The organism is Streptomyces sp. NPDC003300 (genome assembly GCF_040610915.1).
In the GTDB taxonomy this organism is placed as follows: domain Bacteria; phylum Actinomycetota; class Actinomycetes; order Streptomycetales; family Streptomycetaceae; genus Actinacidiphila.
Map to the genome: position 1 here is coordinate 170,013 of NZ_JBEXNE010000010.1, position 57,671 is coordinate 227,683.

The window sequence follows — 57,671 nt, forward strand, 5'->3', positions numbered from 1 at the left end:
GCCCCGGCTGGCACTTCACGGGCAGAAGCGGGCTCGTACGGCGCTTGAACCGGTTCCTGACGGGAGACGCGAGCACGCTCGTCGTCACCGGAGAGGCCGGATCGGGGAAGTCCGCGCTGCTCGCCCGGGCCGTGACGCTCAGCGACCCGGGGTTCCGGGCGGACCCGGCGTACGCGCCCCTCATCGAGGACATTCCGCCCGGCCTCCTGGTGCCCGTGGGGGCGGTCGACGCGGCGGTGCTCGCGCGGAACGCGGACGCCGACGAGGTGGCGGCGGCGCTCTACGCGGCGCTCACCGGCACGGTGCCGACCGGGGTTTCGGGGGTCGGCGTCCTGGACGACCTGCTGGATCACGTACTGGTCACCGCCCGTCGGGAGGGCCGTCCGCTGACGATCGTCATCGACGGCATCGACGAGGCCAAGCACCCCGCGAGGATCGTCACCGACCTCGTCCGCCGCCTGGCGCATCAGTGGACCGACGACGAACTGCCCGCTGTACGACTGCTCTTGGGCGTGCGCAGCGCGCGCCCCGACACGGGCGGCGACGGCCCCCGGCCGCTGGTGGACCGGTCGGCTGATCTGCTGAGTCTGCTCGTTCGGTCCACGGACGCCGGGGAACCGCTGCGGACGGACACCGACGCCGACACCGTCGAGGACATCGCGGCGTACGTGGGCGCGCTGTTGAAGGCCCGGTTCACCACAGGTCCCGGCCCCTCGGCACCCCCGGCCCCCCGCGCTCCGGACCGCCGGGCTCCGGACCGCCGCGCTCCGGACCGCCGGGCTCCGGACCCCCGCGCCCTGGAACGGCTCGCCCTCGCGGTCGCGGAGGAAGTGACGCCCTCCTTCCTGGACGCGCGCCTCGCCGCCGAAGCCCTGCTCGCGGCACCGGACCGGCTGCCCCGCCCCGACGACGCCGACTGGCGGCGCGGTCTGCGCCGGGGCACCCAGGAGCTGCTGCGACAGGATCTCAGGGCGGTCGAGCGCGCCACGGGCGTACCGGCCCGGTCCGCCGTGCACGTCCTGCGCGCGACCGCGTTCGCCCAAGGGGAGGGCCTTCCGTGGGGCGAGGTGTGGCCGTGCGCCGTACAGGCGTTGGCGCGAGGCGAGGTCGCGGCGCCCGAGGCGCTGGTCAGGCGGGTGCAGGAAGGTCCGCTCCAGGGATATCTGGCCAAGGGGGTGGAGGACGGCAAGTACGTCTACCGGCCGGTCCACGAGCGCATCAGCGAGGTGCTGCGCGGGGACCCGCGACTGCTGCTCTCCGGGGAAGCGGAACCCGGCACGTCCGAGGAGGCGGAGGCGGGCGTCAGGGCGGCCCACCGCCAACTGGCCACCGCCTTCAGCGCACTTCACGCGCGGAAGACCGGGCTGCCGTACCCGTACGTGTGCCGCCACCTGGTGCAACACGCGGCGGCCGGAGGCGTACTGAACGACCGGGTCGTCACCGACGGCTTTCTGCCGCACGAGACGAGCGGGAACGTACGGGGCGCTCTCGGGCTGCTCGCGGAGCACGCCCCGGACACCGAGCGGCTGTTCGCGTGGGCACGGATCGAGCCGTTCCTGGCCGACGCGCCTCCGCTCGCGCGCGCGGACAGCCTGCGCTTCTCCCTGCTGGAGGGCAGGGAACCGGCGGCGGTACGGGACAGCGGCGGCCCGGCCGCCGGCCGTCTCGTGCCAGTGTGGAACCACCTCGCGGTGCCGGGCAACGTCTTGGCGAGGCAGGACGCGGACCTCTGCTCCCTGGTGTCCTTCACCCTCCGGGACGGGACACCGCTGATCGCCGTGGGCGACGCCGACGGGGCCATACGGGTCTGGGACCCGGCCACGGTGACCCCGGTCGGTCCGCCGATCCCGGGACACGGCCGCTTCGCGCGGGCGCTGACCGTCGTGAGCGATGCCGAAGAGCCATCAGCCGAGGTGCAATTGGCGGTCGGCTGCGATGAAGGCGTCTGGATCTGTGACCCGTTGAGCGGCAGCACGCGACAACTTCCGGTCACCTCGGCCGTCCAGGCCATGGTGTCCTTCAGCGACGTGTACGGGTCGCCCCGACTGGCGATCGGTACGGCCAGGGGGCTCGTGCTGTGCGATCCGCTCACCGGAGGGCCGCGCGGCGGCGAATGGGCGTACGGGGACGACTCGTTGACCTCGGTGCTCGGGCTCGCGGCCTTGGCGCTCACCGATGGCACCACACTCCTGGCCGTTCAACGGGCGGGCCGCGTCGAGATCGTCCAGGCCGCCGCGCAGGGCTTCCCCACCCGCCCGGTGTGCACCGTGCGGGTGGATGACGACGAGATCGCCGCGCTGGCCCTGATCGGGGACCGGACGGGCGAGAGCCCCTTCCTGGCACTGGCCTCCCGGACGCGCGGGACGGTCGGCTTGTGGGACGCGCTGACCGGCGCCGGATTCGGGGACCGCACGGTCAGGCGCTCCGCGACCGTGCTCGCGCCGTACCTCCGCGCCGGCTCGGAGCCGCTGCTCGCGCTCGGCACCGACGACGGCGCCGTCCACCTGTGGAATCCCGAGACGGGGGAGGAGGCACGCCGGTTCCCCGCCGACCACACGGACGGGGTGACGGGCCTGGCCGTCGTGCCCGGTCGGGACGGCGTGCCGCTTCTGGTCTCCGCCTCCGCTGACCGGACCGTGCGCGTGTGGAACCCCGAGGCGTGGGCGCGGCACCCGGAGCGGTTCGCGCGGTCCGTCCGGCGCGCCGACGGGACACTCCTCGCGGTACTGCCCGGCCCCGGCGACGCTCCCGAGACCGTCGAGGTCGGCCCGGACCGGAACCTGACCGTGAGATCGGCGGCCACGGGGGCGGTCATCCGGTTGATCGACCTTCCCCGAACGGGACTTGACGGTCCGGTGACGGCCCTGGCCGTCCACGCGCCGCCCGGCGGTTCCCCGATGGTCTTCGCCGGGCTGCCGGACGGTGCCATCGGCGTCTGGAGCGAGGGCCGTTGGCGCATGATGAACGCGTGGATCTTCGGGGACGACCACGCCACCGCCTTCGCCGCCTTCGCCGACAGCGGGCGGACCGTGCTGGCCGTGGGGACGCGCCATGGGTCGGTCGTGTACTGCGACCCGGCGAACGGACAGGTGCTGGGGTGGCTCCACATCGGCGAAGACACCGGGTCCGTCCACGCGTTGACGTACGTGCCGCTGCTGTCGGGCGGCGTCCTCGCCCTGGCCTCCGAGGACGGCGGCGTGCGCCTGTGCCGCCCGTTCAGCGAACCGCACGCCGAATGGCCGGGAGACATCGGCACCGTGGAGTCCCTGGCGGTCCTTCCGACATACGGGGAAGGGGAGTTGCTGCTGGCGGCCGGTGGTTCCGACGGCTGCGTACGGCTGTGGACGGGTGATCCGGAGCGGGAACCGTTCACGCTGCCGACCCGGCACGACGGTCCCGTATCCGCCCTCCACGCCGTACGGTCGCCCGGCTCCCGCCGCCTGCTGGTGAGCACCGGCCACACGGACACGACCGTGCGGCTCTGGGACCCGGCCGCCGGGGAAGAGGTCACGCGCCTGGTCACCGCGGCGGCCCTGACGTCCCTCGGCGTCGTGCCGTCCACCGACAGCCCGGCCCCTCGCCAGCCCGTGATCGTCTTCGGCGGCCCGGCCGGAATCGGCGCGGTGACGCCGAGCGCGGCGCGGCCCGAGGGGTAGTCGCAGCACGTGCCGTTCAGGCCACCCGCATACGGGCGACCGCCTCGCGCGCGCGGCGCCGGGCCCGCTCCGACAGCACCTCCCGACTGTCGTGGGGCGACCCGAAGCCGCCGCAAGTGTCGCTGAGCGCAAGGGCGTTGCTCTGCGAGACCAGACGGCCGAAAGCCGTCAGGCGCACGGGATCGGCCGGCCGGATCAGCCGCGCCAGCTCCGTCCGCGGGCCGAGGCCCGCATCGCGGGCGACGTCGTCCGCCAGCGCGCACCTGACCGTGTCCCAGGCGGGTCCGCCGGTCGCCCGGTACGCCTTGGCGACGGTGTCGGAGTGCAGGACGTCGGCGCCGTGCCGGTTCAGCGCGTACGCGGCCACGTACAGGCCCTGGTGGTCGCGGTCGCGGCACTGCTCGCCGTCGACGTGATCGGCGCAGTCGCAGCCGGTCAGCCGGGGCAGCACCGCCGCCGTGACGTGTTCCGGATCGGCCCGGCGGCTCGGGGCCCCGGGAGGCGGCAGGGGAAGTCCCGCCTCCAGGGCCCGGGTCCGCCAGGCCGCGCGCGCCGCGTCGAGGGCCGCCGAGGGCCGCTGCCCCGCGCCGAACGAGGTCATCCGTGAAGGGTTGGCGTGACCGAGGCGGCTCACCCCCGCCAGGAAGGCGGCGGCCGTACGGGCGCTCCGCGCGTCGTCGGCCGCGAACGCGTCCGTGAGCTCGGCCCGTTGGCGCTCGCTCAGTACCCGGTCCCAGAGTTCGAGCATCACGCAGGCCGCGGTGGCCAGTTCGGCGACGAGCGGATTCCACCCGTGCGGCTCCGAGAGATCGACCGTGCCCCAACACCATTGATGTGCAATGTTGTTGAGTTCTCCTGGTTGGCCCACGTTGCCCTCATTCAGCGTGCTAGCGTCCTGCCGCATCTCATCAGACACAGCGGAGAGCGGAGCACGGATCAGGTGTCGTTGGCCGAATTACGACCGTCCCCGGGGCCGTCACGTCCTCGCTGGGACCCCAGAAGGCAGGCGTGCGTACCGGTGCTGACCGCCCGGGGGCACGGCACTCGCGTCACCCTCGTCCACGCACTGCGGCACGCGGACGGTCTGCGCGCCGTCTCGGCGAAGACCGCAGGGGAGACCGTCGCCCTGCTGGAGTACCTCCTCGCCGTCTGCTACGCCTCCACCCGCTGCCCGACGACCCGTGACGAGTGGCTCGGCTGGGTCCGCGACGGCACGCCGCTGACCGGGGCCGCCGACTGGCTGGACGGCCGCCCCGACGAGCACTGGGACCTCTTCCACCCGACAGAACCGCTGGGGCAGAACGCCCTCCTCGCCCCGTACCTCGACGAACACGGCGCGGGACCGGCCCAGTTGGTGATCGAGCACGCGGGGGACTACAACCAGTTCTTCGACCACCACCACCTCGAACACCCCACTCCGCTCCCCGCCGACGCCGCCTTCCGCGCGATGCTCACCCAGCACGCGTACGGACCCGGCGGCCGGGCCCGTATGCCCGGCAAGGAAACCCTCGGTCCCACGCTCACCAACCTGGCCGCAGGACGCCTCAGCACCCGTATCCGGGTCGTCGCGCTGGGGACGACGCTCGGCGACACCCTGCGGCTCAATCTCGTGCCGACCGCCGAGGACCCCGGCCGCTTCAACCGGACCTGGACGGTGGCGCCGGAGCCCCGGCGGGGCTTCCTGACCAAGCCGTCGGGGCGGCGGGTCGACGGACCGGCCGACCTGAACACCGTTCTGGGACGCTCGGTCCTCCTGCGGCCGACCGTCACCGAGGACGGGACTCCCGCTGTCGACCGCGTCCTGATGGCGGCCGGTGAACTCCTCGAACCACTGGCCCACCACCGCACGCAGGACGCGGTCTACGACGGGGAGGGCGCGGGGAGCGCCGACGCCAAGCCGCTGCGGCCCTCCGCGACCAAGGCGTTGTGGCGCGAGGCGCACGCCCTGTACGCGGCCGTCGCCGACCGGACGCACGGACCCGACCTCTACGACCGCCTCGCCCTGCTGCGGGGCCGTCGACTCAGCCTCTGGGCCGTCGGGTTGATAGCGAAGCAGACCACGGTCATCACCTGGGTGTCGGACACGTTCCCCTTCGTGCCGGGCCGCGAGCGGGACATGAGATACGCGGCCGAGCGGGGTTCGCTCATCGCCGACCATGTGGCGGCCTGGCTCTTCAAAGCGGCCTACGTCGCCTGGACGGTGACGTACCCCAACCCGAAACCGGGCGACAAGGACCGTCAGATCGCCCGGTTCGACGCGCGGCCGGAGCACTGGGCCCACACGGCCGAGCCCTTCCACACGCTGCTGGACGAGACGACGGCGGCCGGGACCGAGGAGCGGGTCGACGCGGCGCTCGTCGCCTACGCGGCCGAACTCGCGGACTGCGCACGGCGGTTCCTGGGCAACCGGCTCGACTCGCTGCCCGCCAACTCGCGCGGGATGCGGGCACGGGCGCAGGCGGTCCGGTGCCTGGAGAGTGGCCTGACCGGACGCACCGCCCCCGACGAACTGAAGGAGGACCGCGAGTGACCGCGGACATACCGGGCACCGCGTACCGCGACGGCGCCGAGCGCGCCGCCGGTACGGAGGCGCGCGACCGCGCGCGGAGCGAACAGCTCACCCGCTGGCTGGTCGGCCTGGTGCGGAGCCGCGACAACGGCACGCTCGCCGAACTGCGCCGCCCCACGGTCAGCCAGAACGCCCACATCGAGGCGGGCTGGTTCGACCCGTCGCGCCGCGCGGTGTTCGAGCAGGTGGCCTTCCTCTTCGCCGTCTACCACCGGGGCGCCGTCGAACCGTCGTGGGGATACGGGAGCCTGGGCACCGCGGCCCGCAGGATCGGCACCAGCCTCGGGTACGGGCCGGACGACGCGGGCGCCGGCAGGCTGATGGACCGCGTCGTCTCCAGCCGCCGGCCCCCTCTGCGGCACCTTCAGCACACCGTCGCCCGGCTGCGCTCGTGCGGCAAGCCGCCGCCGTCCTGGGCACAGCTCGCGGACGACCTCGCCCGCTGGTCCGACCGGCAGGCCCGTATCCGGTACCACTGGGCCGTCGACTTCCACGCGCCGTCGCCCGGCACCGCCGCCAGGAGCAGCAGAACCACCAGGACCGTCACGACGAAGGAACTGCCCACGTGAGTAACCCCGTCGCCCTCACCGGGCGCCAATTCCTCTCCCTGCACCTGCTGGAGACGCTGGTCGCGGTCCTCCCCGTCAGGGACGAGAACGGCGCGCCCAAGTCGATCGTCTACGGCGGTGTGGAACGGCACATGATCACCAGTCAGGCGCGCCGCCGCGCCGAGCGGGTGTACTCCCGCGACCGGGCGAACGCCCAGGAAGGGCCGCTCGCCGGGCACGCCATGGGCGTCCGTACCCGCGAATGGGCCCTGGTGACCGCCCGAGCCCTGGAGTCCCGGCACGGCTGGACGAGGGAGGAGGCGCTGCCCACGGCGCGGGCCGTCCTCCAGGCCGTCGGCCTCAACTTCGGCGATCCCGCCAAGCCCACGGTCGCCGACCTGACCAAGGTGCTGCTCTTCGCGCCCGCTGACGCGGGTGACCGGATCGCCGACCACATCCACACCGACCGGGCGGCGGTCGGCGCGTGGGCGGAGCGGTACCTCGCCCAGTCTCAGGCGGCAGCGGCCAAGAAGCCCAAGGGACGGCGCGGGAGCGGTCAGCCGGAGGAGGCGGGCGCGGACGAAGCGGGCACGGACGGGACGGCTCCTGACGAGGCGGGCGCCGCCGGAGGCAAGCTGCCCGCGCTTCCCAAGGCCACCAGGACCGCGGTCCTGACCGCGCTGGCCCCCCGCGACGCGATCGACATCGCGCTCTACGGCCGCTTCCTGGCCGAGATCCCGGACTCGCCGAACGTCGACGGCGCGATCCAGAGCGGCCACGCCTTCACCGTCCACGAAGCCGAGTTGACCGACGACTTCTACGCCGCTGCCGACGACGCCAAGCTCGCCCGCAAGAGCAACGCGCTCGACTTCCTCGACTCGGCGGACGACTCGGGGGCGGGCATGACCGGCTACCAGTCGCTGATCTCGGGCACGTTCTACCGGCACGCCGTCCTCGACCGGCGCAGACTGCGGCAGAACCTGCGCGCGGCGGGCATGTCGGAGCAGGACGCGGAGACCGCGTCCGTCGCCGCGGAAGCGGAGTTCGTCAGCGCCTTCGTCAACGCCTTCCCGCAGGCCAAGAAGAACTCGACCGCGTCCACCGGGTCGTTGCCCGCCCTGGTGCTCGCCTTCGACGGCGACCGGCCGTTCAACTACGCGTCGGCCTTCCAGCGGCCTGTCGACGAACTCGCCGAGGGCGGGCCCGCCGGGGAACTGGCCGTACGCCGCCTCCTCGCCCACCACGCGTTCGTCCTCCGGCGGCGCGACGACATCACGGCGGGCCGCGTCCTCACGTACGACCCGGCCGTGCACGCCGTGCTCCAGGAACTGGGCGTCACGGATGTCGACTCCGTCGAGAAGCTGACGGAGCTGACGGAGCTGACGGAGCTGACGGAGCTGACGGAGTCGTCGGCGCAGTCGCAGTCGGCGGAGCTGCCGGGGTGAGCCTCCACGTCCTGCTCATCCGCCTCGCGGCTCCGCTCCAGTCCTGGGGAGTGGTCTCCTGGTTCTCCCGGCGTGACACCCACAGCCGCCCCACGAAGTCCGGCGTGATCGGTCTGTGCGCCGCGGCCCTCGGCCACGAACGCGCCGACGACCTGGGCGAGTTCCACGCCGTCCGGTTCGGCGTCCGCGCCGATCACCCCGGCACCCCGGTACGCGACTACCACGTCGTCGGATCCGGCCGGTATCCCGTCCGCCCGCGGGACGTCATCACCGACCACCGCAGGGCCGCCGCGCTGTCGCCCTCCATGGCGGAGGCCGGGGGCACCGCCTTCGGCCACCACGAACTCGCCGACTGGTACGGGGCGCCGAAATACGTCACCACCGATCCGTCATCGGGTGCCCTGGTCTCCCGGCAGCTCTCCCGGGGCGCGCTCATCACCGAGCGCTGGTACGTGTCGGACGCCGCTTTCGTGGCCGCGCTCCAGCATCACGACCGAGCCTTCCTCGCGACGGTCGCGACGGCGCTGGAGAGCCCGGAACGCCTGCTGTGGCTGGGCCGCAAGTCGTGCCCGCCGTCCGGCACACTGGCCGGGCCGCTGCTCGCCGGGACCGTCGAGGAGGCCTTCGCGTCCGTCGCGCTGCTGCCTTCGCAGGGCGTCGGGGCGCCGCCGTCGCCGCGGCCGTGGGCATGGATCGAGGCGGTGGACCCGGACGGTACGGCGACTCCCGTACAGGACCAGCCGGTCACCTTCGACGCGGACCGTCGCGCGCACACCACGCGGTGGGAGACCCGTACCCGCGTCACCATCGACGAGAACGCCACCGAATGGGACGTCATCCCGTGACCAATCCGCCCGCCGCCGCCCGATTCGTCGCCACGCACAGCGTCCTGACCATGGACGCCCGGCACCCGTACACCGCCAAGTCGCTGGTGGACGCCCAGGACATGCACCGCACCGTGATGAGCGGCTTCCGCGGCTGGGTCGCGGACGGCGACCCCGACGCCCGCGCCCAGACAGGGGTGTTGTCGACCTGGTCCGTCGATCTCAAGGCAGGGGCGCTCGTGCTGGTGGTGCAGTCCAGGGTCCCGGGGGACTGGGCGGGCGTGCCCCGCGACGCGCTCACCGGGACACCGCGGGTGATCACCGTCGACCGCACCATCCGCGCCGGGGACTCCCTGACCTTCCGCATCGTCGTCAACCCCACTCAGAGTCGTCCGGCCGGGCCGCCCACCCCCGAGCGCCGCCGAGGTCAACGCACCGCCCACACCCGGCCCGACCACGTACGGCACTGGTTCGCCCGGCGGTTCCAGCAGCCGGGCGAACCCCGCAGGGCCCCCGACGGCGTCGCCCGGATCGGCGCCACCGCCGAGGAGGAGTCCCTGACCGTCCGCATGCTTCCCACGGTCACAAGTCCCGCCCCCCACAAGGGCCTTCGCATCGCCCGCGCGGAGATCCGCGGCACCCTGACCGTCACCGACCCGGCCGCCCTGGTCGACGCGATGACCCAAGGCATCGGCCACGCGCGCGCGTACGGCTGCGGGCTGCTGCTGACGCGGTGAGCGCACCGAAGGTCGGGCCAACGGACCTTACGAGCACGGCCGTTGGTAGGGAATGCCGGGGAAGTGGGCGGTCCACACCGCGTCGGTGAGGACGTTGGCGGTGGCGGCGCAGACGCGGGCCGCGGCGGTGTCGGGGGCGAGGGGCCAGAGGCGGAGGGTGCCCGCGACGGAGGAGGTGATGAGGGTGCGGCCGTCGTGGGTGGGGGCGAGGGGGCCCGCGCCGGGGGCGGGCAGGGGGCGGCCCTTGGGCGCGGGGTGGTGGAGGTCGGAGACGTCCCAGAGGCGGACGGTGTTGTCGGCGCTCGCGCTGGCCAGCAGCGAGGTGTGGGGGACGAAGGCCAGGGACTCGATCCGGTCGCCGTGTCCGGTCATCGGGCCGCCGAGGGCGGCGGGCCTGTGCGGGTCGGAGACGTCCCACAGGCGCAGGGTGCGGTCGTGGGAGAGGGCGAGCGTGCGGCCGTCGGCGGAGAAGGCGGCGGCCGACGCGCCGTAGCGGGAGTCCCCGTAGGCGCTGGTGGGGATGGCGGCGAGCGCGGCCGGGCGGGTGGCGTCGCGGGTGTCCCAGAGCTGGTACGGCTCGGGGGTGTTCTCGGTCAGGGTGAGGCGCCCGTCGGCGCCGAGGGCCAGCAGGTTCCCCCGGAGCGGTGAGTCGGCGACCAGGGGGCGGGGGCCGGCCGGGCCCGAGATGTCCCAGAGGCTGCTGTGGAGCGCGGTGGTGGACCACAGGCGCTTGCCGTCCGCCGTGAACGACAGCTTGCGGATCGACGCTCCGGAGGGCTCGCCGAAGGGCTCGCCCAGCGGCGCGGGGCGGGCCGGGTCGGCGAGGCTCCACAGCGCGATCGTGGTCCCGTCCGCGGCGACGTCCATGTCGCCCACGGCCGTCGCCAGGGTGCGCCCGTCGGGGCTGACGGCGAAGACCGAGGTCCGGCCGTCGGGTCCGGGCGTCGGCCGGCCGGTCGGCGTCGGACCGCGGGCGTTCGTCAGATTCCACAGCCCGACGGCGGAGTGCGGGACGGAGGAGTTGTCGTCGACTCCGGCGACGAGCGTCCTGTCGCCGGGCAGGACGGTGATCGAGTCGACGGCGCCGCCCGGGGTCGCGACCGCGGGCGGAAGGTCCCACACCCGGACGGTGGAGCCGTCGCCGCTGGCCAGGGCGGACCCGTCCGGGGAGAACGCCAAGGCGTCCACGGTCTCGGTGTGTCCGCCCAGCGGCGCGTACATCGCGACGAGCGGATGCGGGAACTCCTCCTCCAGCGAGGACGACGCCAGGCCGGTGTCGGCGACGCGCCAGAGCGTGACCGTACGGTCGTCCCCTGCGGTCGCGAGCACCTGGCCGTCCGGCCGCATGGCCATGGACAGAGCCGCCCCGCGCGGGAGTTGGTGCTCGTTGTGCAGGGCGGGCCGGGTCCGGACGGTCAGGTCCCAGACGCGCAGCGTCTCCGGGGACAGGGTGCTCGGCTCCCCGTTGCCGCCGGGGTCGCCCGCGGTGGCCAGCCATCGGCCGTCCGCGGAGAAGGCGACGTCGGGCGTCAGTGTGGCGCCCACTTGCAGGCCCTGCGGCAGCAGTTCCTCGAAGCGGCCGGGCGCGGAGACGTCGACGAGTTGCAGGGTGTTGCCGTCCTCCCACACCGCGAGGGTGCGTCCGTCGTGGCTCAACGCGACGGCCGCGCCCGGCCGTTCGGCGCCGGGCTTCGGGTGGGCGGGGTCGGTGAGGTTCCACAGCGTCGTGGTCCCGCCGTTGACGCCCACGTCGGCGGTGATGAACTCCCGTCCGTCCGGGGTGAACGCGACCATGCGGGTGTCCTCGGTGCCCGTCATGCTGCCGGTGCGGCGGAAGTGCGCCGGGTCGGACACGTCCCACAGGTCGAGTACGGGGTGCGGGGCGGAGCTGTCGGCCGTCGTCCCGTCCGAGCCCTCGGTCGCGTCGCGGGCGAGCGGCGCGTACACCGCCAGCCGTCGCCCGTCCCGGCTCAACCGCACGTCGGCGGCGCTCTTCAGGCCCGGTACGGCCCGCCCGACGCGGCGCGGGTGCGACGGGTCGCGGCTGTCCCACACCGTCACCGAGCCGTCCGCGGCCCTGGTCGCCATCCGCCTGCCGTCCCCGCTGAAGGCCGGCGCGCCCGTCGCCCCCGGCACCAGGGCCGCCAGCGGGCCGTTCGCCCAGGACAGGAGGTTGGTGTACTTGTCGTCGTCCGGCCGCATCCGGTACGAGGCCAGGTCGAGCAGGGCGGCGAGCGACGGGTCGCTGGTGCGGACGCGGTCGGCCTCGATCGCGACCTGGCCCGCGATGGCGGTGTCCCGCTCCTTGCGCGCGGTGTCCCGCTGCGTCTGCGCGGTCGCGCGCTGCTGGAAGGCGAAGACGGCGGTGCCGGAGGCGATCAGCACCAGGGCGGTGAGCACGGCGATGACATTGCGCCGTAATCGCGCGGCCCGCGCGGCCTGTTGGGTCGAGGCGGCGAGAAAGTTTCGTGCCGCCGGGCTCAGATGGTCGGGGGCGGAGGTCGCAGCGGTGGTCGCGCGCTCCAGCCGACTGCCCCGGAACAGCAGGGCGTTGTCGGAGCCGCCGTGCTCGCTCCACGCCCGTGCCGCCTCCTCCAGCTCCTGGCGCACCAGGATGTCCGCCCGGCCGCGGTCGATCCAGCGGCGCAGGCGGGGCCACGCGCGGATCAGCGCCTCGTGGGTGATCTGGACGCTGACGCGGGCCGCGGCGCGGCTCTCGTCCTCGGGCCCGTCGCCGTGCGGCCCGTCGCCGTGCGGCTCGCCGCCTTCCGGGGCGCCGTCCAGGGTGAGCAGCCGTGCCCGGCTGAACGCGGTCAGCGCGGCGGCCGTCGCCGAGGCCGCGGAGCCGTCGGTGGCCAACTCGCCCAGTGACGCGCGCCGCCGGGTGTCCTCGGCGCCGTGCCCGATGCGCACGAGCCGCAGGAACAGCGCCTCCGCCGCCTGTCGGGCGGCCATGTCCAGTCCGGCGTAGGCGCGTTCGGCCGACGTGGAGATCGCCTGCCGGATTCCGCCGGTGGCCTGGTAGTCCGCCACGGTCAGCGCACTGCGGCTGCGCCGTATCCACGTCATGTGCAACGCGTGCGCCAGCAGCGGCAGTCGGCCCGCGGTGAACCACGCGTCGGGGTCGGGGTCGCCGACCGTCGGGTCGTCGGGGAAGACGCCGAGGTCCCGCAACAGCAGCTCCTCCAGGCCCGGTTCCATCGTCAGCCCGGTCGCCTCGGCGGGAGCGACGATCGCGGCGCGCAACTCGTCCTCGGTCATCGGCCCGACCAGGACCTGGCGGCCCCTGAGCACCGCGCGCAGTCGCGGGTGGGCGATGGCGTGGCCGTAGAAATCGGCGCGGAGGCCGAGGACGAGCAGGACCGGGGGTGGCGTCCCGTGGGGCACGGGGCCAGGCGCGGGGCCAGGCGCGGGGCCCGGCGCGGGCTCCTGCGCCATACGGCTGACGGCGTCGATGAATGCGCGGCGCTCGGTGTCGTCGGTGCAGAGGGTGAACAGCTCTTCGAGCTGGTCCACGATCACGACGAGGCGGGGCGCCGGTGCGTCGGCCGCCCCGGCCCGCGCGGCCAGGGCGACGCTGAGCCGGTCGGTGTAGCCGCCGGGGTCGGTCCGTAACGCCTGTTGTACGGCGGCGGCCTCTTCGCCGGTCGCGGCGGCCAGCTGTCCGGCCAGTGCCGCGAGCGGGTGCGCCGTGGGCGTCAGGACGAGCTGCGGCCAGTCCCGCGAACCCTCCACCGGAAAGCGGTTGCCGCTCAGCGCGGGCCGTAGACCCGCCATGAGCAGCGACGACTTGCCCGACCCCGAAGGGCCGACCACCGCCAGCGGTCCGCCCGCCTCCAGTTGCGCGACGACCTCGGTGATCAGGGGATCGCGCCCGAAGTACCACTGCGCCTGGTCGACGCCGAAGGGGGCCAGGCCGGGGTACGGGCAGCGGTCGTCGTCGCCCGCGGGCCCGTCGGCGCGCCGGTCGGTCCGGCCGCGGGCGCCGTACATGAACAAGTCGCGTGCGGCGTAGTAGATATCGCCGCCCGCCTGGTTGATCCGGCTGTCGCCGGACGCCGTCGCGGTCTGTTCCACCGAACGGGCGTCCGCTCGGCCGCCGGCGGCGGGAGTGCCGGCCGGTCCGGCCGGGTCAGGCGTCGGGGGCATCGGTGAGGTGGATGCTGCCGCCCGCCTGGAAGACGCGGTTGCCGCGGCCGGAGACGGTGGCGCGCTGGATGACCGTCGTCCCGGGCGTCGTCGGCGCTGCGGCCGGGCTCAACTCGTCCAGCACGCGGCGCAGTTCGGCGGCCAGCGCCGGGTCCGCGTCCAGCATGCGCTGCAATCTGCGTTGCCAGTCCGCGGCGAGCTGCGTCTCCGTCTCGGCGTCCCCGCTGTCCCGCGCGGCCAGCACATCCGTCCGGACCTCGGCCAACTCGGCCTCCACGGTGGCCACTCGCTCGGGATGCACGCGCCGCCACAGCGCCAGCGCGGTCGCCCGCGCGTCCTCCCAGGCGTCACTGGCCATCGCACTCACCAGCGTCGTTCCCGCCGCCAACACCAACGGATCCACCCCGCCCGCCCCCCACCGACCCCGGCTGCCTCACGGACCGTCATCGTATCGGCACATCCCATTCGGCCAAGGGAGAACGCCGGGCTCCGCTTGGGCCGTTCGTCCGACCGCCGACCGCCGACCGCCGACCGCCGACCGCCGACCGCCAGCCGTTCGTCCGACCGCCGGGCCGCCGGGCCGTCCGCTCTGCCCGAGCGGGCGGCCCGAGGGCGTATGGGCGTATGGGCGTATGCCGGTGCGGGTCAGCGCACGCGGACGGTCACCGTCACGGTCTTGAGGACCGCGGGGAGCTTGGTGGTGTCGACCTTCAGGATCTCGCCGTTGTCGGGCTCGGACGTGGGCGGGAGGACCTTCTGGTGGACGGTCCAGGTGCCGTCCGGGTCCACGGCGATGGTGTCGATGCCGAAGTCGTCGTCGTTGGAGAGGTAGAGGGTCCGCCCGGCGTCGGCGGTGGCGACGCCCTCGACCTTGTCGTGGGCGAAGAAGGCACCGGTGGGGTCGAGTTGGCTGACCAGGGTGCCGACGTTGAGATAGGGCTGCTTCTGGGCGACGTTGACGCCCGCGGCCGTGAGCGCGGTGAGGGCCGCGTTGGTGCCGCCCGTACCGACCAGCGCCTCGGGGGACTTGCCGCCGAGGGTCAGGCCGCTGACGTCGGTGGCCCCGTTGATGTCGACCTGGAAGAGCGTCTTGGAGGCGAACGGCTCGTAGTTGCCGTCCCGTTCGTCGACGAGGAACGTGGTGTTCGACAGCGCGGTGATCTCGCTGTTCGCGGCGCCGGTCGTCGCCGGGTTGTCGAGCAGGTAGAGGTACTGCTTGGCCTTGTAGTTACGGAGGTCGACGGTGATGATCCGGGTCGCCGCCACATTCCCGGCCTTGGTACCGCCGAGGTCGGGCTGCTGGAGCGCGGACTGCATGACGCCCACCAGCGTCGAGCCGTCCGGCGTGACCGTCAGCCCCTCCATGCCCTTGTTCTTGACGCGGTACGCGAGTTCGGCCGGCAGGTAGCCGACGATCTTGTGGAAGGCGTTGTCGGCACTGTCGCGGTACGGGGTCAGCCGCCCCAACTCGTAGCCGTCGGCGTCGAAGTGGGTGATGTACGGGCCGTACTCGTCGGAGACCCAGAAGGTGCCGTCGCGCAGCGCGACCAGGCCCTCGGAGTCGTAGCCGTACGGGTCCCTGGCGACGGGAACGGGCTTGCCGCCGTTGGCGTTCGTCGCGTTGACGTCGTCGATCGTCTCGCTCGTGTCGTGCGGCGGACGCCCGCTGTAGGGGACGCCGCCCCGGCTCTTCGGGCCCTTCAGCGTGACCTGCTTGAGGAGCTTCGCCTTGCCGTCCACGAGCTGGAACTCACCGATCTGCGGCGTGAAGTCGAGCAGCATCTCGGACTTGTTGCCGTCGGGGGCGTCGGCGTTCGGACCGCGGTCGGTCAGGCCGTAGAAGTGCCCGGGCCTGCCCGGCACCGGCGCGAGCGAGGAGCCGTAGCCCTCACCGGAGATGCGCGTGGTCGTGCCGCCGGGCCCCGCGACCGTGGCGAGCGGCGGCAGCGCCGACCCGTCGCGCCGCGTGTCCTTGAAGAGCCGCACGGCGTCGGTCGTCGTGTACGTGAAGGTGTCCGTGCCCGTGAAGCCGGGACGCGGGGTGTACGTGAACGAGCCGTCCGCGTCGACCGTCGCCGTACCGTCCTTCGGGTCCGTGTGCCGTACGACCGCGGTCGCGCCGACGTCGTTCCGCAGCACATTGCCGGTGACCTCGCCGTGGCCGGAGAAGGTGTCGGCGGTCGCGCCGAAGTCGTGCGAGGGGGCCGAGATCCAGCCCGCGGTGTGGGCGGCGGCCGTGCCCGTACCCACCACGACGAGCGTGGCGCCGATCGCGACGACGATCCGGGTGCGCTTGCGGGAGAAGCGTCCTGAAGTGCGTGATGTCATGGTCCTGAACCTGTCGGTCACCGGTGAACTGCGCGCCGACGTCAGGTGAATGCCGGGTTCACGCCTCGGTGCGCGCTCGCGCCGGACGGGAGGTCCCCGCCCGGCGCGAACGCCCGCACATCAGGAGCCACTTCCGTGCCGGGCCGCGCCCGCGTCAGGCGGTACCAGAGACAGACCGCCCTGGCGTCAGGCCGCCCCAGCGTCAGGCCGCCCCGGCGTCAGGCCGCGCGGGGACCGTGCCGCGGCAGTGTCACGCCGCGCCCGCCGCCTGATACGTCGTCAGGGCCTCGTCGCCCAGGTACGGGTGGTACTCGTTGTTGCCCGAGCTGACGCTGATGTTGCCGACCAGGTACCCCGTGCCCGCGCCCGTGTCGAAGTTGGACAGGAAACCGCCGCCGCTGGAGCCGCCGGTCTGCACGCAGTCGATGCCCCACATCGTGGAGTCGCCGCGCCCGGCGTCCGGATACTCCGTGCCCTCGCAGTGGTTGAGCTGCTCGCCGTTGCCCTCGGCGTCCGAGCCGCCGTAGCCGAAGGAGTGCACGTGCTGGCCGGTCGGCGAGTTGAAGGCGATGCCCTCGGCGCCCACGGTGTCCACCAGCGAACGGCCGTTGACGGTGTTCACCACCGCGTAGGCGAAGTCCCAGTTGGCGTTGCCCGCCGTCGAGACATAGCCGGACCACCAGTACAGGAGGCGGGCGGAGAAGGTGCCGAACGGGCGGTTGCCGTGGTTGTAGCCGGGGATGAAGACCCAGTTCTGGTAGGACTCGCCGGTGCCCGCGTTGACGATGCAGTGGCCCGCGGTGAGGACCACCGACTTGTTGTCGGCGTTGGCGACGGTCGCGGAACAGGCGAAGGTGCCGCCCGAGGAGTTCTGGAAGAACACCTTGCCCGCGGTCGTGTCGATCAGGCCGCCGCCGTTCCACGCGGTGGGCGAGGACATCGGGGTGACCCGGCCGCCCGCCGTCGTGCGCGGCCCCGCGACCGGCGGGACCGCCACGCGGGAACCCGAGGCGGCGGGCGCCCCCGTCGTACGGGCGGCGGCCGTGCCCGTGGCGGCGGGCAGATCGGTCACGTCCTTCGCGCCGCGCAGGCGCTCGGGTGTCCAGAAACGCTCCGCCGCGCTCTGCTGCGCGGCGGAGACGGACGTCTGACGGACGCCCGCGGGCGAGGCCGGCGCGGCGTGCGCCGTGCCCGCCGTCCAGGCGGTCGCGGCGAGTGCTAACGCGCCGAGGAGAGCAGCCGATCGCTTCATAGCGACAACTCCAAGTCCTTTTGGGGGAAGGGGGGAGTGCGTGGTGGGGCCGGTGGTGCCGGAATCGACCCGAATCCCGCCTCGACAACGTTGTCCAACTGCGCCTGCGTAACGTCGCCGAAACGTGAGCGGGTGCCACGCTAACTCCGCTGGAGTGTCGTGTCCATGGCATCTTCAGCCGAATGTGAGTGGCTGGTGGTGCGTGTGGGGCTACGGGCCGTGACCGTGCGCCGTGCGAAGGAGCGTGCGCGGGGCCAATCGAGGGAGTGCGCGCGGAAGGGTGCGCGGGGGAGCCGCGAGGGGGATGTGCGCCGACCCGCCCGCGCGCGTACGGAGACCACCCGGGTGGGCGTACACGGACGGGTGTACGTGGACGGGTGTACGCGGGTGTACGCGGACGGGTGCACGCGGACACACGCGCGCCCCCCGGGAGGTGATCCTCCTGGGGGGCGCGAGGGGCGAGGCGGGGGCTTCAGCCCTCAGTCGTCGCTCTTGTTGCTGTGGAAGACGTCCTTGGCGGCGTCCTTGACCTTCTCGCCGGCCTGACGGACATCGCCCTTGGCCTGGTCGGCACGGCCCTCGGCCTCAAGGCTCTCGTTGCCGACGGCGTGACCGACGGTCTCCTTGGCCTTGCCCTTCACCTGGTCGACCTTGGCCTTCGCCTTGTCGCTGTCGCTCATGATGAATTCCTCTTTCCTGGCTCTGTGCCGTGCCGTTTTTTCTGGGTGCTTTTCCTGTTTCGCTTGGCTTCCTGGCCGTTTACCAGCGGTACCAGCGGCCACGAGTGCCGCTCGGGCCGGTCGAGCGCAGCAGGAATCCCAGCGCCCACAGGACCAGTACCACGATACCGATCCACAAAAGCAGTTTCACGGCGAAGCCTGCGCCGATGAGAACCAGCGCCAGTAGAAGAACGATGAGCAACGCTGCCATGACGATCAACCTCCTGAAGTGTCTTCTGCCCCCGGATTCAGCGGCCAATCAGCGGGCCGCGAGCGCCTGGGGCTCAGGCGCGGCGTCGATCCGTCACGACGCGGTAGATCACCAGCAGGATCAGCGAGCCGACGATGGCCGCGATCCATGTGGACAGATGGAAGAAGCCCTTGATCGAGTGGACGTGGAAGATGACCTTGCCCAGCCAGCCGCCGAGCAGTCCTCCGAGAATGCCGATGACCATCGTCACGATGACACCGCCCGGGTCGCGCCCCGGCATCAGTGCCTTGGCGATAGCCCCGGCCAGCAATCCGATGATGATCCATGCGAGAATTCCCACGACGCCCTCTTCCCCTTCTGTCCCCCGGAAAGTCCCTGTCGACAACCGCCTTTACCGGCCCGCGCCTTTCAAACATGCGTACCCACGGAAGATCTCGCGCGCGGACGCGAGAGCGGGACCGACCGGTCGGTCGGCCCCGCTGAATACGTGTTGTCCGCGCGGGCCGGTCCCCGGGAATGAGGGCGTGATGGAGAGCCGTGATGGAGAGCCGTGACGGAGAGCACCGCGCGGTTGCCGCCCGACGCGCCGGGGTCGGCGGTGGCGGTGAAGCGGAAGAGCTCGGTGCCGGTGTCGTAGCCGACGGAGCCGACGGCGCCGACGGAGCCGGTGGTGGCGGCCACGGCGGGCTTGCGGGGGGCGTAGCCGTGGAGGGTGACGGGCGCCTCGCCCGGCGCGAAGGCGTCCGTGGCGCGGACGGTGCCGTCGTCGCTGAGGTGCTCGACGCGCCGGTCGCCGTGCGAGACGAAATTCCCCGCGTGCATGAACCGCCGCGCGACCCGCGTCGCGCCCGGCCACCGCCCCGGACGGGGTGGGGCGTGCGAACCATTGACAGTGGAGGCGGTCGCCCGCATTGTGGGAGCGCTCCCACGCGTACGCGGCACGACCCCCCCACATCCCGCCTCCCGAAGGTGAGTACGCCGTGCGTCTTGTCATGCCCCCCGGCCCCCAGCCCTTACGCGGGCGCCGCCGCCCGCTCGTGGCCGCGGCCTCCGCCGCCGCGCTCCTCGGCACACTGCTGCTCGGCGGCGCCACCGCGCGGGCCGACGACCCGCCCGCGGCGCCCGCGGACGTCACCGTCAACGCCAACGAGGGCCTGGGGACGATCCCCGGCACGGCGTACGGCCTCAACAGCGCCGTGTGGGACGCGCAGATGAACGAGCCGCAGGTCCAGGACCTGCTCCAGGCCGCCGACGTCGGAATGCTGCGCTACCCCGGCGGCTCGTACGGCGACATCTACCACTGGCGGACGAACACCGCGCCCGGCGGATACGTGGCGCCCGGCACGGACTTCGACGCGTTCATGGGCACGGTCAAGAAGATCGGCGCCCAGCCGATGCTCATCGCCAACTACGGCTCCGGCACACCGCAGGAGGCCGCGGACTGGGTGCGGTACGCCAACGTCACCAAGGGGTACGGCGCGAAGTTCTGGGAGGTGGGCAACGAGCTGTACGGGAACGGGCATTACGGCTCCGGCTGGGAGCAGGACGACCACGCCGACAAGTCGCCCGCCGCGTACGCGAACAACGTGCTCCAGTACGTGTCGGCGATGAAGGCTGTGGACCCGACGGTGAAGGTCGGCGCGGTGCTGACCATGCCGGGCAACTGGCCGGACGGCGTGATGGCCGACGGCGAGAGCGCCGACTGGAACCACACGGTCATCCCGCTGATCGCGGGCAAGGCCGACTTCGTGATCGTCCACTGGTATCCGAGCACGTCGGACGCCGCGCAGATGCTGAACACGCCCTCGCAGCTCGCCGGTGAACTCGGCCAGTTGAAGGACCAGTTGACCGCGGCGGGGGCGGGCGACACCCCCATCGCGCTCACCGAGGTCAACGGCGGCCGGGACGTGGACACGCAGCCGAACGCGCTGTTCGGCGCCGACGCGTATCTGACCGCCCTCCAGAACGGGGTGTTCACCGTCGACTGGTGGGACACGCACAACGGCGCCCAGCAGATCTCGACGTCGCCCAACGGCGCGACCGATTACGGCGATTGGGGAGTGCTGTCCAGCGCCAACTGCGTCGGCACGGTGTGCGAGCCCGCGCTCAACACGCCGTTCCCGCCGTACTACGCGATCCAGATGCTGAGCCGGCTCGGGCGGCCGGGGGACCGGATGGTCGGCGCGGGCAGCGGTGCCGCGACGGTCGCGGCACACGCCGTGCGCCGCGCGAACGGCGACCTGAGCGTGCTGCTGATCAACAAGGACCCGTCGGCGGCGCGGACCGTGGCCCTGCACTACACCGGCTTCACCCCCGACACGTCGGCAGGGGTGACCGTGGACACCTACCGCGACCAGGCCGCCGCGATCGACACCGTCACGTCGGCCTACAGCGCCCAACAGACGCTGCCGCCCTACTCGTTGACCACCGTCACCCTGCACCCCAAGGCCGGTACGGGCTCGGCCCTGACCGCGCCCGGCGCGCCGAAGGTGACCGCGGCCGGGGACACCACCGCCACCGTGAGCTGGACGCCGTCGACCGGCGGCGCGGTGACCCGTTACGAGGTCTACCGGCAGGTCGGCACGGTCAGCGAGCTGCTGGCCGACAGCACGGGCACCTCCGCGACCGTCCACAACCTCACGCCCGGTACGACCTTCACCTGGAACGTCCTGGCGCGGGACGCCAACGGCCGCCTGTCGCCGCCGTCCGACCCGGTGACCGTACGCACCGGCACCCCCGCGCACTCGACCTGCCAGGTCGGCTACCGCACCACCGCGGGCTGGGGCAACGGCTTCAACGCCGAGGTGACCGTCACCAACACCGGCCCGAGCCCGATCACCGGCTGGACGCTCGCCTTCGCCTTCCCCAGCGCGGGCGAGTCCGTGTCCGGCTTCTGGAACTCCAAGGTCACGCAGAACGGCAGGCAGGTCGTGGCCACTCCGGTCGACTGGAACGCGACGCTCGCCGCCAACGGCGGCAACTCCGCCTCCTTCGGCTTCACCGGGGCCAACGACGGCGCGGCGCCCCCGCCGACCGTCTTCACCCTCAACGGCACGGTCTGCACGACGACGTGAGCTCCCGGTCCCGTACGGCTTCCGCTACGGCTTCCGCTACGGCTTGCGGTCACGCCAGCGCGAAGTAGCGCAGCCACAGATAGAGGGCCGATACGGCGACGGTGGCGGCGGTGACGACGAGGCCGTAGCGGGTGAACTGCCAGAAGGAGATGGGCTGTCGGGCGCGTTCGGCGATGCCGAGCACGACGACGTTGGCCGAGGCGCCGATCGCGGTGGCATTGCCGCCGAGGTCGGCGCCGAGGGTCAGCGCCCACCACATGACGTGGTCGGGGTCGCCGCCCAGGTGACGGACGAGGTCGGCGGCGACGGGCGCCATCGTGGCGACGTACGGGATGTTGTCGACGACGCCGGACAGGACGGCGGACGCGCCGAGCATCAGCATGGAGCCGCCGAGTTCCCGCTCGCCGACGGCGTTGGCGAGGGCGTCGGAGACCTGGCCGATGACGCCGGTGTCGATCAGGCCGCCGATCATGACGAACAGCCCGGCGAAGAAGGCGAGGGTGGGCCACTCGACCTCGGTCAGCACCTCGCCGGTGTTCGCCCGGGACACCGCGACGAGCAGTCCCGCGCCGAGCAGGGCCACGACGCTCGGTTCGAGGTGCAGCACCGGGTGCAGGACGAAACCGGCGATGACGAGCGCGAGTACGGCCAGGCCCTGCCGGAGCATCCGCGGGTCGCGTATCGCCTCGCGCTCGTCCAGCGCCATGACCGCCAGCGCACGGTCGGCGTCCCCGTCGAACGCCGAGCGGAACATCACGCGTGACAGGCCGATCAGCACGAGCACCAACACCACGGCCAGCGGCGCCAGATGGACGAGGAAGTCGTTGAAGGTCAGGCCCGCGCGGCTGGCGATGATGATGTTGGGCGGGTCGCCGACGAGCGTCGCGACCCCGCCGATGTTCGCGGCGAAGACCTCCGCGATCAGGAACGGCGCGGACGGCAGGGCGAGGCGTTCGCAGACCAGCAGGGTGACGGGCGCGACGAGCAGCACCGTCGTCACGTTGTCCAGCAGCGCGGAGGCGGTGGCGGTGACGACGATGAGCATCACCATCACGCGGAACGGCTTGGCCCGCGCCCGCTTCACCGACCAGATCGCCAGGTACTCGAAGAGGCCGGTGCGCTTGAGCACGCCGACGATCATCATCATGCCCAGCAGCAGGAAGATGACGTTCCAGTCGATGCCGGAGTCTTCGGAGTAGAAGGCGGACACGTCGTCGGTCGCGCCGATCGCGAGCATCAGTCCGGCGCCGCCGAGCGCCGCAGCGACCCGGTGGACGCGTTCGCTGATGATGAGCGCGTAGGTCCCGAAGAAGACGGCGACGGCCGCCCACGCGTGCCAGTCACTCATCCGGCACCGCGTGTTCCGCCCGCGTCCACGTCACGATTACCACGGACGGTGCCCCCGATCAGCGAAGAGAGTTCTCTCGTATTCGCCGACCAGACTTCCCGGCACACCAGCGACCAATTTACACGTCTCATACGACTTCTTGACGCGGATGCGGTGATTCCGGGGGTCCGGGGGTTCGGGGGTCCGTCACGGGCGGAGGGCGGAGGGCGGAGGGCGGTGGGCGGTGGGCGGTGGGCGTGGACGGTCGGCGGGGGAACGGGGCCCCGCGGCGGCCGAGTTCAGTCGAACCAGGCCGGTTCGCCCGTCTCTATCAGGTGCTTGAGGACCGCCTTGTCGGTCAGGGCCTCCTTGAGCAGGGCGCCCAGGGCCTGGAGCGCTTCGGGGTCCGTGCCGTAGGCGACGAACATGCCCGCTTCGGGGTCGAAGGAGACGCGGTCGAGGAGTTCGGGCGCGCGGGAGCGGATGGCCGAGCGGGCGACGCCCGTCCAGCCGTAGCCGCTGCCGTACTGCTCGCACTCCTCGAAGACGTCCATGAAGGGGACCATGTCGGTGTCGCTGAGCAGCAGGCAGTAGTTGCCCGGGTCGTGGTCGTACTCGAAGAACGTGAGCGGGTCCAGCGTCGAGGTTTCGGTCATGGGCTGACGCTATAGGGAGCCACTGACAAGCTCAGGCGGCCCGCGTCGTCGTGACTTTGCCCTTCCGGAGGGTGAGGGTGCGGTCGGAGCGGGCGGCGAGGGTCTGGCTGTGGGTCACGACGATGACGCACTTGTGCTGGATGTGCGCCAGGTCGCGGAAGATGTCGATGATGCTGTCGGCGGTGTCCTCATCGAGGTTGCCCGTGGGTTCGTCGGCGAAGAGGATGTCGACGTCGCAGGCCAGGGCCCGGGCGATGGCGACGCGCTGCTGCTGCCCGCCGGAGAGCTTGAGCACATTGCGGTGCGCGGCGTCGGGGTCGAGGCCGACGCCGGCCAGGATGTCGAGCGCGCGGGCTTTGCGCCGCCCGGTGGCGGGCCGGGCGCCGGTGATCTCCATCGCGGTGACGACGTTCTGAAGGGCCGTCATGTACGGCAGCAGGTTGTACTGCTGGAAGACCGTGGCGGCGTGCTTGTTGCGGTAGCGGCCGAGGCCGATGGACGCGATGTCCCGCCCGTCGAAGCGGACGGTGCCCGTGGTGGGGCTGTCCAGGCCGCTGGCCAGGCTGAGCAGGGTGGTCTTGCCGCTGCCCGAGGGGCCGAGGATGGTGGAGAACGTGCCCCGCTCGAAGGACACGTCGATCTGCCGGAGCACGGTGGTCTTGCGCCGCTGGCCCTGGTAGGTGTGGCTGACGGCGGAGAGTTGGAGGACGGGGGGAGCGGCGGGGACGGCGGCGGAGGTGGCGTCGGAGGTGGCCTCGGGGGCGGCGTCGGGGGTCGCGCCTGCCGCCGCAGCGGCGTCCCGGGACTCGCGCGGAGTCCGTGAGGTGCCCGAATTCCGTTTCATATGAGGTCACTTGCCCTTCGTGAGGATCGTGCGCGGGGTGAGCCGGAGTACGGCGGCGCCGGGGACGGCGGTGGCGAGCAGGCCGATGCCGAGGCCGACGCCCGCGACGGTGGCGAGGTCGGACGGCGACAGCCGTACCGTGATCGAGTCGATGGGGACGGCGCCCTCGACCGGCTTGTCGTTCATGTCGATGCCTTCCTTGAGGCCGGTGGAGCCGGGGGGCGGCGGCTGCCAGGCGTCGATCTTCCGCTGGGCGGAGGCCGCTTCGCCGCTGAGCAGCGAGTCGCCCGCCTTCTGCGTCAGGCTCTGGGCGAACAGCGCGCTGAGCCCGACGGCGAGCGCGGCGGCCACGGTGATCTCCACGGCCTGCTGGGCGACGAGCTTCCACTTCCTCTCGCCCATCGCGAGCAGCACGCCGAACTCCCGTTGCCGCTGCCGGACCGCGAGGGTGGCGAGCAGGCCGAGGACGAGCGCCCCGGCCACCCCGATCAGCCACATCGCCGCCGTCGCGGAGGACGTGATGCTCCGCAGCGGGCCGGTCATCTGCCGCAGCGCCTTGTCGTTGAGGTCGAAGGCGAGGCCGTGCAGCGCGTCGCCCGCCGTCCGCTTCGCCTGCGCGCGGAAGGCGTCGTACGTCGCCGGGTCCTTCAACCGGAAGGTGGCGCCCTGGAGTTGCGGCGCTCCGCCGCTGCCGTCGGAGTTGAGCCTGCTCAGCGCGGCGGCCGGGACGATCAGCCGGTCGCCGGGCGCGATGCCGTACTCGCTGTCGACGGTGTCGGACGGGTCGCGGTAGACGCCCTTCACGGTGAAGACGGCCTTGCGCTTGCCATTCGGGTCGTTCTCGCCGAGCGTGAGCGTGCCGCCGGGCGCGAGGCCGTTCTTCTTCGCCAGGCGCTCCTCGACGAGGACGCTGTCGTCCTCGCGGTCGGCCGCCGTGATCGGCTGCCCCGACAGCAACGTCCAGGTGCCGTCGCTGAAGTGCGGCATCAGCGTCGAGTCCAGGACACCGAAGGCGAGTGTCGAGTTCGCGGGGTAGTCCGGGGCGAGGGGCTTGCCGGTGGCGGTTCTCGCGCCGTTCAACAGCCGTGTGCCGTCGAAGGAGTTGTACGTGTACTTCTCCACCAGCGGGGACGCGCCGATCCGGTCCACGACGTCCGCGCCGATGGTCGGTGCCTGTCCGGTGAACGGCGCGTCCATGTCCGCCCCGAGCGTGACCTCGGCGCCGAGCCGCTGCCTGGCGGCTTCTGTCGCCCGCGCGGTGCCGGACTTGATGAGGACGCCGCCGAGCACCATGGCGGAGACGACGAGGAAGGTGCCCAGGGTGATCAGGGTCTTGCCTTTGCGGGACCACAGGCTCAGGCCCGCGCGTTTGACGAAGTTCATGACAGTCGGCCTCTTGGGGGGTCGGTGGTGGTGCGCATGGGTGAGGGCGTGGGCATGGGCGGGGGCGTGGGTGTGGGCGTGGGCGTCGGGATTTCGCGGTGCGGCTATTCGGTGTCGGTGAGGATCGAGCGGGGGTGCATGCGCAGGATTCCGACGCCGGGCAGGACCGTGGAGACGAGCGCGATGCCGAGGCCGATTCCGGCGACCTTGCCGAGGTCGCCCGCGCTCATGCGGATGTCGGGTACGGCGGGGGTGTCGTCGAGGGCGGCGGCTTCGTGGGGCGCGGTGCCGGGGTGGGACGCGGTGCCGGGGCGGGACGCGGCGCCGCCGTACTGCTCGCGGGCCAGCAGCGTCTCGCCCGCCCGGTGCGCGAGGGACTGCCCGGCCAGCGCGGCCACCCCGAGCGCGGGCACGAGCAGCACGGTCACCTCGACGGTGTGCTGGCCGATGAGCTTCCACTTCCGCTCGCCCAGCGCCAGCAGCATGCCCAGTTCGGCCCGCCGCTCCTTGACCGTCAGCAGGACGACCAGCCCGAGGATCGCCGCGCCGCACAGCGCGATCAGCCAGACCAGCGCCCCCGCGAACGCCCCGACCCGCCGCAGCGGCAGCACCTGGTCGCGGTACGGCTTGTCGTTGACGTCGAAGCGGAAGCCCTTCGGGCCCAGCAGCCGTACCGCCTCCGCGTGCAGCCGTTCCGCCAGGTCGGGCGAACCGATCGTGAAGACCGCTTCCGTGGGCTTCACCCCGAGCCCCAGCGCGGTGACGGCGGCGACCGGCACGTACACCTGGTTCGCGCCCAGGTCGGCGGCGGACGTCCACTGCGGCGGGTCCTGGCGCGTGTCCCGGTAGAGCCCCACGACCTCGAACGGCTCCCGCCGCCCGCCCGCGCCGCCCAGCTCGACGGTGTCGCCCACCGCGAGCCCGTGCTTCGCGGCCAGCCGCCGTTCGAGGAGGATCACCTTGCGGCGGGCGTCCGCCACGGTGATGCCCCGGCCCGCCACGACACGGACCCGGCCGGTGGCGAAGTCGAGGAGCGTGTCCGACGCGCGGACGCCGTTCAGCGTGAGCCCGTCCTTGCCGCCGCCGCCCGGGGTCCCCTCCGGCACCACGGCCGCCAGGCCCGGCGGCGGGACCGTCACCGCGCGCAGCAGCTCGTTGTACCGCTCGACCAGCGGATACGTCCCCAGCCGCCCGACCACCGCCGAGGTCAGCCCGTCCCCGCGCACGGTGACGTCCACCCCCACCCGCCGCTGCGTCTCCGCCTCCCGTCGCTGCGTCGCCCCCCTGAGCAGGAACCCCCCGAGCAGCAGCGTGCAGATCACCCCGAACACGCCCAGCAACAGCGCGGCCTTCCCCGCCCGTGCCACCAGACTGAACGCTGCCCGCTTGACGAAGTTCATGCGCCGAGCACACCAGCCGCCCCCGCGCAGCGGCATAAACCCGGTTACGTTCCCATAAGCCCCCGGCCAGCAAAGCCCCCGCCCACGCCGCACGTCGGCGGCCGTCTGCCGACGTCCGGCAGGCGGCGGACCTGGCCCCGTATCGCCTTCGGTCCTGCGTCGCCGACCGCCGCGCGCACGGCGTACCGCAGGGGTTCCGCGGGCCCTCGTCCGGCAGGCGGCCACCGCCCGCTTGTACCGCGTAGCGCCTACGGCTCCCGCGCCCGGCGGGCCGCCGCCGGCCACGTACCGGCCCCGGCGCCCGCCGGTTCTTCGGCGACCCGTCCGGAGGACGCACGCTTATCTCCGCGTACGGCCCCCCGTGTTTCCCTGGCCCGCATGAGAGTTCTGGTGGCCGAGGATCATCACGTGTTGGGGCGGACGATCGTGATCGGGCTGCGGCGGCAGTCGATGGCGGTGGACCTGGCGGTGTCGGGGGACGCGGCCGAGCGGATGTGCGGGGTCACGGAGTACGACGTGCTCGTGCTCGACCGGGATCTGCCGGTGCTGAGCGGGGACGAGGTGTGCCGGAGGGTGCGGGGGATGGCGGCGCCGCCGCGGATCTTGATGCTGACGGCGGCGGGCGGGGTCGAGGACAGGGTGTACGGGCTGGAGCGGCTGGGGGCGGACGACTACCTGGCCAAGCCGTTCGACTTCGCCGAACTGGTCGCGCGGATCAGGGCGTTGAGCCGCCGGGTGCTGAAGGCGCCGCCGGTCGTGGTGGCGTACGAGGGCATCACGGTGGACGCCGCCAGGCGCGAGGCGCGGATCGACGGGCGGGCGGTCGAGCTGACGCCGAAGGAGTTCGCGGTGCTGCACGCGCTGGTCGGCGCGGGCGGCGAGGCCGTCACGCAGGCGGAGTTGGTGCGGTCCGTGTGGGACGAGCACCTGGACCCGCGGACCAGCGCCGTGCGCGCCACCGTCAGCCGCCTGCGCGGCAAGCTCGGCCCGCCCGACGTGATCGTGGCGGACGCCGGAGAGGGGTACCGGCTGTGCCGCTGATCAGGCCCCCGCGCCCGCACCTGACGTTCCGGGCCCGGCTGGCCGCCGCCTTCGCCGGGCTCTTCCTCCTCTCGGGGACGGCGCTGCTGGCGTTCGTCGTGGTGCTGGCGCGCTACGGGACGACACGGCAGGTGCAGGGCATCGGGGTCAGCCGCGCCACCGGGGGACCGACGGACGCGGCGACGTACGCACCCACCGGCTACACCGGACCCGTCGTACCCCACGGCGGCTCGGGCGGCACGGACGCCATCGATGGCGCGGGCGGCACGGGCGGCACCGGCGACGGCATCTCGATCCGCGCGCTGCACTGGACCGTGGGCGCCGTGCAGGACGCGGCGCTGCACCAGATGATCCTGTGGTCGGCGATCGGCCTGGTGCTTGTGACGGTGCTGGCCGCCGCCACCGGCTGGTGGCTCGCGGGGCGGGCGCTGCGCCCGGTCGCGGCCGTGACGGACGCCGCCCGCCGGATCAGCGAGCAGAACCTGCACGAACGCCTCGCACTGAGCGGCCCGGCCGACGAACTCCAGCGCCTGGCCGACACGTTCGACACGATGCTCGACCGGCTGGAGAAGTCCTTCGAGGGCCAGCGCCGCTTCGTGGCCAACGCCTCCCACGAACTGCGCACCCCGCTGGCCGTCCAGCGCGCCTGCCTCGAAGTCGGCCTCGCCGACCCGCTTCCCGACGGCCTCGCGGACGTGCGCGACGACCTCCTCACCGTCAACCGCGACGCCGAGCGGCTGATCGACGCGCTGCTGCTGCTCGCCCGCAGCGACCGCGGCCTCGAACGTACCGAGCAGGTCGACCTCGTACCGCTGGCGCGTCAACTGACCGGCGAGCTGCGCCACTTGGCGCAGGAGAAGGACGTCCGGCTCACCGTGACCGCCGACCGGCCGCTGCGCGTCGAGGGCGACCCGGTCCTGCTGCGGCACCTCCTGTTCAACCTGATCCGCAACGCCGTCCAGTACAACCACCCCGGCGGCGCCGTCTCCCTCGACCTCGCCGACGACACCCTCACGGTCACCAACACCGGCGATCCGGTGCCCGCCGACCGCGTGCCCGACCTCTTCGAGCCCTTCCGCCGTCTCGCCCCCGACCGCACCAGCGCCTCACCCGCGTCCGGCCACGGACTCGGCCTCGCGATCGTCCGCTCCATCGCCACCGCCCACCACGCCACGCTCACCGCCCGCCCCACCCACCCCGGCGGCCTGGCCGTCACCGTCACCTTCGCCCGCGCCGACCGTACGATCGCGGCGTGACGATCACCTACGAGTGGCGCGGCCACGTCGACAACGAAGCCCTCAACTCCCTTCACGCCGACGGCTTCGGCGGCCCGCCCGCCCGCACCGACTGGCGCGCCCGCCTCGAACGCCACAGCCTCGGCTGGGTCTGCGCCCACGACGACACCCGCCTCATCGGCTTCGTCAACGTCATCTGGGACGGCGGCGCCCACGCCTTCCTCCTGGACACCGTCGTCTCCCGGCCCCACCGCTCGAAGGGCGTCGGCGCCCACCTCGTCGCCACCGCCGCCCACCACGCCCGCGCCGCCCACTGCGAATGGCTCCACGTCGACTTCGAGCCCCACCTCCGCCCCTTCTACCTCGACACGTGCGGCTTCCGCCCCACCCCAGCGGGCCTGATCGCCCTGTGACTCCGGATGCCGGCACCGCAGCCGTCGTGTTCCCCGCGCAGTGACGCGATCGTGACGCGCTGAGCGCGGGAGCACTCTCGAACCTCACGCGTTCTCTTCGCTACCGTGGGTGGCGGATACGGGGGGTCAGGCGTGCGGGGTCCGAGGGGGCCTTTTCGCCGACGCCCCGAACGGTGCCCACGGACAACCGATCGGGAGACTTCGACCATGCGAGCCCGCTCAGCATTTCCCGTCGCGGCTCTCGCGGCGACCGCCGCGTTGACGCTCTCCGCCTGCGGCGGCGGCTCAGGTGGCGGCGACAGCAAGATTTCCCCGACCACGGCGCCCTCGGCCACAGCGACGGCGACCGCGACATCGGCGCAACCTACGGCGACGGGTGGGGTGTTGACCGTCGACCCGGCGCTCGCGCTCCCCGCGGACCTGAAGCTCGACTTCGACTGGCGGCTTCCGGCGGACGACGCCGAGGCCGGGGTCCTGACCGCGTCGGCCGACTTCATGCAGTCGATGACGCACGGCGTGGTCGAGCAGAGCGTGAAGGGCGGGGCCCTGAACACGTACGCGGAAGGCGACGCGTACAGCTACGCGAAGCAGTACGTCCAGATGCACATCGACGCGAAGAAGACGGTGACCGGTACCGACCGCTTCTTCCGGCCCGCCGTCAAGCTCCTCGCCAAGAACTCGGCGGCCGAAGTCACCTTCTGCGAGGACCAGTCGAAGCTGTTCAGCAAGGAGATCGGGACCGGGAAGGTGCACGTCACCGGCGCTGACGACCGCAACTACGTGTCGTACCAACTGGTGCTCAGCCTGTTCCGGCCCGGCACGCAGCTCTGGCGAGCACAGTCGATCACCACCAAGGAAAGGGCGTTGGAGTGCAAGCAATGACGGGTACGGGGTCACTCCGCCGCGCGCTGCCCCTCGCGGCGCTCATCGTGTTACTCGCGGCGGCACCGGGTTACGCCTTCGACGACACCGGTTTGCCGCCGTCGGGTGGAAAGGGTTCGGGTGGAAAGGGTTCGGGTGACAGCGGCGGAAACCTGGAGGCCATCGCCCAGGGGTACCGGCTGACGTATCCCACGGGCAGGCCGAGCGGCGCGAGCCGACCGTTGGCGTCGGTCAACGTCAACTGGACGCCGCCGCCTTGCTGGTTCGGGCCGAAGTACACCCCCGAGCAGTTCAAGGCGGAGTACACGAAGAACTTCAACGACGAACTGCCCCAGGTGCACGGCACTTTCCGTACCGCCATGGGGATGGACCGGGACCACTACCAGAACGGGCTGGACTACCCCGGCGGGGACAAGGGCTACAAGGACTTCAACAGCGCCGAGGCCGGCAAGGGAATGTGGTGGCTGGTGACTGTCAATCCGGACGCCGACCCGTCGGCGCAGATGGGCTGCAACGACCAGACGCCGAGGTGGGTGCCCACCGGCCAGATGCCGCCTGCCGGGACCGGGCATGTGATCACCCCGGAAATGCTCTCCAAGCTCGCCTTCGCCCACACCCACGTACCCGGCGTGAGGATCGTGACCAATCCCGCGGGCCCGCAGACGGTCAACATCCCCACCTGGGTGACCCTGCGACAGGCGTACACGCCGGTGAAGGTGCGGGCGTCGGTGGACCTGGGCGGCGGCCGGGAGATCTGGGCCGAGACCACCGCGGAGCCGTCCGCCGTGCACATCACCCCCGGCACCTCCGACGCCACCGTCTTCCCGTCCTCCGGCGACTGCCCGATCGGACCCGACGGCAAGGTCGGCGCCGCCTACAACGGCGACCCGAAGGCAGCCCCTCCCTGCGGCGTGACGTACCTGCGCTCGACGCAGAACACCCCGCCGTACCAGCTCGACGTCTCCGTCAACTGGCATGTGAGCTGGACAGGTTCGAGCGGCGGCCCCTACGCCCTGCCCGACGGCAGGGTCGGCGACCCGCGAGAGGTGACGGTCCGGGAGATCCAGACCATCAACAACTGACCGTCCGCGGCGGGCGGTTCAGCCGGGCGGACCAGACCCATGGCTCGTCCGGCGGACCGGGATGCGCGGGATCCGGACGGACTCGCGCCGCCGCGGGGTCCTCAGGTTGTTGATGTTGCCGGGTCGCTGGTGCTGGGGGTGCCGGTTTCCACGTGGGCGGCGAAGCGGCGGAGGTAGGCGGGGTCGGTGGTGGTGGTGACGGTGATGTCGTACCAGTGGTTGCCGGCCGGGACGCCCCAGGCGGGGACGGTGCGGGAGGCGCCTGCGGCCACGGTGTAGGTGTAGTGGGCGGTGGGGGCGTAGGCGTCGGTGGCGTTGAAGGTGACGGGGGCGCCGGTGGGGTTGCTGAAGACGAGGGTGACCTGGCCGGTGGCGGGGGTGTGGCGGGCGGTCACCTCGGGGCCGATGGAGCCCGCGGTGCCGGCCATGCGGCGCAGGAAGCCGTTGGGGCCGTGGACGGAGAAGTCGTAGCGGTCGGAGGCGGCGGGCATCAGCCAGGTGTCGACCAGGGATTTGCCCGCCTCGACGGTGTACGGCCAGGGGCCGTCGGAGCGGACCGCGGAGGTGACGAGGAAGGCGGCGCCCGCCGTGCCGAAGTTGCGGAAGGTGAACTGGAAGCGTCCGCCCGCGGGTTGGGTGTCGGCGGCCAGGTCGTACGGCAGCGGGCGGGCGTTGCGCAGGCCCGGTTCCTGGCGCGGGACGGCGCCGGTGGCGGGCGGGGTGGGGACGTAGTCACCGGGGTTGTTGTGGTTCGGCGGTACGTAGCCGCCGGTGCCGGGGAGCGCGGGCGCGGCGGCGTTGCTGCGGGTGAAGTCGAAGGCGGCGGTGAGGTCGCCGCAGACCGCGCGGCGCCAGGGCGAGACGTTCGGGTTGCGCACACCGAAGCGCTTCTCGATGAACTGCACGATCGAGGTGTGGTCGAAGGTCTGCGAGCAGACCCAGCCGCCCGTGCTCCAGGGCGAGAGCACCAGCATCGGCACGCGCGGCCCGAGCCCGTACGGCCCGGCCGCGTAACCGGAGAGCCCGCCGGTGTAGAGATCCTGGGTGACGTCGGCGGTGGACAGCCCGCGCGCGGCGGAGGCGGGCGGGAAGGGCGGCACGACGTGGTCGAAGAAGCCGTCGTTCTCGTCGTACGTGAGGAAGACGGCGGTACGGCTCCACACGTCGGGGTCGGCGGTGAGCGCGTCCAGCACCTGGGAGATGTACCAAGCGCCGTAATTGGCGGGCCAGTTGGGGTGTTCGCAGAACGCCTCGGGGGCGGCGATCCAGGAGACCTGGGGGAGTTTGCCGCCCACGACGTCGGCCCTGAGCCGGTCGAAGTAGCCGTCGCCGTTGCGGGCCGAGGTGCCGGTGCGGGCCTTGTCGTACAGGGCGCTGCCGGACTGGGCGTGGCGGTACTGGTTGAAGTACAGCAGGGAGTTGTCGCCGTAGTTGCCGATGAAGGGGTCGTTCGTCCAGCCCCAGCCGCCGCCGGAGTTCAGGCCGGTGCCGGTGTCCTGGTAGACCTTCCAGGAGACGCCCGCCCGCTCCAGGATCTCGGGGAAGGTGGTCCAGCCGTACCCGGCCTCCTCGTTGCCCAGCACCGGGCCGCCGCCCTTGCCGTCGTTGCCCGAGTAACCGGTGTACATGTAGTACCGGTTGGGGTCGGTGGAGCTGAGCATCGAGCAGTGGTAGGCGTCGCAGATGGTGAACGCGTCGGCGAGCGCGTAGTGGTACGGGATGTCCTGGCGGGTGAGGTGCGCCATCGTCGTGGTGGTCTTGGCCGGGATCCAGCGGTCGTAGTTGCCGCCGTTCCACGCCTGGTGCGTGCCGTACCAACTGTGGTCGAGGTCGCGGAGGAACTGGAGGCCGAGGTTGTCGATGTTCGGCCGGAAGGGGAGCGTCTCGTGCCCGGCGGCGTCCGCCTGGTGGAAGACGGACTTGCCGCTGGGCAGGGTGGCCGGGCGGGGGTCGCCGAAGCCGCGCACGCCGCGCAGGGTGCCGAAGTAGTGGTCGAAGGAGCGGTTCTCCTGCATCAGGACGACGATGTGCTCGACGTCCTGGAGGGTGCCGGTTCCCGCGGCGGCCGGGATCGAGGCGGCCTTGGCGATGCCGCCGGTGAGGACGGACGCGGCGGCGGTGGCTCCGGCGAGTTGCAGGAACCTTCGGCGGTCGACGTTGGGCACGGGGCTTCTCCTGACGGTCCGGTGGGGGCGGGCCGTGCTGCCGGTGGCGCTCTGAGCGTGCTCTGGCGGTGCCCCGACAGGGCGGGTCCGGCTGCGCGGTGGTGCGTGCGGAGGGGGCATTTGTGGCATACGCGAACACGTGTGGCGTGCACATGATGGTGATCCGGGGCGGATGGTGTCAATGGGGCGCGGGGGAGTACGGGTTGACCGGCCGAGTCGTACCGCCTTGGGTGATTGACATGCCCACGGTCACTCGCGATGCTGTTGGAACGTGCTACCACCGGTGTTGACCCTTGTGCGGGAGCGGTGGAAACGGTGGGATTCAAGCGGTCAGAGCGCCAAGTTCCCCCCTCCGATGCGGTTCTGACCGGACGTCGTCCCTCGGCGGGCGCTCCACCGCCCGCCCGGCGTCGAAGCGGAGGCCCGACCATGGAACGGGACTATGAAGCTTCTGCGAAGTCTCCACAGTGCCTTGGCAGGCGGCGGCCGGGGCGGTTCGTCCGGCACCGGTCTGGGCGGCTCGTCCGGGGGTTCGTCCGGCGGGGACCCGGGTGGTTCGTCCGGCACCGGCAGGGGTGTCCTGGCCGGCACAGTGTGCGCAGCCCTCGCGGCCGTACTCGCCCTGCTGGCCGTGCTGTGTTCCGCGCCCGCCCAGGCGTCCCAGACCACCATCCACAACGCCGACCCGAGCGTGATCCGGGTCGGCAGCACGTACATCTCGGCCGAGACGTCGGGCGGCGGCATCGCCGTACGGAAGGCGTCGTCGCCCGACGCCCTCGGCGCGGCGGCCTCCCGCAAGGTCTGGTCGGACACCAAGGGCCGCGGTGAGGTGTGGGCCCCGGAGATCGTGGTGGACGGCGGCCGGTACTACATCTACTTCACGTCGGGCGCCGGAGCCGCGCACCGGATGTACGTCATCAGCTCGGCGACGGCCGACAGCGGCTACGGCGCCGAAACCCAACTGGCCCTGCCCAACGACAAATGGGCCATCGACGGGAACCTCTTCACCTTCAACGGGCAGCGCTGGTTCGTCTGGTCGGGCTGGGCGGGCGACACGAACGTCGAACAGAACCTGTACATCGTCCGGATGAGCAGCCCCACCACGCCGACCGGCGCGCGCTACATCATCTCCCAGCCGCGCGAGAGCTGGGAGCGCGTCGTCGGCAACCCGTACATCAACGAGGCGCCCGCCGCCGTCAAGGACCCCAACGGGCAGCTCCACATCGTCTATTCGGCCAACGGGAGCTGGAGCGACCAGTACTGCATGGCCGATCTGCGGCTGCGCTCCGGCGGTGACCCGACGTACGTCTGGGACTGGTACAAGTCCAACGGCTGCCTGTTCGGCGCGCACGCCGCCACCATGATGTCCGGCTGGGACCCCACCCTCTACGTCAACGGCCCCGGCTCCCACAGCTTCGTCCTCCTCAACGGCGACATCGGCACCAGCCCGCCCGCCGGCCCCCGCTTCCCCCTCATGTTCACCGCCGTCCCCAAGGGCACCCCCTACTCCTGGTCCAACCGCTACTGGTTCACCGGCACCTTCTGCTGGTGGGGCAACACCACCTACTCCCGCGCCAACGTCCCCGGCCCCACCTCCAACACCGGCTTCAGCCTGAAGTTCTTCGAATAACCCCCACCGGTCCGGCGGCCCCTGGCCCCGGCCCTCCCCCGCCTCGCTCCGACGGCGCCCGTGACCGAGGGACACGTGCGAGGTGGCGTCAACGGACGAACTCGTCCGCCCCGATGCCGGAAAGCCGGCTGGCTGGGGCGGACGAGTTCTCGGGCCGAACGGCAAGCGCCGTGTCAGATCAGGCTGTTGTAGGTGTTCCAGCCGGGTCCGATCTTCGTGCGCGGCGCGAAGGTGCCGTCGCCGCGACCCTGGTAGAGCCACAGCGCGCCGGACGCGTCGCGGGCGACGAGGTCGGGCTTCCCGTCGCTGGTGAGGTCACCCGCGCCGGCCATCGCCGTGAAGGTGTTCCAGCCGGGGCCGATCTTCGTGCGCGGCGCGAAGGTGCCGTTGCCGCGACCCCGGTAGAGCCACAGCGCGCCGTCGGCGTCCCGCGCCACGAGGTCGGCCCTGCCGTCACCGGTGACGTCGCCCACCGAGGTGAGCGCGTTGAAGATGTTCCAGCCGGGGCCGATCTTTGTACGCGGCGCGAAGGTGCCGTCGCCGCGGCCCTGGTAGAGCCACAGGGCGCCGGACGCGTCGCGGGCGACGAGGTCGGCCTTGCCGTCACCGGTCAGATCACCCGCGCCGATCAGCGCGTTGAAGATGTTCCACCCCGCCCCGACCTTCACGCGAGACGTGAACGGGCGGGCGTCCCCGCCGCCGCGGTAGTACCAGAGCACGCCGCTCGCGTCGCGGGCGACCAGGTCACCCGACCCGTGCACGGTCAGGTTCGACAGCGCCGTTATCGCTGTGTACCCCTGCCAGCCGCCACCGACGGCCACGCGCGGCTGGTACGGCCCAGCGGCCTTCCCCGTACCGTCGTAACGCCACAGCGTCCCCTGCGCGTCACGCGCGAGGAGGCGGCTGTTGGCCGGGACGGCAGACGGGCTGTCGACGTCGAAGCCGACAGTGGCTTCCGGACTGGCTGCGCCCGGGTCGGACGCCTTGAAGCGGACGTCCGTCACGACCTTCCAGGCATCGACGGACGCACCGGCCGCCAGCGCATAGGTCAGGGTGTGGTCGCCGGCGGGCAGGTCGCACGACACGGCCGCGGCCGTGTCGTTGACCGGTCCTCCGGTGTGCTCGCAGGCGCCCTGCGGCCCGCCGCTCACCGACGCGACCTTGATGTCGACCGCGGCCTTGCTCCAGTCGGGCTGACCTTCCGCCGGGCGGAACGCGACAGTGAGCCGACCAGGGCTCTCGGCGTGGACGCGCACGGTGTGTGTCGCCGTGGACGACGCCTTGAGGTCGGTGACCGTCAGGTCGAGGAAGCTCTGGGTCTGTTCGATCAGGCCGCGCGAGTACGTGGGATCGGAAGGGCTCTCCACCGGTCCCGGATACTCGCCGACCGCGAGGAACCGGCTGCCGTTGACCGGCGCGATGTCATGGAACGTGTAGGACGGATAGGTGGTATCGGTCACGGTCGCCCCGAGCCGCTTCGTCCAGGCGGTGCCGTCGTAGTGCCAGAAGACGGGGTCGGCGCGCAGCGACGAATCGTCCGAGCCGGCCGCCCACAACCCGCCGTGTCCGTCCGGCCGGAGGGCCTCGAGGAGGAACCCGGTCAGATCCCCGGTGACGTCGTGCCACGCCGAGCCGTCCCAGCGCTCGACGTGGGTGAGGGCTGGTCTGGCGCCCGGGGAATAGCCCCAGCCGGCCATGTAGACACTGTCCGGGGACACCGCGGCCACCGTTGCCATGGTGACGACCGCCGGCGCCGGCGGCTGGGGCATCAGCGTCCAGGTCGTCCCGTCCCAGTGGTACGCCACCGGGTGGCCGCCTTCCACGGGGAACTGCATTCCCGTCGCGTAGGCGTCGTTCGCGGACAGGGCGTCGATGCCGCGGATGTCCACGCCGGCCGGGAGAGCGAAGGTCTGCCAGGCACCGTCGCTGTAGGTGTAAAGAGCGTTGCCGCCCTTGAAAAGCCTGCCGGGGACGGCCTTGATCGGCACCTCGATCCAGGCCCGGTCGAAAGCACCGGCGGTCGGTACGACTTCCCAGCGCGTCCCGTCGAAGTGGACCAGATGCTGCGTCCCGGCGGAGAAGGTCGGCTTGGAACCGTAGGCCCACACGTCGTCCGCCGATGCCGCGCTGACCGCCGACCACGAGTCGACCTGCGGCAATGCGGGGTCCGTGACCGCGGACCACGCCTGCCCGTCCCAGCGCATGAGAACGCCGTTGCCGTCACTCCCCCTGCCGGACGCCCAGGCATGGTCGGCATCCACCGACGTCACCGAATGCAGTGAACCCGCGGCGGTCGCTCCGGACAGCGTTGTTTTCCAACCCGGTGTCGATACGTGGTGCGTCGCGGGTCCTGTGTCGGCCGCGGCCGTCTGCTCCGAGCCCACCAGCGCGGTGAGCAGGGCGAGCCCCACGGTGCTCGCCACGGCGAGTCGCCCGGCATGTCTGAGCGTGCGCTTCCTCTTCATGACGCGTCCCCTCCCTCCGGCAACGCCCCCCTTGCACGGGGCCGTCGCGTTCTCCTCATGTCCTCCGCAGCGGGACCTGGCGCGTTGCGCGCGGGCACGGCGCAGCCGTTCGCGGCGCGTTCGCGCGTCCTTGGCCGGAAGTCCCCTCCGTACGCGGCTCGTCCGGGCGCCCGTGGGCTCGGCACGCATGCCGACTTTTGGGGCCCGCCCAGCCGCGGGATTGGCCAGGCGTATCCGCCCGTGCCCGTGACCGCCCCCTGCGGTGCCGGGTAGTTTGCCACATCCGTCTCAGGAGTTGCCGAGCGGAGTCGGCTTGACCGGCGGTGTTCGCGGGGGCCGTCGTGGGCCCGGACGCCGCTCGGCCCGACGTCGCGGCGGCGGTGGCGCTGTCGTATCGGGGGGCCGGCGTCCGCGGCGGCCTGGGAACTGCGGTCGGTACTGCGCCGTGCCGCCGACCTCCCGGCCGGGCGCACGGTGTGACGTCAGGGTGCCCGCGGACGCCCGGGAGGTAGGGTGGAAGGAGCGTCCCTGCCCCTGGCGCAGTCGGTTGAGTGCGATGCCGCCACCGGGGCCGCGGATCTCCCGCGGATCACCTCGCCGTGACGGGCGGAACCCACAACCGCTGAACGGATGACCGTTCACCCTTACGCGAACGCGATGACCGCGTGACCGGTCTCCGTCCGTCGTTCCTTCCGCGCTCGGGGAATCGAGGCCATGTGAGGCCGTATGCGGTGGTGCCCGATGGCGGCTGAGCGCCTGGCGGAGGCACTGCGTCTGCTCCAGGACGGCCAGGGGTCGCCCGCGGTGGCCGTGGCGGGCGCCGCGGCCCTCGAGGTGGACGGCGTCGCCGTCTCGCTGGGGAACGAGCCGGGCAGGACCGAGGTGCTGTGGTGTTCCGACGACGTGTCGCGCGGCTTCGAAGACCTCCAGCTCACACTGGGGCAGGGCCCGGGACCCGACTGCATGGTGAGCGGTACGACGGTACGGGTGCCGGATCTGGCCCGCGTCCGCCACGACCGCTGGCCCGAGCTGGTCATGGAGGCGCCCGGCCTGGCGGCGCGCGCGGTCTTCTGCTTCCCGCTGCGCATGGGCGGGATCGGACTCGGGGTGCTGACCGCGGTGCGGCGCGCGCCGGGGCCGTTGACCAGCGGGCAGAGCGCCGACGCGGCGATTCTGGCCGCCGCCCTGACCAGGCACTTCCTGGAGGGTGCCGGTCGGGCACGCCAAGAGGCGGATCGTGTGCGGCCTCAGGGCCCTGTGACCCCGCGGGGCCAAATGAACCCGCCGGGCCCGATGAACCCGCAGGACCCCGCGGACCCGCCGGACCCCCTCCCCTTCCTCCATCACGCCGTGGTCCACCAGGCGACCGGCATGGTCAGCGTCCAGCTCGCCGTCTCCCTCGCCGACGCCCTGCTGCGGCTGCGGGCCCACGCGTACGGCAGCGGGCGCACCGTGACGGACGTGTCCCACGACGTCGTGGCCAGGCGACTGCGGCTGGCCCCCGACGCCGAACCCCTCCCGCCCGCCGCAGACAAGGACTGACGCCATGCCCACCCGAGAACAGCAGGTCATCGAGGTCTTCGTCGAGGCGGCCGACTCCCTGACCGCCGACTTCGACGTCATCGACTTCCTCCAGAAGCTCTCCGTACGCTGCCTGGATCTGCTCGACGTGTCCGCGGTCGGCGTCCTGCTCGCCGACCAGTACGACGCCCTGCACCTGCTGGCCGCCTCCGACGAACGCACCCGGCTGCTGGAGCTGTTCGCCCTCCAGTACGACCAGGGCCCGTGCGTCGACTGCTACCGCGACGGGCGGCCCCGTACGAACGTCGACCTCACCGGGGACGAGGCCGTCGAGCGCTGGCCGCTGTTCGGCCGCGGCGCCCACGAGAGCGGGTTCGCCGCCACCAGCGCGCTGCCGCTGCGGCTGCGCGGCCGGGTGATCGGCGCGCTGAGCCTGTTCAGGACCGACCCCGCGCCCCTGGGACCGGAGGACATCGTCCTCGGCCAGGCCCTCGCCGACGTGGCCACCATCGCGATCCTCCAGCAGCGGACCCTCGCGCACGCCGAGGCGGAACGCGACCAGCTCCAGTACGCGCTCCACAGCCGGATCATCGTCGAACAGGCCAAGGGCATCCTCGCCGAGCGCTGGAACATGTCCCTCGACCTGGCCTTCGCCACTTTGCGCTCCTTCGCCCGAGCGCGTCAGCACAAGATCTCGCACCTGGCCCGCCTGATCACCGAGGGCGGCTTCGACACCGACGTCATCGCGCACGGCGTCAAGGAAACCAATCGCGCGGAACCGGGCGGCCCCGTGGCCGGTAGGGAGACATCCTGATGGACCAGCACGACACCCCGCACAACCCCGAGCAGCACACCGACACCCCGCACACCGAACTTCCCGAGCACGCCGATCCGCTCCAGGCGCCCGGCACCGACGAGGAGCACTGGCGCGCCTGGGACGGCTGGGCGCACCTGGCCGGCACCGAACTGCCCACCGCCGGACGGGTGGTGGTCGTGGCCGCGCACCCCGACGACGAGGTGCTGGGGGTGGGCGGCAGCATCGCGCTGCTCGCCGCGGCCGGTGTGGCGGTGACCGTCGTGTCGGTGACCGACGGCGAACTGTCCCACGCCGACAGCACGGCCATCACGTCCCATCAGCTCGTCGGCATCCGGGCCGCGGAATTGCGCGAGGCCCTGGCCGAACTCGGCGCCGACGCACAGGACATCGTCCGGCTGAGAGTGGCGGACACCGAGGTGGCGGGCCATGAGGACGAGGTCGCCGCGGCCCTGGTGCCGCTGCTGTCCGACGCCGACCTGTGCCTGGCGCCGTGGACCGGTGACGTCCACAGCGACCACGAGGCCGCGGGCCGCGCCGCGCTGACCGCCGCCCGTAAGGCGTCGGTGCCCTGCCTGCTCTATCCCGTGTGGATGTGGCACTGGGCCCGCCCCGACGACCCCCGCGTGCCGTGGGCGTCGGCGTCCCTCGTCCGGCTGCCGGAAGAGGTGGCCGCCCGTAAGCGGGCCGCTGTCCAGCGGTTCGTCAGCCAGGCCAGGTCCCTCGGCAGCTCGCCGGATGACGCGGCCGTCCTGCCGCCCGGCGAAATCGCCCACCACGTCCGGGACTTCGAGGTCGTGTTCACACCGGCCTGAGCACCCCAGGGCCTGGGCGTCCCGGCGCCTGAGCACCCCAGGGCCTGGGCGTCCCGGGGCCTGAGTGTCCCGCTCCTACGCGCCCGTCCGCGGCGCGCGCGTCGGAAAGGTGCGGATGGTCTCCGTGGCCTGCGTGCCGTCGGCGATCTCGCGGGCCAGGTCGGAGAGTTTGCGGCCGTGGGCGTGGGCGTAGGAGCGGAAGACGCTGAACGCCTCGTCGACGCCCAGGTGCCAGCGCTCGGCGAGGATGCCCTTGACCTGTTCGATGGTGATGCGGGCGTTGAGGGCGTACTGGAGCTGGTCGCGTTCGGCCTCGGCGTGGGCGAGCGTGCGCTGTTGGAGGATCGCGATGGTGGCGACGTCGGCGAGGGCCTGGGCGAGGGTCACGTCCTGGTCCGTCAGCGGCTCCGGGTCGGTCTGGAAGAGGCTCAGCGCGCCGATCACCCGGCCGCGCAGCCGCAGCGGCAGCGCGTTGGTGGCGACGAATCCGGTGGCCTCGGCCCCGGCGGTGAACTGGGGCCAGGCGGCGGCCACTTCGGGAGCGCCGAGGTCGACGTTGGTCCGCGGCTCGCCGTCGTGGTAGCAGTCGACGCAGGGACCCTGGTCGTGCTGGAGCGCGAACAGCTCCAGCAGCCTGGTGTGTTCGTCGGAGGCCGCGAGTACGTGCAGGACACCGTTCTCGTCGGCGAGCAGGACGCCGACGGCGGCGACGTCCAGCAGCTCCATGCAGCGCACCGACAGCTTCTGGAGGAAGTCGATCACGTCGAAGTCGTCGATCAGGAAGTCGGCCACCTCGACGAAGACCTCGGTGACTTGCTGTTCGCGGGTCGTCATGGCGTCAGTCCTTGTCTGCTGCAAGTGAAGGCGGGTTCGGATCGGGGCTCGGGCCGCGGCTCGGTTCGGTGCTCGTACCGGTGCTCTGATCGGTGCCAGGATCGTTGCTCGTACCTGGGCTCTGACCGGGGCTCGGGTCGGGGACCATCCTCAGCCGTCTGGCCACGACGTCCCGGGCCACGTCGGTCAGGGGACGGTCGTTGCCGTACGCGTAGGCGCGCAGCCGCAGCAGCGCTTCCGCCAGCGGCACGGCGAGCTGGACGCTGACCATGCCGGTCGCCTGGTGCAGCACGGCCTGGTGCAGGGCGGGGGCTGGCAGAGCGGGGCCGGGCATACCGGGAGCGGACAGAGCGGGACGGCCGCTGGACGGCGTCCACGCGTCCCCGGGGTCGAGGAAACGCCGGGTCAGCAGGCCCGCGAGGACACCCGCGTCACCGTCCTGTTCGGGGGTCAGGCGGCCGGGCGCGTCCCTGACCAGCGTCAGCACGCCCAGCGTGATCGCGCCGACGCGCAACGCGAAACAGAACACCGCCCGTACGCTGAGCGCGGGCGTCTCCCGCAGCAGGGCGGGCCAGCGGCCGGCCGGCGTGAGCCCCAGGTCGGGGACGCGTACCGCGGTGCCGCCGGCCAGGCAGTCGGGTCCCGGGCCCTGACCGACCGTGAGCTGGAGATCCTCGAAGGCGCGCGCTCCGGCACCGGAGGACCACAGGACCTCCGACGCGCCGGGCCGGCTGCCCGCGCTGATCGCGATGCCGTCCACGCCGAGCGTCTCGGCGACTCCACCGGCGACGTCCGGCCAGTCCGAGGTCTGGAGCGCCCGCAGGATCTCCGCCATGCGGTCGCTGATCACGCGGCACCGCTCGACGGCCGTCGTACGACCGGCGCCGCACGGGCAGGGGGAACCGCGTAGAGGTCGATCTCGCCCTCCCAGCAGACGGCCGCCCGGATGTCGCACCGGAACGGCATCATCGTACGCACACCCCCCACGCCTGCCCCGCGCTTCCCCGTACGCACACCGCACACCCCGCCCCGCGCCTCGCGCCCCGCGCTTCCCCGAACCCCGCCGCGGCCGGTCCACAGGCTGTGGACACCGCTGGGGAACACCCGGCACGTCACCGCTCCGGCACGTCACGGCACGGGCACGTCACCGCACCGGAACGCGTACCCGTACGCGGAACGAGACCCGGCCGGGTCAAGCGCGCGGCGGGACCCGCAGCGCGAGCAGCGCGGTGTCGTCGCTGGCCCAGCCGCCGTGGTAGTCGCTGAGCGTGTCGGCGATGTACTCGATGGTGTCGGCGGCGCCCATGGTGTGGGTGTCGCCGAGGGTACGGGCGAGGGCGGCCTCGTCGAACATCGGCCGGCGCGGCTCCGCGCCGCGCGGGTCGGGCCGCGCCTCGCAGGCGCCGTCGGTGTAGAGCAGCAGCAGGTCGCCGGGGGTCAGCCGGAAGCGGACGTCGGAGAGGTGTACCGGGTCGACCACGCCGAGGAGGGTGCCGGGGGTGCCGGCCTGCCGGACGCGGCCGTCGGCGCGGCGGATCAGGGCGGGCGGGTGTCCCGCCAGGCACAGCCGCCCCGACACCCCGGACCCGCTGGCGCGGAAGGTGGTCTGGACGGCGGTCAGGAAACGGGGGGCGCCCTGCGCGAGCATGGCGGTGTTCAGCCGGTCGAGCACCGCCGCGGGCGACAGGTGCTCACCGGCGTCCGCGCGCAGGGTGTAGCGGGCCAGCGCGGTCACCTTGGCCGCCTCGGTCCCCTTGCCGCACACATCGCCCATGACCGCGGTCCACCAGGCCCCGCGGGCCTGGAACAGGTCGTAGAAGTCGCCCACCACGCTGATGTCGCCGCTCGCCGGGATGTACAGGGCGGCGGCGTCCACACCCGGCACGGGGCGCAGGGCCGGGGGCAGCAGGCTGTCCTGGAGGCTGCGGGCCAGTTCGCGGGAGGCGGCCAGCGCGCCCTGCGCGGTCGACAGCGCGTTCTCGGCGGTCTGGAGGGCGGTGTGCACACGGTCGAGCGACATCCGCACGTTGATCTCGTTGGACACCGCCCGCGCCAGGACCGACATCGTCTCCAGCTCCTGCGGTGTCCACACCCGAGGGTTGGCGTCGATCACGCACATGGTGCCGATCGGCTGCCCGTCCGTGGTCACGATCGGGAATCCGGCCCACGCGCCCACGCCCCACGGTCCGATCGCCGGATGCCCCGCCGTCCGCGGGTCCTTCTCCGCGTCCTCCACCACGAACGGCCCGTTCTCACCGACGGCGAAGTAGCAGAAGCTGTCGCCCACCGCGTTCTGCCAGCTCTCCACGTCCCCGTAGGGCAGGTGCGGTACCGACTTCCAGTACGTACGCGTCTCGCCGACGAAGGTGATCGCGGAGATCGCGGCGCCGGTCACCGACACCGCCAGCCTGGTCAGATCGTCGAAGACCCGCTCCGGAGCGGAGCCGACCATGCCGCTGGCGTCGAGCGCCGCCAGCCGACCGGGGTCGGACAGCACGGCCGGCAACCCGTCCGCCCGCACGCCGCCCGGGTACTCCATCGCTCCCGCCACAACCCTTGCCCGTTCCGTCAGACGGCGTTTTTCGCGCGCCAGCCAACCACGCGTTCCGGACCCCTGCCAGCTTCCCGCCGCAACGATCCGAACACCTGTCCCTGATCCAGTATGAGGGCCTGCCCCCCGGGTCGCGCGGGCGAACGGCCCGTTCGGCGCCGACGACCGGGTCCCGGCGGCTTTCGTGGGTGCGGTCTGCGGTGGCGTGGGAGCCTTGGCCGCGTATGGGAACGGTCTGCGAGGGAAGCTCACCATTTATGAACGGTACGGGTGGCGGTACGAGCGGCGGTACGGGTGGCAGCGCGGTCGGCGGTACGAGCGGCAGCGCGGTCGGCGGTACGGGTGGCGGCGATACGAGCGGTGACCCGGGTCAAGGCGCGGACGTGCGGGAACTCCTCATCCGCGCGGGCAAGGGCGACCGCGACGCCTTCGACCGGCTCTATCCGCTGCTGGCCCCCGCCGCCTACGGCCTGGCGCACTGCATGACGGGCGACGCGGCGCGGGCCGAGGAGCTGTCCCGCGAGGCGCTGGTCGACGTCTGGCGCACGGCGCCCCGCTTCGACCCCGCCCATGCCGACGCCCTGACCTGGGCGGTCACCCGCGTCCACCGAAGCCTGGTCGGCCTGCTCAGGTCCGGGCGGGACACGGAGGCCGTACGGACCGACGTCGGCCCGACCCTGGACGCGATCCTCGGGCGGCTGCGGGAGATCCGCGCCGACCCGCGGGTACGGACGGACCTCAAGCGGCTGACGCCCCGGCAGCGCGAGGCGGTGGTCCTGGCGGGCCTCGGCGGACACGCCTGTCCCGCGGCGGCCGTCGACCAGGCCGGTCCGGCGGCCACGAGACGGCCGGTCGATCTGCGCGACGGCCTGATCCGGCTGCGGGACTGGCTGCCCGGGCGCTGAGCCGGGCTGAGCCGGGCAGAGCCGAGCCGCGCGCAGCTCGGCCGCCGAGCGGATCGCTGTCCGGTCGGCGGCCGTGGTGCTCCGTGCCGCGGGGCTGTCCTGCTGGCCGGTCGGCGGCTACTTGTCGGTGAGCATCCCGGCCCGCAGCTTGGCCAGGGTCCGGCTGAGCAGCCGGGACACGTGCATCTGGGAGTAGCCGAGCTCCGCGCCGATGTCGGCCTGGGTCAGCTCCTGTCCGAAGCGCATCCGCAGGATGCTGCGCTCGCGGTCGTCCAGCTTCGCCAGCAGCGGCGCCAGCGCCTGGAAGTCCTCGACGAGTTCCATCGCCGGGTCGGCCGCGCCGATGGTGTCGGCGTACGAGCGTCCGGCGTCCTCGCCGTCGTCACCGGCGGGCAGGTCGATGGAGCCCGCGGTGTAGCCGTTGGCGGCCACCAGGCCCTCGACGACCTCGTCCTCGGTGATCTCCAGGTAGGCGGCCAGCTCGGCGAGGGTCGGCGGCGCGTCCAGGACGGCGGTCAGGTGGTCGCGGGCCTTGGCCAGCTCGACCCGCAGCTCCTGGAGGCGGCGCGGTACGTGGACGGCCCAGGACGTGTCGCGGAAGAACCGCTTCATCTCGCCGACGATGTACGGGATGGCGAAGGTGGTGAACTCCGTCTCCCGCGACAGGTCGAACCGGTCTATCGCCTTGATCAGGCCGATCGTGCCGACCTGGACGATGTCCTCCCACTCCTGCGGGCCGCGGCTGCGGAACCTGCGGGCGGAGAAGCGGACGAGGGACATGTTCATCTCGATCAGCGTGCCGCGCGCGCGGCTGTACTCCTCGGTGCCCTCCTCCAGCGACTGGAGGCGGTCGAAGTACAGCTTCGACAGCTCGCGGGCGTCCTTCGGCGAGACCTTCGCCGGGTCCGCGACCTGCGGCACCTCACCCACGGCCGGAACGCTCCGGCCGACTCCGGTCGGCAGTGCGGTGGTTCCCGCGTCGTGCGTGATCGCCGTCATGTGTTCGCCCAACGTCGTCGGCTGTGACCCCAGGCACGTACCCCCTCTCACGCGTCGCACGCACGAAGACTCAGGAATTTCTTTTCCGTCCCCCACCCGTCACCCACCGTGCCCCCGGTCCGCCGCCCACCCGTCACCCGCGGTCCCGCGCTCCGCCGCCCGCCCGTCACCCGCGGTCCCGCGGTCCGCCGTCCACGCCTCGACCGCCGCGTCCGCGCTCGGCGCCGCGGTGAAGACCTGGTCGAGTCCCGTGACGCGGAAGACCCGGTCGAACCGCTCGGGGACAGCGGCCAGGACGGTGTGGGCGTGGGCCTCTTCCGCCCGGTGGTGGGCGGCGAGCAGCGTGCTGAGACCGCTGGAGTCGATGAAGTCCAGCCCGCCCATGTCCACGACGAGCTGTCGGCCGGGCCCGAGGGCGAGGCGTTCGACGGCCTCGCGGACCTGCGGCGCGGTGGAGTAGTCGAGCGCTCCGGCGAGTGCGACGACCGCGCCCGCGGGGGTGGCGCGGACGTCGACGGTCAGGAGTCCCATGGCACTCCTCTCGCGGACTGGCCTCATACGTGAGGTAGTTCGGAGCCGAGGTGCCCGCGGATTGGTGTTCGTACGATAAAAGTTCAGGCTCGCCGCTCTTCCGTCCGGTCCAGCGCGTCCCGCAGCGCCGCCCGCGAGGTGATGCCCAACTTCGGGAAGAGCTGGTGGAGATGGGTCGAGACGGTCCGCGGCGACAGCAGCAGCCGCTCCCCGATCTGCTTGTTGGTCAGGCCGGTGGCGGCCAGCCGGGCGACCTCCCACTGCTGCGGTGTCAGGGCGGGGCCCTCGGGCGGGAAGCGGGCGGCGACCGGGATGCCGCAGGCGCGCAGCTCCTTGTTGGCCCGGTCGGCCCAGGGGCGGGCGCCGAGCCGTTCGAAGCCGGCCGCGGCGGCGCCGAGCAGGTGCCCGGCCCGGCCGGGTGCCTTGCTCCGGCGCAGGCGTTCACCCAGGTAGAGCTGGACGCGGGCATGGTCGAAGGGCCAGCGCTCGGCGCCCTCGACGGCCAGCGCCTGGCCGAAACCCCGTACGGCCTCGTCGTCGCGGTCCGCCGTCAGCGCGGCCGACGCGAGCAGCACCATCGCCAACCGCGGTGACACCGCGTCCAGTCCGGCGTCGCGCGCGGCCCGTACGTGCGCGGCGGCCTCGTCCCGCCGCCCGATCCGTACCGTCGCCTCGACCTGGTCGAGGACCGCCCACACCGCGTGCCCGGCGAACGGCGCGAAGATCCCGGGCGGCGTGATCCGGGAGGCGTGGCGGTACGCCTCGTCGAAGTCGCCGAGCGACAGGGCGGTCAGCGTCCGCGCGTGGGCGGCGTAGCAGCCGACGGCGTAGCCCCTGCGGGAACCCGCCCACTGGTCCATCCGGTCCGCGAGCCGCCGGGCCCGCGCGTACTCGCCGCAGGCCGCGTGCAGGCAGGCGAGGACGAATGTGCCGGTCCAGGAGCGCAGCGGATAGGCCATCTCCTCGCACCACCGCAGACCCTGCTCCGCGACCTGCCGCGCCTCGGCCCACTGGCCGGTGAACCAGGCGTGGCTGCTCCACAGGAACGACGCCTGGATGGCGGGGAAGATGTTCTGCCCGTCCAGGCCGCCGCGGGCGGTGAGCCGCAGCGGCGCCTCCATCGCGTGCAGGCGGTCGCCGTACGCGGCGGCGGTGGCGATCCGGACGATCCGCACCGGGTCCGCCGTGCCGGGCAGGGTCCGGATCGCGGTGTCGAGCCGCGCCCAGTCGGCCGGGCGGGCGCGGGCCGGGTCGCCGAAGGTGGTCCGCAGCAGGTGCAGGGTGTCGGGGACGGCGGCGCACTTCGCCAGCGCCGCGTCGAGCTCCGACCACAGCTCGCGCCGGCCGCCGTGCACGCACACCATCAGCAGCGTGGTCAGGGCCTCCACGAGCGTGGCGTCCGTGAGGTCGTACGGCTCGGGCTGGAGCGCGACGGCGCCGGACAGCAGGCGGTGCGCGGTGTCGATGTCCCCGTAGCTGTTGAGCAGGTACAGCGCGGCGGCCACCGCGACGGCCGGGGAGCCCGCGTCCGGCGACGCCTGCCGCGCGTCGTGCAGGAGGCGCGGTACGTCGCGTACGTCGCCGGTGAGATTCGCGCCGACGTACGCCGCCTTGGCCAGCCGCCGGGCGTACGCGTCGCCCGCGGGGCTCAGCTCGGCCGAACGGACCAGCGCGGCAACGGCGTTGGGCCCGTCGCCGCGGCGTGTGCCGACGTCGGCGGCCTCCTCCAGGAGCGCGGCGATCGACTCGTCCGGCTCGTCGGCGGCCTGGGCCAGGTGCCAGGCGCGCCGTTCGGGGACCGCGGCCCACGCCGCCGCGAGCGCGCGGTGGACGCCCCGGCGCTGGTCGCTGGTCGACAGCTCCACGACGGCGGAGCGGATGAGGGAGTGCCGGAAGTGCACGCGCCCCATGTCGTCGTCCACGCGCACGAGTCGCAGGCGCTCCGCCGGGGCCAGGTGCTTCGGATCGCACCGGCCGGCCACCGCGCGGCGCACGATCATCATGGTGCCGCTGCCCTCCAGTGCGGCGACGAGCAGCAGGTGCCGGGTGGCCGGTGGCAGCGTCCTGATGCGCGAGGCGAAGGTCGACTGGAGCCGCTGCGGCAGCGGCAGCCGCTTGGGCAGGGCCTGGGAGGCGCGCCGCTGGGGCTCGGTGAGGGCGGCGGGCAGCTCCAGCAGCGCCAGGGGGTTGCCCTCGGCCTCGGCGATCACGCGCCGCCGCACCCGCGAGGCGAGCGTCGGGAAGCGGCGGCGCAGCAGCTCGTCGGCGGCGGCCTCCGGGAGCGGCCCCAACTCGTGCAGGGGAAGGCCGTTGTGGTCGAAGAAGCTCTCCTCGCCGAGCCTGACCGCGCACACCAGACCGGTGGCCGTGCCCGGCAGGCGACGGGCGACGTGCCCCAGGACGACGGCACTCGACCGGTCAAGCCACTGCGCGTCGTCCAGCACCAGCAGGGCGGGGCGGTCGCGGGACAGCGCGGCGGCCAGCGCCGCCGCGGCCTCCACGACCGTCCGGTGGCCGGGCGCCGCGTCGTGCTCCAGGCCCAGGACACCGGCCAGGGGCGGCAGTTCGGCCGCGCGGGCGCGGACCTCGGGCACCGACGTCAACAACTGCCGCAGCGCGCCGTAACTCAACTGCGCCCGGTACTGCACACCGTCCGCGCGCAGCACCCGCATCCCGGCGGCCTCGGCGCTCCCGGCGACGGCGGCGAGCAGCGCCGACTTGCCGACGCCCGGCTCGCCCACCAGCGCCAACGACCCTCCGCGGCGCGGGACTTCGGCCAGGAACGCGCCGAGCCTGCCGAGGTCGGCGTCCCTGCCGACCAGCAGCCCGTCCCTCGCGTCGCCGGCTCCGTCGCTCATCACTGCCCCCTGCCGCGCCCCGGCCGACCGCCGTCACCCGACTACGTCATATGACGGAATCGGGCAGGCCCGCCAGGCTCCTAGTGTGCATCCCACGACCTCGTCCGTCCGAGGGAACCGGCAGGTGGCGGGCGAAACCCGCCGGGTGACGGGGAGCACGCGGAACGCCGCACCCTCGGACGACGCCGGCCGGCGGCCGGGGAGGGACACCTCGGCTCCGCAGCTGAGGGGAGTGGTGCGCCATCACCGGACGTACGGGCTTCGGCGAGGTGCTGCGCGGCCATCGCCGCGCGGCGCGGCTGACCCTCGAGCGACTGGCGGAGGCGTCCGGTGTCAGTGCCCGGACGCTGTCGGACATGGAGCGCGGCCGGAGCCGCGGACCCCAGCAGCGGACCGTGACCGCGCTGGCCGACGCGCTCGCCCTGGAAGGCGCCGCGCGCGCGGAGTTGCTCGACCTGGCGCGGGACGGCCGCCTGCGCGGCCACTGGACGCGTCCGAGCGGCCTGTGCGAACTGCCGGGCGCCGTACCGGACTTCACCGGCCGCGCCGCCGAACTGGTCTGGATGAGCGAGCTGGTGTACGCCGAGAGCGCGCCGGGCGTCGGGGTGGTCGGTCTCGTCACCGGCGCCGCGGGTCTGGGCAAGACCACCTTCGCCGTCCGGGCCGCCCACGCCGTACGGCCGAGCTTCCCCGAAGGGGTGTACTTCCTGGACCTGCTCGGCATGTCGCAGCGGCCCGTGACCGCGGACGAGGCGCTGCGGCACGTCCTGCGCGCGCTGGGCGTCGGCGACCAGGACATCCCGGCCGCCACCGAGGGCCGCGCCTCCCTGTACCGGTCGGTCCTGCGCGACCGGCGCGTCCTGGTCGTCCTCGACAACGCCGCGTCGGAGGAGCAGGTGCGCCCGCTGCTCCCGGCCGGGGGAGCGGGCCGGGCCATGATCACCACCCGGCGGCTGCTGGCAGGACTCGAAGGCGTCCGCAGGCTGGTGCTCGGCCCGCTGCCGCTCCCGGAGGCCACGCACCTGCTGACCGGGATCATCGGCGAACGCGCGGCCACCGACGAGGAGTCCGACCTGACCAGGCTCGCCGAGCTGTGCGGCGGTCTCCCGCTCGCGCTGCGGATCATCGGGAACCGGCTGGCCAGCAGGCCCGGTTGGGCGGCCGGTGAACTCGCCGCCCGGCTCGCGGACGAGGAGCGGCGGCTGGACCAGCTCACGGCCGGTGACCTCAAGATCGCCAACGCCTTCGGGATGTCGTACGAACAACTCGCCGCGCCTGCACGGGCGTTGTTCCGGCGGCTGGCCGCCGTGCCGGGGCCGGACGTCGACGCGGACCTGGCCGCCGTCGCGGGCCGGATGCCGGTCAAGGAGACCTGGGACGCGCTCGACGACCTCGTCGACCTCGGCCTGCTCCAGGACAGCACCGCCGGGCGCTACCGCTTCCACGACCTGGTCCGCCTCTTCGCGCGCGAGCGGCTGCGGGAGGAGGAGAGCCCGGCGCGGCGCGCGGAGTTGGCGGACCGGGTGACGGCCTGGCTGCTGCGGACGGCCACCCTGGCCGGGCGGTGGTTCGAACCCGGCTACGGCCGTCCCGACCGGCCCGACCCCGAACTGCCGAGGCTGGCCTCGGAAGAAGAGGCCGAACGCTGGCTGCGGGCGAACGTGGACAACTGGCTCGGCGCGATGCGGGCCGCCGCGGCCCGCGGCCGGTACGCGCCCGTGCTGGACTGCGCCGAGTCCATGCACTGGTTCTCCGACCGGTGGGCGCACGGCCCGCACTGGCGCGAGGTGTTCACGCTCGGCGCCGAGGCCGCCGCGGCCCTCGGCGACCTGGCCCAGCAGGCGGCCCAGCTCAACTATCTGGCCTGGGTCCACTGGGTCCCGTCCCGCGACCCGCGGGCGGTGCTGCGGTACGCGCGTGAGGCGCTGGAGCTGGCCGAACGCGGCGGCGCCACCGCGCAGATCGCCTGGTCCCACCAGTACGCCGCCGGGGCGGCGCGCCTGCTCGGCCGCCCCGGCGAGGCGATCGCGTCCGCGTCCCGGGCGGCGGAGACGTTCCGGGCCCTCGGCGACATGGACTCCTATGTGCAGTCCCTCGCCTCGATCGGCAACTCGCTGCGGGAGGAGGGCCGTTACACCGAGGCGCTGCGGCAGTTCCGTACCGCTCTCGCCGTCATCGACGAAGAGGAGCCGCGGATGGCGCCGACCGTCGTGGCGCACTGCCGCCCGCTGGGCCTGATCCGCATCGGCCAGTGCCTGGGGCACCTCGGCCGCCGTCCTGAGGCGATCGCCGCGCTCACCGCGGCGATCGCCTCCCTGGACGCACAGCGCCTGACCGGCTTCCGGCTCGCCGAGGGACTGGAGACGCTGGGCGCCCTGCTGGCCGACGAGGGCAGGACCGACGGGAGCCGGCGCGCCTACGCACGGGCCGCCGAGGTGTTCGCGGAGGTCGGGGACACGGAGGCGGCCGGCCGCTGCCGCCCGCTGTCCGCGCCCTGACCCGCCTCACGGCGGGGCGGGCCGGGGTCAGAAACCGCCGTTGGCGCCCTGGGCGGCCTGCGCGATGACGGCGGCCACGACGGCGGGCCGGGACACGTACACGGCGTGGCTGCCGGGCGTCTCGGAGACGGTGGCCTTGGCCCGCTCGGACATGGCGCGCTGCGCGGGCGGCGGGATCATCCGGTCGTCGGTCGCGACCAGGTACCACGACGGCTTCGTCCGCCACGCGGGCTCGGAGACCGTACCGGCCAGGGCCTCCACACCCCACGGGACCTGCGCGTCGGCCATGAAGGCGGCCACGTTCGCGGGCACGTCGGCCGCGAAGGACGCCGCGAACTTCTCCCGGTCGAGGAAGAGGAACCCGTCCTGCGGCGGCAGGATCGGCGGCACCGGCGCACCGGGCGGCGGGTCGGCGATCAGCGTGTTGACGGACTCACCCGCGTCCGGCGCGAAGGCCGTGATGTACGCGAGCGCGGCCACGTTGGGGTGGTTGCCCGCCTCGGTGATGACGGCGCCGCCGTACGAGTGCCCCACGAGCACCGCGGGACCGTCCAGACCGTCCAGCACCCGCCGCGTGACCGCCACGTCGTCGGCGAGCGACAGCGTCGGATTCTGCACGACCGCCACCCGGTAGCCGTCGGCCGTCAGATGGTCGTACACCCCCTGCCAGCCCGCCCCGTCCACGAATCCGCCGTGCACCAGCACGACATTCCCGATCGCCGTCATGACCTCTCCTGACCTGGTGGTCCGCGGCCCCGACGGCCGCCGCCCCACCGCCGAGTCAAGTCCTCGGCACCGGCCGGGACCACGCAGAACAGCACGCAGAAGTACGGCGGCGCGGGTGTCGGCCGAGGGGCCCTGATGCAGCCGGGGTGAATTTCGTACGGTCATCTCCTTGCGGGCTGCCCAGCGCTGGATGACAACCTGCTGAACCGTTCCCGATCCCGGCCCGCGGGCCTGGTTTCGCGCCGAGCGACCGCCCTACGTTGAAGTGCTCCGGAGCGCGCGGGAGAGCGCGGACGGAAGCCCTGACCACGGACCCGAACTGGCGGAATCAGCACATGAGGCATGCGGGCGGCGGCTCCGGCGACGACTGGCCGGGGGGCCGCGGCGGCCCGGCGGGCGGCGGCGGCCCGGCGGGCGGCGGGGTGCTGCGGACCGAGGAACGCCCCGCCGCCGAGGCGCTGCCCGCGCCGGGACCCCTGGCCGTACCGGCCCCGCCCGCGCGCCGCCCGCGGCTGTACGTGATCGACGCGCTGCGGCTGTGCGCCGCGCTGATGGTCGCGCTCCACCACTACGTGGGCACCAACCGCGTGAACCAGCCGCACAATCCGGTCTGGGACCGCCCGGCCTCCCACGTTTTCCCGGCCGTCTTCCGCGTGTCGTCCTACGGCTGGATCGGCGTCGAGATCTTCTTCGTCATCAGCGGATTCGTGATCTGCATGTCGTGCTGGGGGCGCGGACCGCGGGACTTCTTCGTCTCCCGGGTGATCCGGCTCTACCCCGCGTACTGGTTCGGCGTGCTGTTCACCGCCGCCGTGCTCACGCTGTGGCCCGCGGTCTTCAAGGCGCCCGCCTCCGCGCGCGACACGCTCTTCAACCTCTCGATGCTGCAACAGGGTTCGCGCATCGCCGACGTCGACGGCGTCTACTGGACCCTCTGGTCGGAGCTGCGCTTCTACCTGATCTTCCTGCTCGTCGTGGCCACCGGTCTGACCTACCGCAAGGTCGTCGTCTTCTGCTGCGTGTGGGGCGTCGCCGCCGCCCTGGCCCCCGTCGCCGGGACGCCCGCGCTGACGCTGCTCGCCAACCCGGACGCCGCCTGGTACTTCATCGCGGGCCTCGCCCTGTACCTGATGCACCGCTTCGGCCAGGACCTGCTGCTGTGGGGCATCCTCGGGATGTCCTGGCTGATGGCCCAGAGCGAGATCGCCCAGCGCGTCGACACCGTCGAGCACGTCTCCAGTTGGCGCGGCGCGCTCCTGCTCTACACCGTCTTCCTGCTCCTCATGGTCGGCGTCGCCGTCGGTCTCACCGACCGCCTCCAGTGGAGGTGGCTCGCCACCGCGGGCTCCCTGACCTACCCCTTCTACCTGGTCCACTACGCCGCGGGCACCACCGCCATCCACTACCTGCGCGACCGCGCCGACCCGCGCCTGCTGGTCGCCGCGCTCATCGGCGCGATGCTGCTGCTGAGCTACCTCGTGCACCGGCTGGTGGAACGCCCGCTGTCCGCGCTCCTCAAGCGCGGCCTCACCCGCTCCTTCGCCCGCCTCGGACCGCCGCCGGTCCGCCGGACCCCGTAGCCGTACCGGGCCGCCGAGGAATAGGGCGGGCGGCCCGAGCGCTTGCCGGTGCATGACGCTGGTGGATGGGTCGGCCGCGCCCCTCGGCGGTGTGCGCGGTGTGCCGACGTGGGACATGGTGGCCGTGACGGTCCGCCGACTGGGCCCGGGAGAGCGGCTGGACGGCGGCGACGGCGCGATCTGGGCGCTGGTCCTGGACGGCGACGCGCGGCTGGAGACGGCGGCGGGCGCCGAGGCGCTGTGTGCCGGGGACGCCTTCCACGTGGACGCCAGGACCACGTACCGGCTCGTCGCGCCGACCCGCGCGGAGGTGGCCGTCGGCACTCTGCGGGCGGTGCCGCCGATGCCGAGTCCGCTGGTGGCGCGGGACTTCGCGGGGCGCAACCGCGGCATCGTGGAGCTGGTGCGGATGTGCCCGCTGGACCCGAGGCACGGGCATCCGCTCTTCGCCGCGAGCTACGGCGGGCTGATCCAGGCCGCCATGGTGCAGGCCGTCGAGGAGAGCGCGCGGCAGCGCTCGGACCCGCGCCTGACCGCGCTGGTGTCGGCGCTCGATGCGCATCCCGGGCGGGCCTGGACGGTGGACAGCATGGCGCGCTTCGCGCACCTGTCCCGCTCGTCCCTGAGCGAGCGCTTCCGCCGCGAGCTGGGCCGCAGCCCCGCGCAGGTGCTCCGCGAGGTACGCATGCGGCACGCCCGCGAACTCCTCGCCGGTACGGACAAGCCGGTCGAACGGATCGCCCTCACCGTGGGCTACGGCTCCGCCGCCGCCTTCAGCCGCGCCTTCTCCGCCGACCACGGCCGACCGCCCCAGTCCTGGCGCTCCCACCCGGGGTCCGGGCGGCCCCCCGAAGCCGATGCCGCCTGCGGCGGCGGCTCCGTGGAGTAGCGGCGGGTCGCGTACCGGTCGTCGGGCCCGGGGTCTGGCGAGGAGGCCGAAGCCGGTACGGCCTGCGGCGGTGGCTCTGTGGAGTAGCGGCGGGCCGCGTACCGGCTGTTCAGGCCCGGGGTCTGGCGAGGAGGCCGAAGCCGATGCTGCCTGCGAGTGCGGCGGCGGCTCCGACCAGCAGGGCGCCGCGTACGCCGCCGTTGTCGACCACGGCGCCGCCGATCGCGGAGCCGGCCGTGATGGCCACCTGGAAGGCGGTCACCTGCAAGGAGAGGGCGGATTCGACGCGCTTCGGCTCGGCGCGGGTGACCCACAACTGGGTGGCGACCGGGACCATGTTGAAGCCGAAGCCCCAGACGACGATCGCCACGACCGCGACGGGGAGCCCGGAGGTCGTGCCCAGTACGAGCAGGCTCGCGCCGAGCAGGACGGGCGCGACGACGACGGCGAGCCCGAGGCGCCGGGAGAGCGCTCCGGCGGCGAGGTTGCCCGCGAGGCCGCCCACACCCCAGCCGAGCAGCAGCCAGACCGTCGTACCCGAGGTGACCCGTTCGATCGCGAGCCGGATGTACGGGTAGGCGGCGAAGTTGCCGAAGGCCAGCAGCACGATGCAGCCCACCCCGGCCATCAGCCGCCGGTTGGCCAGCGCTTGCCGGAGCATGCCGAGGCCCGCCCCCGGCTGGGCGGGCACCGGCGGCAGCGTCGCCACCACGGCGGCCAGCGCCAGCAGGCTCAGGCCCGCGGCGGCCCAGAACACCGGCCGCCAGCCCACCGCGTCGCCGAGGACCGAGGAGAGCGGTACGCCGACGATGGTGGCCGCGCTCACGCCCAGCGCCAGGCTGGTGGACACGACGTGGTCGCGCCCCGGCGCCGCGCTCGTCCCCGCCCCGAGCGCGAACGACCAGAAGCCCGCGATGGCCACGCCCAGCAGCAGGCGGCCCGCGAGCAGCAGCGGGAAGTTCGGCGTTACCGCCACCACCGCGTTGGACAGCACGGCGGCGGCGAGCAGGCCGATCAGTACGGTCCTGCGGTCGGTGCGCGGCAGCAGCACGGCGATGGTGGGCGCGGTGAGCGCGCCCGCGATCGCCGTGGCCGCGACGGCCAGCCCCGCCGTGCCCTCGCTGACGCCGACGTCCGACGCCATGGCGGGCAGCACGCTCGCGGGCAGGAATTCGCTGCCGACCAGGGCCCCGATCCCCAGCGTGAGCGCCGCGACCGGGGCCCAGGAGGCCGCGCCGGGTCCGCCGCCCGCGGCGGCCTCCACGGACGGGTCGTCCGTGCCGCGGACCGCCGCAGGCTCGGTACTGGTCGCATAGCTCTCTGAGGTCATGCGCCCAGTCTCACGGGCGCGGCCCGCCGCGGCTTGACCGTTCGGCCGCACTCCTTGATGGCGCGGCCGGACCCCCGTGGCCGGAACCCGCGGCCGGGCCCCGTGGCTGGACCCCCGTGGCGCGGCCCGCTCAGCAGCAGCCCGCCGGGCCCTCCTGCGCCACTGCCGCCGGTGCCCCGACGCCGAGCTGGACGAGTCGCGGCGTCGGGGCGCAACAGCCGCCGCCCTGAACGGCGTTGACGTCGGCTTCGGCACCGGCCTCGTCGTAGAGGCCCGCGCCGCCGCAGACTCCGGTGTCGGGGAGGGTGAGTTCGACGCGGTCGGCGGCTTCGAGGTCTCCGGCGACGGCGGCGGCCACCGAGCGGACCTGCTCGTAACCGGTCATGGCGAGGAAGGTGGGCGCGCGGCCGTAGGACTTCATGCCGACGAGGTAGACGCCGCTCTCGGGGTGGGCCAGTTCGCGGTGCCCGTGGGGGTAGATCGTGCCGCAGGAGTGCTGGTTGGGGTCGATGAGCGGGGCGAGCGCGACCGGTGCCTGGAGACGTTCGTCCAGGCCGAGGCGGAGTTCGGACAGGAACGACAGGTCGGGGCGCAGGCCGGTGAGCACGACGACCTCGTCGACCGGGTCCAGGCGGCGGCCGTCGTCGCCGACCAGGACGACGCGGCCGTCGGCGGCGCGCTCGACGGCGTCGGTGCGGAAGCCGGTGACGGCGTCCGCGTGCCCGTCGTCCACAGCGGCCTTCGCGGCGAGGCCGAGGGCGCCGCGCGCGGGGAGCTGGTCGGCG

Annotated in this window: 45 protein-coding genes (2 of these 45 cut by a window edge); 20 read left to right on the plus strand and 25 right to left on the minus strand. The window is 73.0% G+C overall.

Annotated features, from left to right (window positions below; translation table 11 throughout):
• Positions 1-3,656, plus strand: the 3' portion of a protein-coding gene (locus tag ABZX65_RS17435) for an AAA family ATPase (RefSeq protein WP_355339945.1). 877 nt of this gene lie to the left of the window's left edge; only the last 3,656 of its 4,533 coding nucleotides appear in the window; the start codon falls outside the window, past its left edge; its stop codon occupies positions 3,654-3,656.
• A 16-nt stretch (positions 3,657-3,672) separates the two neighbouring features.
• Here the strand turns inward: ABZX65_RS17435 and ABZX65_RS17440 are convergent, their stop codons facing one another.
• Entirely contained in the window at positions 3,673-4,524 is an 852-nt protein-coding gene (locus tag ABZX65_RS17440; RefSeq protein ID WP_355339948.1) for an HD domain-containing protein, read from the minus strand.
• A gap of 150 nt (positions 4,525-4,674) precedes the next feature.
• Between ABZX65_RS17440 and ABZX65_RS17445 the strand changes: the two genes are divergently transcribed.
• From ABZX65_RS17445 to cas6e, 5 genes are read left to right on the plus strand one after another with little or no spacing between them, the layout of a single operon-like run.
• Positions 4,675-6,186 (plus strand): type I-E CRISPR-associated protein Cse1/CasA, encoded by a 1,512-nt coding sequence (locus ABZX65_RS17445; RefSeq protein ID WP_355339951.1) that lies wholly within the window; start codon positions 4,675-4,677, stop codon positions 6,184-6,186.
• A complete protein-coding gene (casB, locus tag ABZX65_RS17450) occupies positions 6,183-6,794 on the plus strand; it encodes a type I-E CRISPR-associated protein Cse2/CasB (RefSeq protein ID WP_355339954.1) in 612 nt (203 codons plus the stop codon). The genes ABZX65_RS17445 and casB overlap by 4 nt, the downstream gene beginning before the upstream one ends.
• Positions 6,791-8,218, plus strand: a complete 1,428-nt coding sequence (locus ABZX65_RS17455) for a type I-E CRISPR-associated protein Cas7/Cse4/CasC (RefSeq protein ID WP_355339957.1) — start codon at positions 6,791-6,793, stop codon at positions 8,216-8,218. Before casB ends, ABZX65_RS17455 begins: the two co-directional genes overlap by 4 nt.
• A complete protein-coding gene (gene cas5e, locus ABZX65_RS17460) occupies positions 8,215-9,063 on the plus strand; it encodes a type I-E CRISPR-associated protein Cas5/CasD (protein WP_355339960.1) in 849 nt (282 codons plus the stop codon). Before ABZX65_RS17455 ends, cas5e begins: the two co-directional genes overlap by 4 nt.
• Entirely contained in the window at positions 9,060-9,779 is a 720-nt protein-coding gene (gene cas6e / locus ABZX65_RS17465; protein WP_355339963.1) for a type I-E CRISPR-associated protein Cas6/Cse3/CasE, read from the plus strand. The genes cas5e and cas6e overlap by 4 nt, the downstream gene beginning before the upstream one ends.
• 27 nt (positions 9,780-9,806) lie before the next feature.
• Here cas6e and ABZX65_RS17470 read toward each other — a convergent pair whose 3' ends face one another.
• The 8 genes from ABZX65_RS17470 to ABZX65_RS17505 form a co-directional block, all read right to left on the minus strand.
• Positions 9,807-13,856 carry an AAA family ATPase gene (locus ABZX65_RS17470; protein ID WP_355339966.1) on the minus strand — a complete coding sequence of 1,350 codons (4,050 nt, stop codon included), beginning with the start codon at positions 13,854-13,856 and terminating at the stop codon, positions 9,807-9,809.
• A 55-nt stretch (positions 13,857-13,911) separates the two neighbouring features.
• A complete protein-coding gene (locus tag ABZX65_RS17475) occupies positions 13,912-14,286 on the minus strand; it encodes a hypothetical protein (RefSeq protein ID WP_355339969.1) in 375 nt (124 codons plus the stop codon).
• Positions 14,287-14,573: 287 nt separating this feature from the next.
• Positions 14,574-16,256, minus strand: coding sequence for an esterase-like activity of phytase family protein (locus tag ABZX65_RS17480; RefSeq protein ID WP_355339972.1), 1,683 nt, complete (start codon positions 16,254-16,256; stop codon positions 14,574-14,576).
• A gap of 250 nt (positions 16,257-16,506) precedes the next feature.
• On the minus strand, positions 16,507-17,508 hold the full coding sequence (locus ABZX65_RS17485) for a hypothetical protein (RefSeq protein ID WP_355339975.1): 1,002 nt from the start codon (positions 17,506-17,508) through the stop codon (positions 16,507-16,509).
• 479 nt (positions 17,509-17,987) lie between these two features.
• A complete protein-coding gene (locus ABZX65_RS17490; RefSeq protein ID WP_355339978.1) occupies positions 17,988-18,188 on the minus strand; it encodes a CsbD family protein in 201 nt (66 codons plus the stop codon).
• A 79-nt stretch (positions 18,189-18,267) separates the two neighbouring features.
• Positions 18,268-18,438, minus strand: coding sequence for a hydrophobic protein (locus tag ABZX65_RS17495; RefSeq protein WP_355339981.1), 171 nt, complete (start codon positions 18,436-18,438; stop codon positions 18,268-18,270).
• A 73-nt stretch (positions 18,439-18,511) separates the two neighbouring features.
• Positions 18,512-18,778, minus strand: coding sequence for a GlsB/YeaQ/YmgE family stress response membrane protein (locus tag ABZX65_RS17500; protein ID WP_355339983.1), 267 nt, complete (start codon positions 18,776-18,778; stop codon positions 18,512-18,514).
• A gap of 68 nt (positions 18,779-18,846) precedes the next feature.
• The gene (locus ABZX65_RS17505) at positions 18,847-19,260 is read right to left on the minus strand and encodes a hypothetical protein (protein WP_355339986.1); all 414 of its coding nucleotides are present in this window, start codon (positions 19,258-19,260) and stop codon (positions 18,847-18,849) included.
• 158 nt (positions 19,261-19,418) lie between these two features.
• Here ABZX65_RS17505 and ABZX65_RS17510 point away from each other — a divergent pair, with 158 nt between their 5' ends.
• Positions 19,419-21,512 (plus strand): cellulose binding domain-containing protein, encoded by a 2,094-nt coding sequence (locus ABZX65_RS17510; RefSeq protein ID WP_355339989.1) that lies wholly within the window; start codon positions 19,419-19,421, stop codon positions 21,510-21,512.
• Between the two features lie 49 nt (positions 21,513-21,561).
• Here the strand turns inward: ABZX65_RS17510 and ABZX65_RS17515 are convergent, their stop codons facing one another.
• The 5 genes from ABZX65_RS17515 to ABZX65_RS17535 form a co-directional block, all read right to left on the minus strand.
• Positions 21,562-22,860, minus strand: a complete 1,299-nt coding sequence (locus ABZX65_RS17515) for an ArsB/NhaD family transporter (protein ID WP_355339992.1) — start codon at positions 22,858-22,860, stop codon at positions 21,562-21,564.
• 278 nt (positions 22,861-23,138) lie between these two features.
• Positions 23,139-23,495 carry an immunity 51 family protein gene (locus ABZX65_RS17520; protein ID WP_355339995.1) on the minus strand — a complete coding sequence of 119 codons (357 nt, stop codon included), beginning with the start codon at positions 23,493-23,495 and terminating at the stop codon, positions 23,139-23,141.
• A gap of 31 nt (positions 23,496-23,526) precedes the next feature.
• Positions 23,527-24,339: an ABC transporter ATP-binding protein gene (locus ABZX65_RS17525; RefSeq protein ID WP_355339998.1), complete on the minus strand. Its 813-nt coding sequence runs from the start codon at positions 24,337-24,339 to the stop codon at positions 23,527-23,529.
• 6 nt (positions 24,340-24,345) lie between these two features.
• Complete coding sequence (locus ABZX65_RS17530) at positions 24,346-25,722, minus strand: ABC transporter permease (RefSeq protein WP_355340000.1); 1,377 nt, start codon at positions 25,720-25,722, stop codon at positions 24,346-24,348.
• Between the two features lie 104 nt (positions 25,723-25,826).
• Entirely contained in the window at positions 25,827-27,122 is a 1,296-nt protein-coding gene (locus tag ABZX65_RS17535) for an ABC transporter permease (protein WP_355340003.1), read from the minus strand.
• 378 nt (positions 27,123-27,500) lie between these two features.
• Here ABZX65_RS17535 and ABZX65_RS17540 point away from each other — a divergent pair, with 378 nt between their 5' ends.
• The 5 genes from ABZX65_RS17540 to ABZX65_RS17560 all read left to right on the plus strand — a co-directional run bounded on the left by ABZX65_RS17540 (position 27,501) and on the right by ABZX65_RS17560 (position 31,775).
• Positions 27,501-28,163, plus strand: a complete 663-nt coding sequence (locus ABZX65_RS17540; protein ID WP_355340006.1) for a response regulator transcription factor — start codon at positions 27,501-27,503, stop codon at positions 28,161-28,163.
• Entirely contained in the window at positions 28,154-29,419 is a 1,266-nt protein-coding gene (locus ABZX65_RS17545) for a HAMP domain-containing sensor histidine kinase (RefSeq protein WP_355340009.1), read from the plus strand. Before ABZX65_RS17540 ends, ABZX65_RS17545 begins: the two co-directional genes overlap by 10 nt.
• The gene (locus ABZX65_RS17550; RefSeq protein WP_355340012.1) at positions 29,416-29,811 is read left to right on the plus strand and encodes a GNAT family N-acetyltransferase; all 396 of its coding nucleotides are present in this window, start codon (positions 29,416-29,418) and stop codon (positions 29,809-29,811) included. Before ABZX65_RS17545 ends, ABZX65_RS17550 begins: the two co-directional genes overlap by 4 nt.
• A 207-nt stretch (positions 29,812-30,018) precedes the next feature.
• On the plus strand, positions 30,019-30,693 hold the full coding sequence (locus ABZX65_RS17555) for a hypothetical protein (protein WP_355340015.1): 675 nt from the start codon (positions 30,019-30,021) through the stop codon (positions 30,691-30,693).
• The gene (locus ABZX65_RS17560; protein WP_355340018.1) at positions 30,690-31,775 is read left to right on the plus strand and encodes a hypothetical protein; all 1,086 of its coding nucleotides are present in this window, start codon (positions 30,690-30,692) and stop codon (positions 31,773-31,775) included. The genes ABZX65_RS17555 and ABZX65_RS17560 overlap by 4 nt, the downstream gene beginning before the upstream one ends.
• Before the next feature lie 101 nt (positions 31,776-31,876).
• Here the strand turns inward: ABZX65_RS17560 and ABZX65_RS17565 are convergent, their stop codons facing one another.
• Entirely contained in the window at positions 31,877-33,940 is a 2,064-nt protein-coding gene (locus ABZX65_RS17565) for a phosphocholine-specific phospholipase C (protein WP_355340021.1), read from the minus strand.
• Between the two features lie 442 nt (positions 33,941-34,382).
• Between ABZX65_RS17565 and ABZX65_RS17570 the strand changes: the two genes are divergently transcribed.
• A complete protein-coding gene (locus ABZX65_RS17570; protein ID WP_355340024.1) occupies positions 34,383-35,570 on the plus strand; it encodes a glycoside hydrolase family 43 protein in 1,188 nt (395 codons plus the stop codon).
• A gap of 173 nt (positions 35,571-35,743) precedes the next feature.
• Here ABZX65_RS17570 and ABZX65_RS17575 read toward each other — a convergent pair whose 3' ends face one another.
• Positions 35,744-38,035 (minus strand): VCBS repeat-containing protein, encoded by a 2,292-nt coding sequence (locus ABZX65_RS17575; protein WP_355340027.1) that lies wholly within the window; start codon positions 38,033-38,035, stop codon positions 35,744-35,746.
• Between the two features lie 741 nt (positions 38,036-38,776).
• Between ABZX65_RS17575 and ABZX65_RS17580 the strand changes: the two genes are divergently transcribed.
• Genes ABZX65_RS17580 through ABZX65_RS17590 form a run of 3 tightly spaced genes read left to right on the plus strand, consistent with a single transcriptional unit; the run spans position 38,777 to position 41,185 of the window.
• Positions 38,777-39,577, plus strand: coding sequence for a GAF and ANTAR domain-containing protein (locus ABZX65_RS17580; protein ID WP_355340030.1), 801 nt, complete (start codon positions 38,777-38,779; stop codon positions 39,575-39,577).
• A 4-nt stretch (positions 39,578-39,581) separates the two neighbouring features.
• Positions 39,582-40,370 (plus strand): GAF and ANTAR domain-containing protein, encoded by a 789-nt coding sequence (locus ABZX65_RS17585; RefSeq protein WP_355340032.1) that lies wholly within the window; start codon positions 39,582-39,584, stop codon positions 40,368-40,370.
• Positions 40,370-41,185, plus strand: coding sequence for a PIG-L family deacetylase (locus ABZX65_RS17590; RefSeq protein ID WP_355340035.1), 816 nt, complete (start codon positions 40,370-40,372; stop codon positions 41,183-41,185). Before ABZX65_RS17585 ends, ABZX65_RS17590 begins: the two co-directional genes overlap by 1 nt.
• 75 nt (positions 41,186-41,260) lie before the next feature.
• Here the strand turns inward: ABZX65_RS17590 and ABZX65_RS17595 are convergent, their stop codons facing one another.
• The 3 genes from ABZX65_RS17595 to ABZX65_RS17605 form a co-directional block, all read right to left on the minus strand.
• Positions 41,261-42,019, minus strand: coding sequence for a GAF and ANTAR domain-containing protein (locus tag ABZX65_RS17595; RefSeq protein ID WP_355340038.1), 759 nt, complete (start codon positions 42,017-42,019; stop codon positions 41,261-41,263).
• A 4-nt stretch (positions 42,020-42,023) separates the two neighbouring features.
• Positions 42,024-42,869 carry a GAF and ANTAR domain-containing protein gene (locus ABZX65_RS17600; RefSeq protein WP_355340041.1) on the minus strand — a complete coding sequence of 282 codons (846 nt, stop codon included), beginning with the start codon at positions 42,867-42,869 and terminating at the stop codon, positions 42,024-42,026.
• 342 nt (positions 42,870-43,211) lie between these two features.
• Positions 43,212-44,558 carry a GAF domain-containing SpoIIE family protein phosphatase gene (locus ABZX65_RS17605; RefSeq protein ID WP_355340044.1) on the minus strand — a complete coding sequence of 449 codons (1,347 nt, stop codon included), beginning with the start codon at positions 44,556-44,558 and terminating at the stop codon, positions 43,212-43,214.
• Between the two features lie 269 nt (positions 44,559-44,827).
• Between ABZX65_RS17605 and ABZX65_RS17610 the strand changes: the two genes are divergently transcribed.
• Entirely contained in the window at positions 44,828-45,475 is a 648-nt protein-coding gene (locus tag ABZX65_RS17610) for a sigma factor (RefSeq protein ID WP_355340047.1), read from the plus strand.
• Positions 45,476-45,592: 117 nt separating this feature from the next.
• Here ABZX65_RS17610 and ABZX65_RS17615 read toward each other — a convergent pair whose 3' ends face one another.
• The 3 genes from ABZX65_RS17615 to ABZX65_RS17625 all read right to left on the minus strand — a co-directional run bounded on the left by ABZX65_RS17615 (position 45,593) and on the right by ABZX65_RS17625 (position 49,863).
• Entirely contained in the window at positions 45,593-46,474 is an 882-nt protein-coding gene (locus ABZX65_RS17615) for a SigB/SigF/SigG family RNA polymerase sigma factor (RefSeq protein WP_355340050.1), read from the minus strand.
• Between the two features lie 99 nt (positions 46,475-46,573).
• Complete coding sequence (locus tag ABZX65_RS17620) at positions 46,574-47,005, minus strand: STAS domain-containing protein (protein WP_355340053.1); 432 nt, start codon at positions 47,003-47,005, stop codon at positions 46,574-46,576.
• 83 nt (positions 47,006-47,088) lie between these two features.
• On the minus strand, positions 47,089-49,863 hold the full coding sequence (locus tag ABZX65_RS17625; RefSeq protein ID WP_355340056.1) for an AAA family ATPase: 2,775 nt from the start codon (positions 49,861-49,863) through the stop codon (positions 47,089-47,091).
• A gap of 269 nt (positions 49,864-50,132) precedes the next feature.
• Here ABZX65_RS17625 and ABZX65_RS17630 point away from each other — a divergent pair, with 269 nt between their 5' ends.
• A complete protein-coding gene (locus ABZX65_RS17630; RefSeq protein ID WP_355340059.1) occupies positions 50,133-52,361 on the plus strand; it encodes an NB-ARC domain-containing protein in 2,229 nt (742 codons plus the stop codon).
• 27 nt (positions 52,362-52,388) lie between these two features.
• Here the strand turns inward: ABZX65_RS17630 and ABZX65_RS17635 are convergent, their stop codons facing one another.
• Complete coding sequence (locus ABZX65_RS17635) at positions 52,389-53,087, minus strand: alpha/beta hydrolase (RefSeq protein WP_355340061.1); 699 nt, start codon at positions 53,085-53,087, stop codon at positions 52,389-52,391.
• Between the two features lie 335 nt (positions 53,088-53,422).
• On the opposite strand from ABZX65_RS17635, the gene ABZX65_RS17640 reads away from it, so the two are divergent.
• Positions 53,423-54,667 (plus strand): acyltransferase, encoded by a 1,245-nt coding sequence (locus tag ABZX65_RS17640; protein WP_355340064.1) that lies wholly within the window; start codon positions 53,423-53,425, stop codon positions 54,665-54,667.
• A 52-nt stretch (positions 54,668-54,719) separates the two neighbouring features.
• Positions 54,720-55,556: an AraC family transcriptional regulator gene (locus tag ABZX65_RS17645; protein ID WP_355340067.1), complete on the plus strand. Its 837-nt coding sequence runs from the start codon at positions 54,720-54,722 to the stop codon at positions 55,554-55,556.
• Positions 55,557-55,665: 109 nt separating this feature from the next.
• On the opposite strand, the gene ABZX65_RS17650 is transcribed toward ABZX65_RS17645, so the two are convergent.
• Both ABZX65_RS17650 and ABZX65_RS17655 read right to left on the minus strand, forming a co-directional pair.
• The gene (locus tag ABZX65_RS17650; protein WP_355340070.1) at positions 55,666-56,886 is read right to left on the minus strand and encodes an MFS transporter; all 1,221 of its coding nucleotides are present in this window, start codon (positions 56,884-56,886) and stop codon (positions 55,666-55,668) included.
• A 130-nt stretch (positions 56,887-57,016) separates the two neighbouring features.
• Positions 57,017-57,671, minus strand: partial view of an NAD(P)-binding domain-containing protein gene (locus ABZX65_RS17655; protein WP_355340073.1) — the 3' portion only. The gene runs 746 nt beyond the window's last position; 655 of the gene's 1,401 nt are visible here — the last part of the coding sequence; the start codon falls outside the window, past its right edge; it ends in the stop codon at positions 57,017-57,019.

Bases quoted from the DNA above. Each gene is read 5' to 3' on its own strand.
- ABZX65_RS17475 (WP_355339969.1), bottom strand. From the start codon at position 14,286: ATGGCCAGTGACGCCTGGGAGGACGCGCGGGCGACCGCGCTGGCGCTG.
- ABZX65_RS17480 (WP_355339972.1), bottom strand. From the start codon at position 16,256: ATGACATCACGCACTTCAGGACGCTTCTCCCGCAAGCGCACCCGGATC.
- ABZX65_RS17485 (WP_355339975.1), bottom strand. From the start codon at position 17,508: ATGAAGCGATCGGCTGCTCTCCTCGGCGCGTTAGCACTCGCCGCGACC.
- ABZX65_RS17490 (WP_355339978.1), bottom strand. From the start codon at position 18,188: ATGAGCGACAGCGACAAGGCGAAGGCCAAGGTCGACCAGGTGAAGGGC.
- ABZX65_RS17495 (WP_355339981.1), bottom strand. From the start codon at position 18,438: ATGGCAGCGTTGCTCATCGTTCTTCTACTGGCGCTGGTTCTCATCGGC.
- ABZX65_RS17505 (WP_355339986.1), bottom strand. From the start codon at position 19,260: ATGCACGCGGGGAATTTCGTCTCGCACGGCGACCGGCGCGTCGAGCAC.
- ABZX65_RS17515 (WP_355339992.1), bottom strand. From the start codon at position 22,860: ATGAGTGACTGGCACGCGTGGGCGGCCGTCGCCGTCTTCTTCGGGACC.
- ABZX65_RS17520 (WP_355339995.1), bottom strand. From the start codon at position 23,495: ATGACCGAAACCTCGACGCTGGACCCGCTCACGTTCTTCGAGTACGAC.
- ABZX65_RS17525 (WP_355339998.1), bottom strand. From the start codon at position 24,339: ATGAAACGGAATTCGGGCACCTCACGGACTCCGCGCGAGTCCCGGGAC.
- ABZX65_RS17530 (WP_355340000.1), bottom strand. From the start codon at position 25,722: ATGAACTTCGTCAAACGCGCGGGCCTGAGCCTGTGGTCCCGCAAAGGC.
- ABZX65_RS17535 (WP_355340003.1), bottom strand. From the start codon at position 27,122: ATGAACTTCGTCAAGCGGGCAGCGTTCAGTCTGGTGGCACGGGCGGGG.
- ABZX65_RS17540 (WP_355340006.1), top strand. From the start codon at position 27,501: ATGAGAGTTCTGGTGGCCGAGGATCATCACGTGTTGGGGCGGACGATC.
- ABZX65_RS17555 (WP_355340015.1), top strand. From the start codon at position 30,019: ATGCGAGCCCGCTCAGCATTTCCCGTCGCGGCTCTCGCGGCGACCGCC.
- ABZX65_RS17560 (WP_355340018.1), top strand. From the start codon at position 30,690: ATGACGGGTACGGGGTCACTCCGCCGCGCGCTGCCCCTCGCGGCGCTC.
- ABZX65_RS17570 (WP_355340024.1), top strand. From the start codon at position 34,383: ATGAAGCTTCTGCGAAGTCTCCACAGTGCCTTGGCAGGCGGCGGCCGG.
- ABZX65_RS17575 (WP_355340027.1), bottom strand. From the start codon at position 38,035: ATGAAGAGGAAGCGCACGCTCAGACATGCCGGGCGACTCGCCGTGGCG.
- ABZX65_RS17580 (WP_355340030.1), top strand. From the start codon at position 38,777: ATGGCGGCTGAGCGCCTGGCGGAGGCACTGCGTCTGCTCCAGGACGGC.
- ABZX65_RS17585 (WP_355340032.1), top strand. From the start codon at position 39,582: ATGCCCACCCGAGAACAGCAGGTCATCGAGGTCTTCGTCGAGGCGGCC.
- ABZX65_RS17590 (WP_355340035.1), top strand. From the start codon at position 40,370: ATGGACCAGCACGACACCCCGCACAACCCCGAGCAGCACACCGACACC.
- ABZX65_RS17595 (WP_355340038.1), bottom strand. From the start codon at position 42,019: ATGACGACCCGCGAACAGCAAGTCACCGAGGTCTTCGTCGAGGTGGCC.
- ABZX65_RS17605 (WP_355340044.1), bottom strand. From the start codon at position 44,558: ATGGAGTACCCGGGCGGCGTGCGGGCGGACGGGTTGCCGGCCGTGCTG.
- ABZX65_RS17610 (WP_355340047.1), top strand. From the start codon at position 44,828: ATGAACGGTACGGGTGGCGGTACGAGCGGCGGTACGGGTGGCAGCGCG.
- ABZX65_RS17615 (WP_355340050.1), bottom strand. From the start codon at position 46,474: ATGACGGCGATCACGCACGACGCGGGAACCACCGCACTGCCGACCGGA.
- ABZX65_RS17620 (WP_355340053.1), bottom strand. From the start codon at position 47,005: ATGGGACTCCTGACCGTCGACGTCCGCGCCACCCCCGCGGGCGCGGTC.
- ABZX65_RS17625 (WP_355340056.1), bottom strand. From the start codon at position 49,863: ATGAGCGACGGAGCCGGCGACGCGAGGGACGGGCTGCTGGTCGGCAGG.
- ABZX65_RS17635 (WP_355340061.1), bottom strand. From the start codon at position 53,087: ATGACGGCGATCGGGAATGTCGTGCTGGTGCACGGCGGATTCGTGGAC.
- ABZX65_RS17640 (WP_355340064.1), top strand. From the start codon at position 53,423: ATGAGGCATGCGGGCGGCGGCTCCGGCGACGACTGGCCGGGGGGCCGC.
- ABZX65_RS17645 (WP_355340067.1), top strand. From the start codon at position 54,720: ATGACGCTGGTGGATGGGTCGGCCGCGCCCCTCGGCGGTGTGCGCGGT.
- ABZX65_RS17650 (WP_355340070.1), bottom strand. From the start codon at position 56,886: ATGACCTCAGAGAGCTATGCGACCAGTACCGAGCCTGCGGCGGTCCGC.